47 protein-coding genes, 1 tRNA gene and 1 pseudogene (2 of these 49 running past the window's edge) are annotated in these 57,671 nt (G+C 71.0%); 19 read left to right on the top strand and 30 right to left on the bottom strand.

Going from position 1 to position 57,671, the window contains the following annotated elements; genetic code table 11:
* Window positions 1–792, bottom strand: partial view of a mannose-1-phosphate guanylyltransferase gene (locus FFS25_RS04325; protein ID WP_058871410.1) — the 5' portion only. The gene continues 327 nt to the left of window position 1, outside the view; the window shows 792 of its 1,119 coding nt (coding positions 1–792); its start codon is at window positions 790–792; its stop codon lies beyond the left edge, outside the window.
* A gap of 391 nt (window positions 793–1,183) precedes the next feature.
* On the opposite strand from FFS25_RS04325, the gene sdhC reads away from it, so the two are divergent.
* The 4 genes from sdhC to FFS25_RS04345 are packed head-to-tail and all read left to right on the top strand — an operon-like array spanning window position 1,184 to window position 4,629.
* Window positions 1,184–1,552 (top strand): succinate dehydrogenase, cytochrome b556 subunit, encoded by a 369-nt coding sequence (gene sdhC, locus FFS25_RS04330; RefSeq protein WP_259903483.1) that lies wholly within the window; start codon window positions 1,184–1,186, stop codon window positions 1,550–1,552.
* A 20-nt stretch (window positions 1,553–1,572) separates the two neighbouring features.
* The gene (locus FFS25_RS04335) at window positions 1,573–2,061 is read left to right on the top strand and encodes a succinate dehydrogenase hydrophobic membrane anchor subunit (protein WP_058871411.1); all 489 of its coding nucleotides are present in this window, start codon (window positions 1,573–1,575) and stop codon (window positions 2,059–2,061) included.
* Window positions 2,062–2,113: 52 nt separating this feature from the next.
* Window positions 2,114–3,865: a succinate dehydrogenase flavoprotein subunit gene (gene sdhA / locus FFS25_RS04340; RefSeq protein ID WP_137802062.1), complete on the top strand. Its 1,752-nt coding sequence runs from the start codon at window positions 2,114–2,116 to the stop codon at window positions 3,863–3,865.
* The gene (locus FFS25_RS04345; protein ID WP_006215512.1) at window positions 3,865–4,629 is read left to right on the top strand and encodes a succinate dehydrogenase iron-sulfur subunit; all 765 of its coding nucleotides are present in this window, start codon (window positions 3,865–3,867) and stop codon (window positions 4,627–4,629) included. The genes sdhA and FFS25_RS04345 overlap by 1 nt, the downstream gene beginning before the upstream one ends.
* 365 nt (window positions 4,630–4,994) lie before the next feature.
* Here the strand turns inward: FFS25_RS04345 and FFS25_RS04350 are convergent, their stop codons facing one another.
* The 6 genes from FFS25_RS04350 to glyA form a co-directional block, all read right to left on the bottom strand.
* Window positions 4,995–6,188: a YhjD/YihY/BrkB family envelope integrity protein gene (locus FFS25_RS04350; protein WP_137802063.1), complete on the bottom strand. Its 1,194-nt coding sequence runs from the start codon at window positions 6,186–6,188 to the stop codon at window positions 4,995–4,997.
* 6 nt (window positions 6,189–6,194) lie between these two features.
* A complete protein-coding gene (gene trpS / locus FFS25_RS04355; RefSeq protein WP_053446949.1) occupies window positions 6,195–7,229 on the bottom strand; it encodes a tryptophan--tRNA ligase in 1,035 nt (344 codons plus the stop codon).
* A gap of 90 nt (window positions 7,230–7,319) precedes the next feature.
* Entirely contained in the window at window positions 7,320–8,150 is an 831-nt protein-coding gene (locus tag FFS25_RS04360; RefSeq protein WP_259903484.1) for an exodeoxyribonuclease III, read from the bottom strand.
* Window positions 8,151–8,339: 189 nt separating this feature from the next.
* Window positions 8,340–8,882, bottom strand: a complete 543-nt coding sequence (locus tag FFS25_RS04365; protein ID WP_137802064.1) for a hypothetical protein — start codon at window positions 8,880–8,882, stop codon at window positions 8,340–8,342.
* A gap of 180 nt (window positions 8,883–9,062) precedes the next feature.
* Complete coding sequence (locus tag FFS25_RS04370) at window positions 9,063–9,950, bottom strand: bifunctional methylenetetrahydrofolate dehydrogenase/methenyltetrahydrofolate cyclohydrolase (RefSeq protein ID WP_058871415.1); 888 nt, start codon at window positions 9,948–9,950, stop codon at window positions 9,063–9,065.
* On the bottom strand, window positions 9,947–11,230 hold the full coding sequence (glyA, locus tag FFS25_RS04375) for a serine hydroxymethyltransferase (RefSeq protein ID WP_058871416.1): 1,284 nt from the start codon (window positions 11,228–11,230) through the stop codon (window positions 9,947–9,949). The genes FFS25_RS04370 and glyA overlap by 4 nt, the downstream gene beginning before the upstream one ends.
* Window positions 11,231–11,558: 328 nt before the next feature.
* On the opposite strand from glyA, the gene FFS25_RS04380 reads away from it, so the two are divergent.
* The gene (locus FFS25_RS04380; protein WP_137802065.1) at window positions 11,559–14,858 is read left to right on the top strand and encodes a beta-phosphoglucomutase family hydrolase; all 3,300 of its coding nucleotides are present in this window, start codon (window positions 11,559–11,561) and stop codon (window positions 14,856–14,858) included.
* Between the two features lie 109 nt (window positions 14,859–14,967).
* Here the strand turns inward: FFS25_RS04380 and FFS25_RS04385 are convergent, their stop codons facing one another.
* The 4 genes and pseudogenes from FFS25_RS04385 to FFS25_RS04395 form a co-directional block, all read right to left on the bottom strand.
* Window positions 14,968–15,519 (bottom strand): gamma carbonic anhydrase family protein, encoded by a 552-nt coding sequence (locus FFS25_RS04385; protein ID WP_006215520.1) that lies wholly within the window; start codon window positions 15,517–15,519, stop codon window positions 14,968–14,970.
* 44 nt (window positions 15,520–15,563) lie between these two features.
* Window positions 15,564–15,821 carry a hypothetical protein gene (locus tag FFS25_RS13700; RefSeq protein WP_249933777.1) on the bottom strand — a complete coding sequence of 86 codons (258 nt, stop codon included), beginning with the start codon at window positions 15,819–15,821 and terminating at the stop codon, window positions 15,564–15,566.
* 232 nt (window positions 15,822–16,053) lie between these two features.
* Window positions 16,054–16,182, bottom strand: a pseudogene (locus tag FFS25_RS13995) (TetR/AcrR family transcriptional regulator); the annotation flags it as partial.
* Window positions 16,183–16,223: 41 nt separating this feature from the next.
* Window positions 16,224–17,309 (bottom strand): LacI family DNA-binding transcriptional regulator, encoded by a 1,086-nt coding sequence (locus FFS25_RS04395; protein ID WP_137802066.1) that lies wholly within the window; start codon window positions 17,307–17,309, stop codon window positions 16,224–16,226.
* Between the two features lie 344 nt (window positions 17,310–17,653).
* Between FFS25_RS04395 and FFS25_RS04400 the strand changes: the two genes are divergently transcribed.
* On the top strand, window positions 17,654–19,300 hold the full coding sequence (locus tag FFS25_RS04400; protein ID WP_171004096.1) for a substrate-binding domain-containing protein: 1,647 nt from the start codon (window positions 17,654–17,656) through the stop codon (window positions 19,298–19,300).
* A 71-nt stretch (window positions 19,301–19,371) separates the two neighbouring features.
* Here FFS25_RS04400 and purH read toward each other — a convergent pair whose 3' ends face one another.
* Window positions 19,372–20,988 carry a bifunctional phosphoribosylaminoimidazolecarboxamide formyltransferase/IMP cyclohydrolase gene (gene purH / locus FFS25_RS04405; RefSeq protein WP_137802068.1) on the bottom strand — a complete coding sequence of 539 codons (1,617 nt, stop codon included), beginning with the start codon at window positions 20,986–20,988 and terminating at the stop codon, window positions 19,372–19,374.
* Between the two features lie 95 nt (window positions 20,989–21,083).
* Entirely contained in the window at window positions 21,084–21,644 is a 561-nt protein-coding gene (purN, locus tag FFS25_RS04410; RefSeq protein ID WP_137802069.1) for a phosphoribosylglycinamide formyltransferase, read from the bottom strand.
* Between the two features lie 117 nt (window positions 21,645–21,761).
* On the opposite strand from purN, the gene FFS25_RS04415 reads away from it, so the two are divergent.
* The gene (locus FFS25_RS04415) at window positions 21,762–22,259 is read left to right on the top strand and encodes a hypothetical protein (RefSeq protein WP_137802070.1); all 498 of its coding nucleotides are present in this window, start codon (window positions 21,762–21,764) and stop codon (window positions 22,257–22,259) included.
* A gap of 13 nt (window positions 22,260–22,272) precedes the next feature.
* On the opposite strand, the gene FFS25_RS04420 is transcribed toward FFS25_RS04415, so the two are convergent.
* The gene (locus FFS25_RS04420) at window positions 22,273–23,868 is read right to left on the bottom strand and encodes a cell division protein PerM (protein ID WP_137802071.1); all 1,596 of its coding nucleotides are present in this window, start codon (window positions 23,866–23,868) and stop codon (window positions 22,273–22,275) included.
* A 141-nt stretch (window positions 23,869–24,009) separates the two neighbouring features.
* Here FFS25_RS04420 and FFS25_RS04425 point away from each other — a divergent pair, with 141 nt between their 5' ends.
* The gene (locus FFS25_RS04425; RefSeq protein WP_137802072.1) at window positions 24,010–25,200 is read left to right on the top strand and encodes a glycosyltransferase family 4 protein; all 1,191 of its coding nucleotides are present in this window, start codon (window positions 24,010–24,012) and stop codon (window positions 25,198–25,200) included.
* Window positions 25,201–25,273: 73 nt separating this feature from the next.
* On the opposite strand, the gene FFS25_RS04430 is transcribed toward FFS25_RS04425, so the two are convergent.
* The gene (locus tag FFS25_RS04430; RefSeq protein WP_058871426.1) at window positions 25,274–28,399 is read right to left on the bottom strand and encodes a hypothetical protein; all 3,126 of its coding nucleotides are present in this window, start codon (window positions 28,397–28,399) and stop codon (window positions 25,274–25,276) included.
* A gap of 162 nt (window positions 28,400–28,561) precedes the next feature.
* Here FFS25_RS04430 and FFS25_RS04435 point away from each other — a divergent pair, with 162 nt between their 5' ends.
* The 3 genes from FFS25_RS04435 to FFS25_RS04445 all read left to right on the top strand — a co-directional run bounded on the left by FFS25_RS04435 (window position 28,562) and on the right by FFS25_RS04445 (window position 34,463).
* Window positions 28,562–31,618, top strand: coding sequence for a DEAD/DEAH box helicase (locus tag FFS25_RS04435; protein WP_058871427.1), 3,057 nt, complete (start codon window positions 28,562–28,564; stop codon window positions 31,616–31,618).
* Window positions 31,619–31,916: 298 nt separating this feature from the next.
* On the top strand, window positions 31,917–33,065 hold the full coding sequence (locus FFS25_RS04440; protein WP_137802073.1) for a TY-Chap domain-containing protein: 1,149 nt from the start codon (window positions 31,917–31,919) through the stop codon (window positions 33,063–33,065).
* A gap of 249 nt (window positions 33,066–33,314) precedes the next feature.
* Entirely contained in the window at window positions 33,315–34,463 is a 1,149-nt protein-coding gene (locus tag FFS25_RS04445; RefSeq protein WP_058871429.1) for a VIT1/CCC1 transporter family protein, read from the top strand.
* A gap of 408 nt (window positions 34,464–34,871) precedes the next feature.
* Here the strand turns inward: FFS25_RS04445 and FFS25_RS04450 are convergent, their stop codons facing one another.
* The 5 genes from FFS25_RS04450 to sucC form a co-directional block, all read right to left on the bottom strand.
* Window positions 34,872–36,521 carry an alkaline phosphatase D family protein gene (locus FFS25_RS04450; RefSeq protein WP_171004097.1) on the bottom strand — a complete coding sequence of 550 codons (1,650 nt, stop codon included), beginning with the start codon at window positions 36,519–36,521 and terminating at the stop codon, window positions 34,872–34,874.
* Window positions 36,522–36,579: 58 nt separating this feature from the next.
* The gene (locus FFS25_RS04455) at window positions 36,580–36,810 is read right to left on the bottom strand and encodes a hypothetical protein (protein WP_212742715.1); all 231 of its coding nucleotides are present in this window, start codon (window positions 36,808–36,810) and stop codon (window positions 36,580–36,582) included.
* A gap of 112 nt (window positions 36,811–36,922) precedes the next feature.
* Window positions 36,923–37,132 carry a hypothetical protein gene (locus FFS25_RS13380; RefSeq protein ID WP_171004091.1) on the bottom strand — a complete coding sequence of 70 codons (210 nt, stop codon included), beginning with the start codon at window positions 37,130–37,132 and terminating at the stop codon, window positions 36,923–36,925.
* A 213-nt stretch (window positions 37,133–37,345) separates the two neighbouring features.
* Window positions 37,346–38,263, bottom strand: coding sequence for a succinate--CoA ligase subunit alpha (sucD, locus tag FFS25_RS04460; protein WP_024289078.1), 918 nt, complete (start codon window positions 38,261–38,263; stop codon window positions 37,346–37,348).
* Window positions 38,264–38,295: 32 nt separating this feature from the next.
* Window positions 38,296–39,465, bottom strand: a complete 1,170-nt coding sequence (gene sucC, locus FFS25_RS04465) for an ADP-forming succinate--CoA ligase subunit beta (RefSeq protein ID WP_137802074.1) — start codon at window positions 39,463–39,465, stop codon at window positions 38,296–38,298.
* A 208-nt stretch (window positions 39,466–39,673) separates the two neighbouring features.
* Here sucC and FFS25_RS04470 point away from each other — a divergent pair, with 208 nt between their 5' ends.
* Window positions 39,674–40,441, top strand: a complete 768-nt coding sequence (locus FFS25_RS04470) for a hypothetical protein (RefSeq protein WP_137802075.1) — start codon at window positions 39,674–39,676, stop codon at window positions 40,439–40,441.
* 42 nt (window positions 40,442–40,483) lie between these two features.
* On the opposite strand, the gene pcrA is transcribed toward FFS25_RS04470, so the two are convergent.
* A complete protein-coding gene (gene pcrA, locus FFS25_RS04475; RefSeq protein WP_137802076.1) occupies window positions 40,484–42,856 on the bottom strand; it encodes a DNA helicase PcrA in 2,373 nt (790 codons plus the stop codon).
* A gap of 81 nt (window positions 42,857–42,937) precedes the next feature.
* Here pcrA and FFS25_RS04480 point away from each other — a divergent pair, with 81 nt between their 5' ends.
* Window positions 42,938–43,660: a hypothetical protein gene (locus FFS25_RS04480; protein WP_137802077.1), complete on the top strand. Its 723-nt coding sequence runs from the start codon at window positions 42,938–42,940 to the stop codon at window positions 43,658–43,660.
* A gap of 59 nt (window positions 43,661–43,719) precedes the next feature.
* Here FFS25_RS04480 and FFS25_RS04485 read toward each other — a convergent pair.
* Window positions 43,720–43,792 (bottom strand) — tRNA-Arg (locus tag FFS25_RS04485).
* 97 nt (window positions 43,793–43,889) lie between these two features.
* Here FFS25_RS04485 and FFS25_RS14000 point away from each other — a divergent pair.
* On the top strand, window positions 43,890–45,248 hold the full coding sequence (locus FFS25_RS14000) for a DUF4031 domain-containing protein (protein WP_137802078.1): 1,359 nt from the start codon (window positions 43,890–43,892) through the stop codon (window positions 45,246–45,248).
* A 36-nt stretch (window positions 45,249–45,284) separates the two neighbouring features.
* Here FFS25_RS14000 and FFS25_RS04495 read toward each other — a convergent pair whose 3' ends face one another.
* The 3 genes from FFS25_RS04495 to FFS25_RS04505 all read right to left on the bottom strand — a co-directional run bounded on the left by FFS25_RS04495 (window position 45,285) and on the right by FFS25_RS04505 (window position 47,746).
* On the bottom strand, window positions 45,285–45,590 hold the full coding sequence (locus FFS25_RS04495; protein WP_006215568.1) for a hypothetical protein: 306 nt from the start codon (window positions 45,588–45,590) through the stop codon (window positions 45,285–45,287).
* Between the two features lie 49 nt (window positions 45,591–45,639).
* A complete protein-coding gene (locus FFS25_RS13545; RefSeq protein WP_249933771.1) occupies window positions 45,640–46,716 on the bottom strand; it encodes a C40 family peptidase in 1,077 nt (358 codons plus the stop codon).
* Window positions 46,717–47,002: 286 nt separating this feature from the next.
* A complete protein-coding gene (locus FFS25_RS04505; protein WP_058871437.1) occupies window positions 47,003–47,746 on the bottom strand; it encodes a metal-dependent transcriptional regulator in 744 nt (247 codons plus the stop codon).
* 186 nt (window positions 47,747–47,932) lie between these two features.
* Here FFS25_RS04505 and serC point away from each other — a divergent pair, with 186 nt between their 5' ends.
* Window positions 47,933–49,069, top strand: a complete 1,137-nt coding sequence (gene serC, locus FFS25_RS04510) for a phosphoserine transaminase (RefSeq protein ID WP_137802079.1) — start codon at window positions 47,933–47,935, stop codon at window positions 49,067–49,069.
* A gap of 8 nt (window positions 49,070–49,077) precedes the next feature.
* Here the strand turns inward: serC and FFS25_RS04515 are convergent, their stop codons facing one another.
* From FFS25_RS04515 to FFS25_RS04525, 3 genes are all read right to left on the bottom strand, one after another.
* The gene (locus FFS25_RS04515) at window positions 49,078–50,307 is read right to left on the bottom strand and encodes an MFS transporter (RefSeq protein WP_137802080.1); all 1,230 of its coding nucleotides are present in this window, start codon (window positions 50,305–50,307) and stop codon (window positions 49,078–49,080) included.
* Window positions 50,304–50,909 carry a DUF3027 domain-containing protein gene (locus FFS25_RS13710; RefSeq protein WP_249933772.1) on the bottom strand — a complete coding sequence of 202 codons (606 nt, stop codon included), beginning with the start codon at window positions 50,907–50,909 and terminating at the stop codon, window positions 50,304–50,306. The genes FFS25_RS04515 and FFS25_RS13710 overlap by 4 nt, the downstream gene beginning before the upstream one ends.
* An 82-nt stretch (window positions 50,910–50,991) precedes the next feature.
* A complete protein-coding gene (locus FFS25_RS04525) occupies window positions 50,992–51,375 on the bottom strand; it encodes a cold-shock protein (protein ID WP_053446928.1) in 384 nt (127 codons plus the stop codon).
* Between the two features lie 244 nt (window positions 51,376–51,619).
* Between FFS25_RS04525 and FFS25_RS04530 the strand changes: the two genes are divergently transcribed.
* The 4 genes from FFS25_RS04530 to FFS25_RS04545 all read left to right on the top strand — a co-directional run bounded on the left by FFS25_RS04530 (window position 51,620) and on the right by FFS25_RS04545 (window position 55,579).
* The gene (locus tag FFS25_RS04530; protein ID WP_137802081.1) at window positions 51,620–51,904 is read left to right on the top strand and encodes a hypothetical protein; all 285 of its coding nucleotides are present in this window, start codon (window positions 51,620–51,622) and stop codon (window positions 51,902–51,904) included.
* Window positions 51,905–51,945: 41 nt separating this feature from the next.
* The gene (locus FFS25_RS04535; protein ID WP_058871440.1) at window positions 51,946–52,566 is read left to right on the top strand and encodes a thymidine kinase; all 621 of its coding nucleotides are present in this window, start codon (window positions 51,946–51,948) and stop codon (window positions 52,564–52,566) included.
* A gap of 84 nt (window positions 52,567–52,650) precedes the next feature.
* Complete coding sequence (locus FFS25_RS04540) at window positions 52,651–53,364, top strand: response regulator transcription factor (RefSeq protein ID WP_006215577.1); 714 nt, start codon at window positions 52,651–52,653, stop codon at window positions 53,362–53,364.
* Window positions 53,365–53,467: 103 nt separating this feature from the next.
* Window positions 53,468–55,579: an ATP-binding protein gene (locus tag FFS25_RS04545; protein WP_349654411.1), complete on the top strand. Its 2,112-nt coding sequence runs from the start codon at window positions 53,468–53,470 to the stop codon at window positions 55,577–55,579.
* A gap of 123 nt (window positions 55,580–55,702) precedes the next feature.
* Here the strand turns inward: FFS25_RS04545 and FFS25_RS04550 are convergent, their stop codons facing one another.
* Window positions 55,703–57,238: a SulP family inorganic anion transporter gene (locus tag FFS25_RS04550; protein ID WP_137802082.1), complete on the bottom strand. Its 1,536-nt coding sequence runs from the start codon at window positions 57,236–57,238 to the stop codon at window positions 55,703–55,705.
* A gap of 67 nt (window positions 57,239–57,305) precedes the next feature.
* Window positions 57,306–57,671: the end of a ribonuclease HI gene (locus tag FFS25_RS04555; protein ID WP_137802083.1), read on the bottom strand. 639 nt of this gene lie beyond the right edge of the window; the window shows 366 of its 1,005 coding nt (coding positions 640–1,005); the start codon falls outside the window, past its right edge — the gene reads right to left on this strand; its stop codon occupies window positions 57,306–57,308.

Raw genomic sequence — 57,671 nt, forward strand, 5'->3', positions numbered from 1 at the left:
CTCGGCCACGGCGTAGTCGATCGCGATCTTGGGCAGCTGCTCCCAGACCCGGGCCATCACCTCGTCCTGATCCTCGGTGCCCCAGGCATCGGCGATCTCGGACAGCCCGGAGAAGAGCTCCGGCTCGTTGGTCTGCAGGTGCTGCATCATCAGGGCCGCCGGGGCCACGAACATGCCGGCGTTCCAGAGGTAGTCGCCGCTGGCCACGTAGGAGCGGGCGGTGCCCTCATCCGGCTTCTCCACGAACTGCTCGACGTCGCGGGCCGACGGCGCGCCGTCGACGTCCAGGGGCTTCCCGGCCTTGATGTAGCCGAAGCCGGTCGACGGAGCGGTCGGGCGGATGCCGATGGTCACGACCTTGCCGGTGCGGGCGGTCAGCACGGCCTCACGCACGGCCTCCTGGAAGACATCCGCGGGCTCGATCACGTGATCTGCGGCGAACGAGCCGATCACGGCTCCTGGATCGCGGCGCTCCAGCAGGATGCTGGCCAGCCCGATCGCAGCCCCGGAATCGCGCGGCGACGGCTCCAGGACCAGGTCCTCGGACGACAGCTCCGGCAGCTGCTGGCTCACGGCCCCGGCGTGGCTGCGTCCGGTCACGACCATGATGGAGCCGCGGCTCAAGGGCGCCAGGCGCTCGTAGGTGGCGCGCAGCAGGGACGAGCCCGAGCCGGTGAGATCCAGCAGGAACTTGGGCGCGTCCGCCCTCGAGAGGGGCCACAGCCGGGACCCCACGCCGCCGGCGGGGATGAAGGGGTGGAAATGCTCAAGAGGTTCCGTCACGGATCGCATGCTATCGCCCGGGGCGCGCCGCCCGGCCCAGCGCCACCCTGCCGGGCCGTCCACCGTTCGGCGAGGCTCCGGGTGCGGGCGTGCTGAGCGCTCAGGAGTCCGGCCGGGCCCTGCAGGAGCCCTCAGCAGCTGTGAGAACCGCGCGAAACCGCCGCGTGAGGACGCTGACACCTCGTCGCCAAGTGGCCGCTTCCCAGACATCCGACTGGTAGTGTGACCCGTGAATCCGCTGACAATTCCATGCAACACGCCTCAGGCGCTCGGCCGTCGGCGCGCACGCGCGCCCGCCGAGATCCCGAACGGGCAATCGGCCTGAGGAGATACAGGGAGGTATCACATCGTGGCGACCACAGCACCCGCGGTCCGGACCCGGCCGGAATCCGCCGGGAAGATCGGATCGGGCACCCTCTATCGCGGAGGATTCGGAATGTGGTCGTGGGTGGCCCACCGGATCAGCGGCGTGGGCATCTTCTTCTTCCTCCTGGTCCACGTCCTCGACACCGCCATGGTCCGCGTGGATCCCGAGGCCTACAACGCCGTGATGGCGACCTACAAGAACCCGATCATGGGCATCGGCGAGATGGGCCTGGTGGCGGGCATCGTCTACCACGCCTTCAACGGCGTGCGCATCATCCTGGTCGACTTCTGGTCGAACGGCGCCAACCACCAGAAGAAGCTCTTCTGGGCGGTGGCCATCGCCTGGCTGGTCGTGATGGTGCCGTTCGCCATCGTCCACGTGTACCACATGTTCATCCACTGATCGCGAGGGGATCCACACACATGAGCACTCCGCTGAAGTCCAAGATCGCCGTCCCTCGCAGCAACGACCGCGAGGTCGCCGGCGTCAAATACAACCGGTCCACGTCCGGGCGCAGCAAGTTCGAGATGCTGGCATGGCTCTACATGCGCATCTCGGGCGTCGTGCTGCTGGTCCTGGTGTTCGGCCACCTCTTCGTCAACCTGATCGCCCCCGAGGGCGGCGTCCGCGCCATCGACTTCGGATTCGTCGGAGGCAAGTGGGCCAACCCGTTCTGGCAGGTCTGGGACCTGCTGCTGCTGTGGCTCGCCCTGCTGCACGGCGGCAACGGCATGCGCACGATCATCGACGACTACGCCGAGCGCAGCGGCGTCCGCTTCTGGCTCAAGATCGCGCTCTTCGTCGCCGTCGCCTTCACGATCCTGCTCGGCACCATGGTGATCTTCACCTTCGAGCCCTGCCCCGCCGGCGCGGATCCCGAGCTGCTGGCCAGCTTCTGCACCGCGAGCTGACCGTCCGCCGCCGCAGCTCCTCCCACGAACACCCAACAGAAAGAACACTGGAATGCAGGTTCACAAGTACGACGTCGTGATCGTCGGCGCCGGCGGCGCTGGAATGCGCGCGGCCCTCGAATCCGGCCAGCGCGCCCGCACCGCGGTTCTCACCAAGCTCTACCCCACCCGCTCCCACACTGGCGCGGCGCAGGGCGGCATGTGCGCCGCCCTGGCCAACGTCGAGGAGGACAACTGGGAGTGGCACACCTTCGACACCGTCAAGGGCGGCGACTACCTGGTGGACCAGGATGCCGCTGAGGTGATGGCCAAGGAGGCCATCGAGGCCGTCCTGGACCTCGAGAAGATGGGTCTGCCGTTCAACCGCACGCCCGAGGGCAAGATCGATCAGCGCCGCTTCGGCGGACACACCCGCGACCACGGCAAGAACCCCGTGCGCCGCGCCTGCTACGCCGCTGACCGCACCGGTCACATGATCCTGCAGACCCTCTACCAGGCCTGCATCAAGCACAACATCGAGTTCTACAACGAGTTCTACGTGCTCGACCTGATCATGGTGGACACCCCCGAGGGGCGCCGTCCTGCGGGCGTGGTGGCCTACGAGCTGGCCACCGGCGAGCTGCACGTCTTCCAGTCCAAGTCGGTCGTGTTCGCCTCCGGCGGCGCCGGCAAGGTCTTCAAGACCACCTCCAACGCGCACACCCTGACCGGCGACGGCATGGCCATCGCCTTCCGCAGCGGCCTGCCGCTGGAGGACATGGAGTTCGTGCAGTTCCACCCCACGGGCCTGGCCGGCCTGGGCATCCTCGTCTCCGAAGCCGCCCGCGGCGAGGGCGGCATCCTGCGCAACTCGGACGGCGAGCGCTTCATGGAGCGCTACGCCCCCACCATCAAGGACCTCGCGCCCCGCGACATCGTGGCCCGCTCGATGGCCAACGAGGTCCGCGAGGGCCGCGGCTGCGGCCCGAACAAGGACTACGTGCTGCTCGACCTGACGCACCTGGAGCCCTCGCACATCGACGAGAAGCTGCCGGACATCACCGAGTTCGCACGCACCTACCTGGGCGTGGAGCCGTACCACGAGCCCATCCCGGTGTTCCCCACCGCCCACTACTGCATGGGCGGGATCCCCACGGACATCAAGGGCGAGGTCTTCGAGAACTCCGAGAAGACCATCCCCGGCCTGTACGCCGCCGGCGAGGTCGCCTGCGTGTCCGTGCACGGCTCCAACCGCCTGGGCACCAACTCGCTGCTCGACATCAATGTGTTCGGCAAGCGCGCCGGCATCTTCGCCGCCCAGTACGCCGAGCGCGCCGAGTTCCTGCCGATCCCCGACGACGCCACGGCGCGCACCGAGGCGCTGCTGGACAACGCCCGCTCGGATCACGGCGAGGAGAAGGTCGGCGCCATCCGCAAGGACCTGCAGGACACCATGGACATGAACATGCAGGTGTTCCGCACCCATGACTCCATCTGGCAGGCCCTGCAGGACATCGAGAAGCTGCAGGAGCGCTACTCCCGCATCTCGATCCAGGACCGCGGCAAGCGCTACAACCTGGATCTGCTCGAGGCCGTGGAGCTGGGCTTCCTGCTCGAGCTCGCCAAGGTCATGTCCGTGGCCGCTCTGCACCGCAAGGAGTCCCGCGGCGGTCACGCCCGCGAGGACTTCCCCGATCGTGATGACGAGAACTTCATGGTCCACTCGATGGTCTACGACGACCCGTCCTCGGAGACCGCTGGCATCCGCCAGGAGACCAAGCCCGTCATCTTCACCCGTTACGAGCCGATGGAGCGCAAGTACTGATGTCCACTGCCGCTGCTGAGAAGACCGACGAGAGCACCCAGTCGGAGTCGATTCCGTCCTTCGACGTCACGGTGCGCATCCGTCGCTACAACCCCGAGTTCTCCTCCGAGGTCACCTGGGAAGAGTTCAACGTCACCATGTACGGCACCGACCGCGTGCTGGACTGCCTCCACAAGATCAAGTGGGAGATCGACGGCTCGCTGTCCTTCCGCCGCTCCTGCGCGCACGGCGTGTGCGGCTCGGATGCCATGCGCATCAACGGCCGCAACCGCCTGGCCTGCAAGGTGCTGCTCAAGGACCTGGACCTGTCCAAGCCGCTGACTATCGAGCCGATCAAGGGCCTGCCCTGCGAGAAGGACCTGATCGTCGACATGGAGCCGTTCTTCCAGTCGTACCGCGAGGTCATGCCGTTCCTCATCAACGAGGACAACGAGCCCGAGTACGAGCGCTACCAGTCCCCCGAGGACCGGGCCCGCTTCGACGACACCACCAAGTGCATCCTGTGCGCCGCGTGCACGTCGTCCTGCCCGGTGTTCTGGACCGACGGCCAGTACTTCGGCCCCGCGGCGATCGTGAACGCACACCGCTTCATCTTCGACTCGCGCGATCAGGCCGGAGACATGCGTCTGGAGATCCTCAACGACAAGGAGGGCGTGTGGCGCTGCCGCACGACCTTCAACTGCACCGAGGCGTGCCCCCGCGGCATCCAGATCACGAAGGCCATCGCCGAGGTGAAGCAGGCCGCGCTGGCCACCTCCATGTGATCTCCCGCAGAGCAGCGCCCCAGCGGCCGCTCAGACGCACGACGAGCCCCGTCGGTCCACGAACCGACGGGGCTCGTCGCTTCCCCGGCGATCTCAGCGCCGCCGTCAGCCGGCCCGGCGAGCTGACGCCGCACCACCGCAGCCCCTCAGCGGTGATCGACGGCGCTTCTGCGGCCTCCGCGGATCCGACCGGATGAGGCCCCGCAGGACGGCAGCCCGTCAGCGCTGAGGGGCTGCGCAGGTGCGGCATCGGCGACGACGCCCCCCATCGACGGGGCGCGCAGCAGCGGGGCAGCGAAGGGGGCGCAGAGGCCGCACCGAGCGCGAGGAGGCTCCCCGCAGGAGCTGCAGCGGGCAGCAGTGCGTCAGAGCAGGCCGCGCTCGTGGGCGCGGACGTCGTCGAGGGTGGCCACCGCGACCGCGGCCACGGCCCGGGTCTCCCCCACCGGCTGCGGATGCCCGCCATGGGTGTCGGCCTGGACCAGGGCGCCGAAGGCCGCCGAGACCAGAATGATCTGGCTGAAGAAGTAGAACCACAGCAGCACGCCCACGGTGATGGCGATCGAGAGCAGGTACGGGCTCGAGGTCATGGCCTGGATGACCAGCCCGCCGACCTCGCGCAGCACGTAGTTCCCGCCGGCGCCGAGGATCAGCATGCAGGTCATGACCCACCACGACGGCTTGAGCTGGGCGACCACCCGGTACATCAGGAACAGCATGAGCGCATCGGCTCCGACCCCGACCGCGGTGGCTGCCCCGTAGGCGACCTCGCCGTCCATCAAGCGGACCAGGGGGCTGAGCACCGGCACCTGCCCCACCTGGTCCTCGAGCAGGCGCAGGGCGCCGGCCGCTTCGGCGTTGAGCACCAGCGAGACGGACAGCACCATCACCAGCACGAGCAGCCCCACGATGTCCCGCGGCACCGCCGCGGCCGGAGCTCCTCGTGAAGGAGGGACCTCGAACATCCGCCGGGTCGACAGCCGGATCCCCGCAGCCCATCGCCAGGCGGTGAAGCCCAGGATGGCGGCGCCCACGATCCAGGTGACGGTGAACTGCTGAGTGGTCTCCAGCATGGACACCGGGATCAGGCCCCCATGCCCGGAGTTCAGCAGCCCCGGCACCGACTGCTCCACCGCGTCGATCGCCAGGTCCCGGAACTCGGAGTCCGAGCCCAGCCAGCGGCCCATGATCGCGAAGCCGATCACGAGCACGGCCACGGAGGCGAAGAGCATGTTGTAGGACAGCCCCGCGGCCATCAGGGGCCCGCCGTGGAAGAGGTAGTGCATCACGAGCCGACCGGGCAGCAGGGTCCACACCGAGGCCAGAGCCCAGCCGAAGACGCTGCCGAGCTGAGAGAGCAGACCGGCCCCCTGCCGCCGCTTCAGGCGCAGGATCGACAGCTGCCTCTTGGCCTCACGGCGCAGCCCGTCGCGGTCCACTGCCGCCGGAGGGACGGCCGGCGGCTCCAGGACGTAGGACTGCGCGCCTGCCTGTGGGCGGCGCGCCCCCTCCTCCTCCGGGTCGATCGGCGGCCCCTGGCCGCGAGCCGAGCTGGGCAAGGGCCCTCAGCGCGCCGGCGGCAGGAAGCCGACGGCGTCCATCACCTCGGACAGCGTCCGCGAGGTGATCTCGTGTCCCTTCTGCGCCCCTCGGGCCAGGATGCGATCGAGCTCGGCGGGATCGTCGAGCAGCTCCTGGGCGCGGGACTGGATGGGATCCAGGGTCTCGGCCACGACCTCGGCCAGGTCCACCTTGAGGTGGCCGTACATCTTGCCCTCGTAGTCGGCCACGATGTCGTCGATCGGGCGGTCCGTCAGGGACGAGTAGATGGTCAGCAAGTTGGACACCCCCGGCTTGGCGGTGCGGTCGAAGCGGATCTCGGCGCCGTCGTCGGTCACGGCCGACTTGATCTTCTTGGCGTTCTTCTTGGCCGGGTCCAGCAGGCGGATCAGGCCGTTCTCCGACTCGGCCGACTTGGACATCTTGGCCGTGGGGTTCTGGAGGTCGTAGATCTTGGCGGTCTCCGTCATGATCCGCGGCTCCGGCACGCGAAGGGTCTCGCCGAAGCGCTGGTTGAAGCGCTGGGCCAGGTTGCGGGTCAGCTCGAGGTGCTGGCGCTGGTCCTCTCCCACGGGGACCTGATCGGCCTGGTAGATCAGGATGTCGGCGGCCATCAGCACCGGGTAGGTGAACAGGCCCACGCTCGTGGAGTCCGCGCCCTGCTTGGCGGACTTGTCCTTGAACTGCGTCATGCGCGCAGCCTCGCCGTAACCCGTGATGCAGTTGAGCACCCAGGCGAGCTGGCTGTGCTCCGGCATGTGCGACTGCACCAGCAGCGTGGAGCGCTCCGGGTCGATGCCCGCTGCGATGTACTGCGCGGCCGTCACGCGGGTGCGCTGGGCCAGCTCCGCCGGATCCTGCGGCACGGTGATCGAGTGCAGATCCGCCACGAAGAACACGCAGTCGCTGCCGTCCTGCATGGACACCCAGTTGCGGATGGCGCCCACGTAGTTGCCCAGGTGCAGCGAATCGGCCGAGGGCTGCACCCCCGACAGGACGCGGGGCCTGGTGCTGGCGGTCGGGGTGTCTGCGGTGGTCACGAGCGGTGCTTCTCTCTGCTGCGAGGACGACGGGGCCCGTCGTCGCGGATGATTCGGTGCTGGGGGCTCGGGTCTGCTCCCGACCCGCGGTCAGAGCCGGTAGTCGACCACGAGCGCGGCATGGTCCGAGACCCGGGTGTCGTAGCTCTCGGCGCGGTCCACGACGGCCCGCACGGCACGCTCTGCGAGTGCCGGGGTGGCCATGTGGTAGTCGATGCGCCAGCCGGCATCGGTGTCGAAGGCCTTGCCGCGGTAGGACCACCATGTGTAGGGGCCCGGGACCTCGCCAGCCAGGCGGCGGGCGACGTCGACGTAGCCGAGGTCGCCGAAGAACCGGTCGAAGTAGGCTCGCTCCTCCGGCAGGAAGCCCGAGTTCTTGACGTTGCCCTTCCAGTTCTTGATGTCCAGCTCGGTGTGGCCCACATTCAGATCGCCCACGACCAGCACGTGGTCCGCGTTCTGGGCCAGCTCCGGCAGGCGGGTGAGCATGGCCTCCAGGAAGGCGTACTTGTCGACCTGCTTGGGAGTCTCGACCTCGCCCGAATGGACGTAGGCGGAGACCAGGGTGAGCAGCGAGCCGTCCGGCAGCCGCAGGTCGTCCTCGACCCAGCGCCCGGAGTCGTTCAGGCCGTCGCCCAGGCCCTCGCGGCGCGCCTCCGGGCTCAGGGTTCCGCCATGGGCGCCGCGGCGCACCGCGGTCAGCACTCCGGCGCGGCCCTTGGCCTCGGCCTCCTGGTGGTGGATCTCCCACTCCTGCTCGCCGAGCAGCTCGCGGGCGATCGCGTCGGGGGCACGGACCTCCTGCAGGCACAGGACGTCGACGTCGCGCGGGGCCAGCCACTCGGCCATCCCCCGCTTGTACGCGGCCCGGATGCCGTTCACGTTCATGCTGGCGATGCGCAGCAGCTGCTCGCGGGGCACGGAGGCGCCCTCCTGCTCTGCGGGCTGTGCGGTGGTCTCTGCGCTCACCGGCGCTCCTCTCGTGGTCTGCGTCCGTTCATGGGGTCTGCTCGAACGCCCGGCGGCCTCCTCCGAGTCCTCGGTCCCGGCCGGGGCCTGCCGGCTCTGCGGCCCGGAGCGTCCTGCTGCCTCCGAGCTACGCTGCACCGCTCAGTCGACGATGTCGCCGTCCACCGGAGCGGCGGAGTCCTGCACGATGCCCATGCCGTTCGAGGCGGTCACCGCGATCGTATCCAGAGCGCGGTCGACCTGGGCGCGATCTCCCGGGTTCGAGCCGTCTGCCGCGGGCAGATTCGCGGAGATCACGCGCGTCTGGACCATGATGATCTGGAACGAGTGCTCGATCTTCTGATCGGTGATCGAGCGGCTCGGAGCCGGCGCGCTCTGCGTGGCGGCCGGGGCCCGTCCGAAGGCTCGCTGCGCGGTGCGCTGGGCCTCCTCCATCTGCCGGGCGCCGAAGCGGGCCGCCTTGCGCACCGACCACAGCACGAACGCGGCGATCAACAGCCAGCCGGCGGCGATGCCGGCCAGGATCCAGCCGAGCAGCGAGCTCTCGTTGGCCGCCTGCAGAAGGGCCACCACGAAGATCACGACGAGCGCCGCGATCCCGATCAGCGAGATCCACAGCCCCGTGCGCCCAGAGGCTGCGTGAGGGCTCTGACGGGACGGGTTCTCGGTGCCGATCTGCTGCATGCCCCACATTGTTCCGCATCGGCACGGGACCCGCGAATCAGCGCGCCCGGCTCTCGCCCCCGGCGGATCCTCGTCCCGCGGTCCCTCGGCAATCGGACAGGCCCCTCGGTGCGCCGAGCGCACCGAGGGGCCTGTCTCGTGAGGCCTCGCGGGACGAGCACGGCCGCGCCCCGCCGACGTTCAGCCCTGCTGCGCCAGCCGCTCGGCGGCCGTGACCACGTTGACGAGCAGCATGGCCCGGGTCATGGGCCCGACGCCGCCGGGGTTGGGCGACATCCAGGAGGCCCGCTCGGCTGCGGCCGGTTCGATGTCTCCGGTGAGGACCTTCTTGCCCTTCTGCGGGTCCTCCACTCGGGAGACTCCGACGTCGAGCAGGACCGCGCCCTGCTTGATCTGCTCGGCGCCGATCATGTGCGGCTGACCAGCGGCTGCCACGACGACGTCCGCGCGGGCCAGCAGCGAGTCCAGGTCCTGCGTGCCCGTGTGGGCCAGCGTGACGGTGGCGTTGATCTCCCGGCGCGTCAGCAGCAGCCCGATCGGCCGTCCGACCGTCACGCCGCGGCCCACCACCAGGACCTCCTTGCCGCGCAGCTCGACGCCGTGGCGCTGCAGCAGCTCCACGATCCCGGCCGGGGTGCAGGGCAGCGGCGAGTCCATGGGATCCGACACGTTGAGCACCAGGCGCCCCAGGTTCGTGGGGTGGAGGCCGTCGGCGTCCTTGTCCGGATCCACGAGCTCGAGGATCCGGTTCGTGTCCAGATGCTTCGGCAGCGGCAGCTGCACGATGTAGCCCGTGCAGGCCGGGTCCTCGTTCAGCGCCCTGATCTCGGCCTCGAGGTCCTCCTGGGAGATGTCCTCCGGCAGGTCGCGGCGGATCGAGGTGATGCCGACCTCAGCGCAGTCGCGGTGCTTGCCCGCCACATAGGAGTGCGAGGCGGGGTCGTCGCCGACCAGGACCGTGCCGAGCCCGGGGACCACACCCCGCTCGCCGAGCGCGGCGACGCGCTCGGCGAGCTCCTTCTTGATCTGCCGTGCGGTCTCGCGGCCGTCCAGGATCTGTGCGCTCACCAGTTCTCGAGCCCTTCGTACAGCGGGAAGTCGGCGGCCAGCTTGTCGACGCGGGCGCGCAGGGCGGCGACGTCGGGACCGGGCTTCAGGGCGGTCGCGATGATGTCGGCGACCTCCTCGAACTCGGCCGCGCCGAAGCCGCGCGTGGCCAGCGCCGGGGTGCCGATGCGCAGGCCGGAGGTGACCATGGGCGGGCGGGGGTCGAACGGCACCGCATTGCGGTTGACCGTGATGCCGACCTCGTGCAGCAGATCCTCCGCCTGCTTGCCGTCCAGCTCGGACTCGCGCAGATCCACGAGCACCAGGTGGACGTCGGTGCCGCCGGTGAGCACGGAGACGCCTGCCTCGGTGACATCGGAGGCGGTCAGGCGCTCGGCCAGGATGCGCGCGCCCTCGAGGGTGCGCTCCTGCCGCTCGCGGAACTCCTGGGAGGCTGCGATCTTGAAGGCCACGGCCTTGGCCGCGATCGCGTGCATGAGCGGTCCGCCCTGCTGGCCCGGGAACACGTTGGAGTCGACCTTCTTCTTCCACTCCTCCGTGGTCAGGATGACGCCCGAGCGGGGTCCGGCCAGGGTCTTGTGGACCGTGGAGGTGGTGATGTCCGCGTGGGGCACGGGGTTCGGGTGCAGACCCGCGGCGACCAGACCGGCGAAGTGGGCCATGTCGACCCACAGGGTGGCCCCGACCTCATCGGCGATCGAGCGGAAGGCCTCGAAGTCGAGCTGGCGGGGGTAGGCGGACCAGCCGGCCACGATCACCTTGGGCTGGGCGGCGACGGCCTGCTCGCGGACCTTGTCCATGTCAAGAACCAGGGTCTCGGGGTCCACCTCGTAGGGGGCGATGTCGTAGAGCTTGCCCGACACGTTGAGCTTCATGCCGTGGGTCAGGTGCCCGCCATGGGCCAGCGAGAGGCCCATGAGGGTGTCGCCGGGCTGCATCATGGCCGCCATGACCGCCGTGTTGGCCTGGGCGCCCGAGTGCGGCTGCACGTTGGCGTGGAAGGCCCCGAACAGCTGCGTGGCGCGGTCGCGGGCGAGGTTCTCCACCACGTCGACGTGCTCGCAGCCGCCGTAGTAGCGGCGTCCGGGGTAGCCCTCGGCGTACTTGTTGGTCAGCACCGAGCCCTGGGCCTCGAGGACCGCGCGGGGGGCGAAGTTCTCGGAGGCGATCATCTCGAGGGTGTCGCGCTGACGACCGACCTCGGCGGTGATCGCAGCGGCGACCTCCGGGTCCACCTCGGACAGCGGCGCATCGGTGATGCTGGGACGACTGGGGCTCATCGTGGCTCCTCATCTGGCACGGACGGTCCTGAACGTTCTCATCCACTCTAGTGCTGCGGCTCATCGTGTTCCGAGCCCGGCGGCACGACCTGCTCGAGGCACCCGAAGTGCGCACATCCCGACACGTCCGCAGGGACTGCGCCGAGGCCCTCTCGCCGGTAGGGTTGCCCCGGACCTGCTTCCGTCGGCAAGCGAATGCGCACGGCGCTGCTCGCCGACGACCGGCAGGAAGTCCTCCAGCCAGACGCACCGCCGCGCCCTGATCCTGAGCATCGCCGGTCTGTCTGCCGGTCGACTCGGGCCCAGCGCAGGACCCTCAGGAGTGCCCGTGAACGCCCTTCCGCAATCGCCCTTCACCGCATCGCTCGAGCAGATCCATCCCGACGGCCCCGCCGCCGAGAGCTCCGCGGACCGCCTGCGGACCACCTTTGCCGCTGTGATCTTCGACATGGACGGCGTGGTGACGGATACGGCGGCCGTCCACGCCAGCGCCTGGAAGTCGCTGTTCGACGCCCTCCTGGCGGATGATCGCCTCCAGGCCCTGGAGTCCGACGGCACCATCGACCGCCGGGAGTTCGACATCTCCCGGGACTACCGCGACTTCGTCGACGGCCGCCGCCGCGAGGACGGCATCCGCACGCTGCTGGCCTCCCGCGGGGCCTTCCTGCCCGAGGGCTCGGACGACGAGGCCCCCGGCACGTGGACCGTCCAGGGCCAGGCCGCGCTGAAGAACGACTACTTCAACGCCGCGCTCGAGCAGAAGGGCGTCCGCGTCTTCGACGCCACGATCGAACTGATCCGCCGCCTTCGCGAGGGCGAGGTCCCCGTGGGCCTGGTGACCGCCTCCCGCAACTCGACCATGGTGCTCGAGCGCGCCGAGGTCGCCGATCTCTTCGACTTCATCGTCGACGGCGCCATGGCCCAGGCCGAGGGCCTGCCCGGCAAGCCCTCCCCGGACACCTTCCTGCGCTGCGCCCAGGAGCTCGGCGTCGACCCGGCCGATGCGGTCGTCGTCGAGGACGCCGTGGCCGGCGTGCAGGCGGGCGCGGCAGGCGGCTTCGGACTGGTGGTGGGCATCGCCCGCCATGGCGACCGCCAGGCGCTCTACCGCGGCGGCGCGGACGTCGTGCTGAACGACGTCGGCGAGCTGGACCTCGGCGCGCGCCGCGACGACCCGTGGAAGCTCGTCTTCGAGGGCTTCGACCCGGCCGTGCAGGCCCGCCGCGAGACCCTGATGACGCTGTCCAACGGCTACATGGGCGTGCGCGGCTCCCACAGCGAGCGCTCCCAGGACGGCGTGCACAGCCCGGGCAACTACCTGGCCGGCGTGTTCAACCGCGTGGTCAGCCACATCAACGGCCGGGACGTCGAGCACGAGTCCATGGTCAACGTCCCCAACTGGACCACCCTGGACGTGCGCATCGCCGGCGGCACGTGGCTGTCCGAGGGCGGTCTGGACTACTCCGACGAGCGCACCGAGCTCGACCTGCGCCGCGGCCTGCTGACCCGCACCATGACGCTGACGGATCGCGAGGGCGACCCGGCCGAGTCCGGTGAGCGTGCCGTGCTGAAGGTCATCCAGCGTCGCCTGGTCTCCCTGCGCCACCGCCACATCGGCGCGCAGGAGACCGTCTTCGAGTCGCAGAACTTCACCGGGCGCATCCACGTGCGCACGGGCATCGACCCCAGCGTCGTCAACGACGGCGTCAAGGAGTACCGCGAGCTGAACTCGCACCACCTGGTGCTCGAGGAGTCCACCACGCTGGCGGACGAGCAGGAGACGCTGCTGTCGCTCGTGCGCACCAACCAGTCGCAGATCCAGATCGCCACGGCCCAGCGCACCCACGTGGACGGGGCCGCCTCCGTGCGCGCCCGCCGCGAGATCCGCCCCGGCGGCACGGAGTTCCGCCGCCTCCAGATCGCGCTGCGCAAGGGCGAGCCGGTCACCGTGGCCCAGACCACCGCGGTGGTCACCAGCCGCGACGCCGCGATCGGCTCCCCGAGCGAGGGCGCCCTGTCCCAGCTGAACCGCAACCCGCAGGACTTCGGCCAGCTGCTCGAGGCCCATGTGGTCGAGTGGGAGCAGCTGTGGCGCCGCTACGACGTCGCCCTGGACGAGGAGATCGACAAGCGCCCTGAGGACCTGCTGACCCAGCTGGCCCTGCGCACGCACACGTTCCACACGGCGCAGACGCTGGCCCCGCACATGTCCTTGCGCGATGCCGGCGTCCCGGCCCGCGGACTGCATGGCGAGGGCTACCGCGGCCACATCTTCTGGGACGAGCTCTACATCCTGCCGGTGATCTCGCTGCACCAGCCGCACGTGACCCGCTCGCTGCTGTCCTACCGCTGGCGCCGTCTGGCGGAGGCGCAGCACCGCGCGACCCAGTTCGGCCTGCGCGGAGCGGCCTTCCCGTGGCAGTCGGGCTCGGACGGCCGCGAGGAGACCCCGCCCGAGCTGTTCAACCACCACTCGCAGCGCTGGCTGCCGGACAACTCGTGGCGGCAGTTCCACGTGGGCCTGGCCATCGCCTACAACGCGTGGCTGTACTACGAGGCCACCGGTGACCTGGACTGGCTCTCGGGCCACGGCTCGGACCTGATCATCGGCATCACGCGCCTGTTCGACTCCCTGGCCGAGTACGACGAGGCCGACGGCCGCTACCACATCAGCGGCGTCATGGGCCCCGACGAGTACCACGACGGCCCCCGCGGCCAGCACGGGGGCGGTCTCAAGGACAACGCGTACACGAACGTCCTGGCCGCGTGGCTGTTCCGCCACTCGGCGCACATCTTCCAGGACATGGTCGAGCACCAGCGCGAGGAGCTCTCGGCGCGCTTCGGCGTGACCGCGGAGGAGGCCGAGCACTGGCACGAGGTCTCGCAGAAGCTCGCGGTGCCGTTCAACTCCGACGGCACGATCTCCCAGTACGACGGCTACGACTCCCTCGATGAGCTGGACTGGGACTTCTACCGCGGCAAGTACCGCAACATCGGCCGCCTGGACCTCCTGCTGGAGAACGAGGGCGACATGACGAACAACTACAAGCTCTCCAAGCAGGCCGACACCATCATGCTGGTCTACCTGCTGGGCCCGGAGGGCGTGATCGAGGAGCTCGGGCGCATGGGCTACGAGGTCGACAACGACGTCATCCAGCGCACCGTGGACTATTACATCCAGCGCTCGTCGAACGGGTCGTCTCTGTCCAAGGTGGTCAACGCCTCCGTGCAGGCCTGGGTCAATCCGGACCGCTCCTGGGCCTCCTTCCAGGACGCGCTGGTCATCGATCTGGACGACACCCAGGGCGGGACGACCGGCGAGGGCATCCACCTGGGTGCCATGGCGGGCTCGGTCGAGGTCGTGACCCGGGCCTACGCCGGCCTGCGCGTGCGCGGCGACTGGATCGAGTTCAGCCCGCACCTGCCGCCGCAGCTGCACGACGTCAGCTTCAGGGTCCTGTACCGCGGGCAGGTCCTCAGCGTCAGGATCGACCACGAGGTCCTGGAGGTGGAGGGCTCCTCCAAGGGCGCCGATCCGGTGACCATCCACGTCGACGGCTCCGAGTACACGCTCCAGGCGGGCCAGAGGATCTCCGTGGCGATCGGACAGCGCACCGGCAGCGCCTGAGCCGCACCGTGCGTCCGTCCCTTCGCGACGGGCGCACGGCGAGCACTGCGACGAGAGGGTGCCGACGCTCCAGGAGCGTCGGCACCCTCTCGTCGTCCAGCCGGTCGGCTCAGGCCTCGTGCTGGAGGCTGCGGTGGCGCCGCGAGAGCTCGAGGTACTCGGCGGCGTTGCTCCGCACCGCCTGGCGCTCCTCGTCCGTGAGCTCGCGACGCACCTTGGCAGGCACGCCGGCCACCAGGCTGCCGGGCGGGACCACGGTGCCCTCGAGCACGACGGCGCCGGCGGCCACCAGCGATCCCGTGCCGATCACCGCCCCGTTGAGCACGGTGGCGCTCATGCCGATCAGGACGTCGTCCTCCACGGTGCAGCCGTGCAGCACCGCCGCGTGGCCCACCGAGACCCGGTCCCCGATGGTGCAGGGGTGCTCCGGATCGGAGTGCACGGTGCAGTTGTCCTGCAGGTTCGACCCCTCCCCCAGACACAGGGCGGAGCGGTCCCCGCGCACGACCGTGCCGTAGAAGACCCCGCTGCCGGGCCCGACCGCCACGTCGCCGATCAGGACGGCGGTGGGGGCGATGAAGGCGTCGTCGGCGACGTCGGGGAGACGGCCCTTCCACGGAAGCAGGGTGGGCACGGGCAGGGGCTGCTGCTGAGGATCCATGGCCTCACAGTACGCGCAGGACGGCGCTGCGGGGCCGGGTCTGCTCAGCCCTCGTCGGAGGCCACGAGGGTGCGGGCGTAGTCCAGGTAGGCCTCGTGGTCGAAGCCCGGCAGCAGCGCCGACTGCACGACCCAGCCCTGCAGCACGGACAGCACCGCCTGGGAGAACATCTCGACCCACTGTCGGGCGCTGGCCTCCGCCAGCCCCAGCTCGGCGACGGCCCAGTCGGCGAAGACGCGGTCGATCGCCGAGCGCAGCGACTCCTGGTGCGCGCCCATCAGCTCGGCGACAGCTGGGTCCACCGCAGCCTCGGCCCAGGTGATCAGCAGCAGGGCGGGCCAGCCGCGGCGAGCCCGCCAGCTGCTCGAGAGACCTCACGAGCCAGGCGTCCGGCTGGAACCCGTCCTGCGTCTGCTCGGTGCGCGGGTCCGCCGGGGAGATGGCCTCCAGGACGCTGTCCAGGCCCGTGCGCACGCACTCGGCGACCAGCTCCGCCTTCCCGCCGGGGAAGTGATGGTAGAGCGCTCCGGCGGACAGGCCGGTGGCCGCGATGATCTGATGCATCGAGGCGCCGCGGTAGCCGTGGGCCAAGAAGCACGCGGAGGCCGCCTCCACGACGGCCTGACGACGTGCGGCGCGGAACTGATCGCTGACCCTGGGCATGGCCCGATCCTATCCGGAACGAGCGTTCGGGGTGTGCGGGCTCAGCGGAGCCGTGCCGGCGGCGTCTCCACGACACGGCTCGACTGGCGCACCACGAGCTTGCTCGGCAGGACCAGGGGCCGGCTAGAGGTCGGCTGGGCTCCGCGGATCATGGCCACGAGGTTCTTCGTGGCCGTGGCGCCGATCGCGTGCACGGGGGCGGCGATCGTGGACATGCTCGGGGAGACGTACGGCAGCAGCATGATGTTGTCGTATCCGATCACCGCGGCGTCGCGCGGGACCGAGAGCCCGTGCTCCTGCAGGGTGCGCACGAACCCCACCGCCATGAGGTCGTTGTAGCAGATCACTCCTGAGGTGCGGTGCTCCATCCAGCTCAGCGCTGCGGCCCTGCCGCCCGCGATCGTGGGAGCGACCGGCCCCAGCCGGTGGATGCGCGCGTGCAGCGCCGCCCCGGTCTCCCGCACGGCCCGCCATCGCATGCCGTCGGTCCAGGAGGCCTCCGGCCCGGCGACGTAGGTGATGTCCCGGATGTTCTGCGAGACCAGGTGCTCGACGGCCCGACGGGTGCCCATGGCGTTGTCCGTGACCACGGAGACCACCCCGGAGACGGCCCGGTTGAGCATGATCGTGGGCTTCTGCTTGGCCGTCATCCGCACGGCGGAGTCCGACATGCGGGAGGAGACCATCAGGACGCCGTCCACGAGCGGCAGGACCCGCCCCAGCGCCTCCTGCTCCTTCTTGACGGTCTCCTGCGAGTTGGCCAGCACGATCGTGTAGTCGGCGTCGGCGGCGGCCTCCTCGGCCCCCCGCAGCAGATCGAAGTACACGGGGTTGGAGATGTCGCTGAGCACGAGGGCGATCATGCGGGTGCCCTCGCGGGCATCAGTGCGCCGAGTGATCGTGCGGGCGCGGTAGCCGAGCTCATCGGCCGCGGAGCGGATGCGCTCGGCGGTCTCGAAGGACACGCGTCCCGGGCGGGCGAACGCGCGGGAGACGGTCGAGGGAGCGACTCCCGCCCTCCGCGCGACGTCGTAGATGGTGGGCGCCCGGCCCTTGGACGCGGACGGCCCCTGGGCGGCCTCCGACGGCGCAGGATCGTCTGCTGGGGCGCTGCTCTGCTCTTCCATCACCCCCTCAGTCTGGCTCACCCGGAGCGCATCACAAAGCGCGCTGACATGATGCGCGGACGTGCACGGAGCGCCTCGGCCGTGCCGGCTCCGTCTCATCCGGCCGCTGCCGATAGGCAGGCAAGCGCTCTACCTATATCATTATTCATGTACTACCGAGCAGACCCCTTTCTGCGTGCGTCTCCCCCGGAGTGGGGACGATCATGACCTGCTCCGCTGCCCAGGCCCGTGCCAGAATGCAACGGCCTGCGCCACGAACCCCAGCTGCCCTCGGTCCCCTTCGTCGGCGCGTCCGCCGCCCTCACGATGGGAGTGAGGGCGACGCCCCCTGGGAGGAGACCCCCATGCCCAATGGCGACACCCGCCGTGCCGCGCGCGAAGCGGAGAAGAAGAAGTCCGGCGGCCGCTGGGCGGTCGTCGGCGCCGTCGGCCTGCTCGTGGTCGGCGGAGCCGGCCTGTGGGCCGTGACCGCAGGCGGCACCGGAGGCACGCCCTCCTCCTGCGAATCCACCGTGCGCATCGCCGTGGCGGCCACGCCCGAGATGGCGCGGGCGCTCGAGCAGAAGCCGATCGAAGCCGACTCCTGCGTCCGCCTGGACGTCGTGGAGCAGTCCAGCGCGCAGACCGCCGAGCGCGCGAGCAGCGGCCAGCTCTCCGAGCCCCTCTGGATCCCGGACTCCTCCGGGCGCGTCGATGAGTCGGGCTTCGACGACGCGGTGCAGAGGCACACCCCGTCCCTGGCCTCCTCCCCCGTCGTCGTGGCCTCCGCAGACGGCTCCGAGGACCTGCCCGGCACCTGGACCGAGCTGCTCGAAGAGAACAGCGCCCGCATGGGCGATCCCCTCGACGACGGCGGCGCCCAGGCGGCCATGCAGGCGGTGACCGCCGAGGCGCAGAGCGAGAAGGTCGACCCCGCGGCGGCCCAGGAAGCGCTGACGCTGCGCGCCCAGACCCAGGACGTCTCCTCCCCGCTGCTGGACGCGACTGGGCTGCTCGAAGCCGTCGAGCAGGACGGCGGCCAGTCGATCGTGGCCGAGCACGACCTGCTCGATGACGACGCCGCCTCCGATCTGCGCGCTGGCGTGCCGGACAGCGGCACGGCCTTCCTGGACTACCCCCTGATGGTCACCAGCGACTCGCTGTCGAGCTCGAACTCCGTGCAGACCGCCGCCGACGAGATCTCCGCCTGGTTCGAGACCGATGAGGGCCGCGAGGCCCTGGCCGATGCCGGCCTGCGCCCCGCCGACGGTGCACCGCTCGAGGACGACCGCTCGATCGAGATTCCCGAACGGCTGGAGATCGAGGATCGCGCCGCCTACGACCAGGTGGCCGAGACCTACGACCGTCAGTCGGCCCCCCTCAATGCGCTGGTGGTCGTGGATGCCTCCGGCTCCATGGGCGAGGAGGAGGACAGCGGCCAGACCCGCTGGGACTCCACCATGGGCACCCTGTCCATGGGCGCACAGCTGTTCCCGGCCCGCGACAGCCTGGGACTGTGGCTGTTCTCCCAGGACATGGGCCCTGAAGGAGAGCCCTACATCGAGCTGCAGCCGGTGCGCGGCATCGAGGAGGAGGTCCACGGGGAGGACGGGCGCACCCAGCGCGAGGTCCTCCAGACGGACATCGCCGATGCCGGGTACAAGGAGGGCGGCGAGACCGAGCTCTACGAGACCACGCTCGCGGCCTTCCGTGAGCAGCAGCGCAACTGGCAGCCCGGTCAGCTCAACGCGGTGATCCTGGTCTCCGACGGCGGCCAGCAGGTCTACGGCCAAGACGGCCCCATGCGCATGGAGGAGCTCATCAGCACGCTCGAGCGGGAGCAGGACCCGGCCAAGCCCGTGCGCATCGTGACTCTGGGCATCTCCGATGACGCCGATCAGGTCGCCCTGGGCGCGATCGCGGGCGTCACCGGCGGCACCTACCACCAGGCCACGGATGAGCAGCAGCTGCAGCAGGCGTTCCTGGAGGGGCTCTCCACGGTCGATCGCTGATCCGCAGCACCCATGAGCTGAGGCCCCCGCACCATCGGTGCGGGGGCCTCAGCTCATGGCGGCGGGGAGCCTCAGTGGAAGAAGTGACGCGCCCCCGTCGTGTACATGGTCACTCCGGCAGCCTCCGCGGCCGCGATGACCTCCTCGTCGCGGATCGACCCGCCGGGCTGGACCACGGCCCGCACGCCGGCCTGCAGCAGCACCTCCAGGCCGTCGGCGAACGGGAAGAACGCGTCCGAGGCCGCGACCGAGCCCTCGGCGCGGCGCTTGCCGTCCGAGTCCAGGGTGTTCGCCCGCTCGACCGCCAGGCGGCACGAGTCCACGCGGTTGACCTGGCCCATGCCGATGCCGACAGTGGCGCCGTCATCGGCGAGCAGGATCGCGTTGGACTTGACCGGGCGCAGCGCCTTCCAGGCGAAGGCCAGATCGGCCATGGTCTGCTCATCGGCGGCCTGACCGGCCACGAGCGTCCAGTTCGCGGGGTCGTCGCCCTCGGCCTGGCTGCGATCAGCCACCTGCATCAGCGCGCCGCCGGAGATCTGACGGAACTCGAGCGGATCGCGGCCGAAGCCCTCCGGCAGGCGCAGCAGGCGGATGTTCTTCTTCTGCGTGAGGATCTCCAGGGCGGCCGGCTCGAAGTCCGGAGCCACCACGACCTCGGTGAAGATGTCCTTGACGGTGCGGGCCATGGCCTCGCTCACCGGCCGGTTCACGGCGATCACTCCGCCGTAGGCCGAGAGCGGATCGCAGGCGTGGGCCTTGCGGTGGGCATCGGCGACCGGGTCCTCGGCGCCCGGGGTGGCCACGGCCAGACCGCACGGATTGTTGTGCTTGACGACCGCCACGGCGGGCTCGTCGAAGTCGCCCACGGTGCGCAGAGCGGCGTCGGCGTCGACGTAGTTGTTGTACGACATGGCCTTGCCGTGCAGCTGCTCGGCCTGGGCGATGCCCGCAGACGCCGCCTGATCCAGGTAGAGGGCCGCGGCCTGGTGGGGGTTCTCGCCGTAGCGCAGGGTCTCGGCGCGCTCGAAGCCCAGACCGGCGTACGGCGGCATGACCAGGTCCGCCTGCGGGTCGTCCGCGAGCAGCGTCTTCTGGGTCCACTCGGCCACGGCGGTGTCGTAGGCGGCCGTGTGCGAGAAGGCGGCGGCGGCCAGGCGGCGGCGCGCGGCCAGGTCGAACCCGCCGTCCGAGGCGGCGGCCACGACGTCGTCGTAGCGGGCCGGGTCCACGACCACGGCCACGGACGGGTGGTTCTTGGCTGCCGCGCGGACCATGGACGGCCCGCCGATATCGATCTGCTCGACGACCTCGTCTTGCCCGGCGCCGGAGCGCACGGTCTCGGCGAACGGGTACAGGTTCACGACCACCAGGTCGAAGGACTCGATCTCGAGCTGCTGCAGCTGCCGGACGTGGTCGTCCTTGCGGCGATCGGCCAGGATGCCGGCGTGCACGCGCGGGTGCAGGGTCTTCACCCGGCCCTCGAGGCACTCGGGGAACCCGGTCAGGTCGGCGACCTCGGTCACGGGAACGCCGGCCTCGGCGATGCGCTTGGCCGTGGAGCCGGTCGAGACGAGGGAGACTCCGGCGGAGTGCAGGCCCTGGGCGAGCTCCTCCAGACCGGTCTTGTCGTAGACGGAGATCAGCGCGCGCTTCAGGGGCAGGCGGTCCAGCTGGTTCTGGCTCACAGACGGTCACTTCCTGATGGTGGATCGGGGCTCGGCGCCGCTTCCGGCGCGCGCACCAGTCTAGGACCCGTGGAGGGAAGGCGCCTGTGCCCTGCTCAGCCGCGGGAGAGCTGGGCGACCGTGTCCACGAGCAGCTCCCGCTCGGCGGCCTTGATCCGCTCGTGCAGCGAGTCCTCGTCGTCCTCGGGCAGCACGGCGACGGCGGTCTGGGCCAGGATCTGCCCCGCATCGACCTCCGGGACCACGCGGTGGACCGTGGCGCCGGTGATCTTCACCCCGTGGGCGAGGGCGTCGCGCACGCCGTGGGCGCCGGGGAAGGACGGCAGCAGGGCTGGATGGGTGTTGATCAGGCGATCGGCGAACGCTGCCACGAACTGCGCGTCGAGGATCCGCATGAACCCGGCCAGGATCACCAGGTCGGGCTCGCGCTCGGCCACCGCGGACTGGAGCGCGCGGTTCCAGCTGGGGCGGTCGGAGTACGACGACGGCGCCACGAGGAAGTCCTCGACGCCTGCGGCACGGGCGCGCTCGAGCCCGGCGCAGTCCTTGTCGGCTCCCACAGCGACGATCTCGGCGGGGATCCGGCCGTCGGCGACGGCGTCGAGCAGAGCCTGTGCGGTGGTCCCGGAGCCGGAGAGGAGGATGACGAGGCGCATGTCCGGAATCCTAGCGGCGCCCGAGCAGGTGCCGCGTCAGGCGTCGGGTGTCTGCCCGTGCCCGGCCCTGCGGGCCACCGGTGCGATCGGCGCAGGCCGGCCCGTAGACTCGTGGCCATGAGCTCCGCACCTCCCCCTCCGAGCCCCACGACCCCGCGACCGGGACCGGGCGGCGACGGCGGGCCAGGCGGCGAGGAGCAGGAGCCGCGCGTGCTCAGCGGGCCCGCGGGCACCGCGCTGATCGCGCTGCTGGCGGTGGGCGCGGCCATGCTGCTGAGCTCCGGGCCGCTGTGGATGACGCTGGCCGGACTCGTGGCCGCCGTGGCCGGGATGATCCTGGCCGTCGTGGCGCTGGCGCGGATCCGTCGCGCGCCGCGCAAGGCCACGATCATCATGACCTCGGTCATCGCGCTGGTCATCGGGCTGTGGAGCCTGATCGGCGGCGGCGCGCGGCTGCTGTTCTGGGACCAGGTCTCCGCCTACGACACCTGCATGTCGAGCTCGGTGACGATCGCCGGCACGTCGTCCTGCCAGCAGGAGCTCGAGGACGGGCTGCGCGAAGCGATCCTGCCGGGCTCTGCCCAGGATGCTTCGGCGAACGGGCCGACCTCCTGAAGAGGGCCGGGGCTCAGCGGTCGCGGACGGCCTTGCGCCTGCGCCGACGGCGCTCGTCCGCGGACTCCCTGCGCTGCCTCTTGGCCTGCACGGCCTCGGCGCGCTGGCGGCGACGCTGCTTGATCTCCGCGCGTCGGCGCGCCTCCCGCTGGCGGTCCGCCTCGGCGCGCGAGGCCGCCTCCTGCCGAGCCCGCTCGTCCTCGCCCTGTACGCTCCACAGCTCGTCGTCCTCGGCAGCACCCGCCTCCGGCTCGGCGGCTGCCGCGCCCATGCGCACCGCACGGCGATGGTCCGTCCAGGGGCTGAGGATCAGGGCGATCAGGGCCCCGAGCGCCACCTCGAGCCCGACGGCCAGCGCCAGGCGCGCAGGATCGGGACCCACCTCCGTGAGGGCGCCCAGTCCCAGGGATCCGGAGGAGACCGCCCCCAGCAGCAGCATCAGCGCACCCGCGACCGCCCCGATCAGCACCGAGCTCAGCACGATGACCAGGGGCGCGGACAGCCACCGGCTCGGCAGGCGCACCGCGATCCACTCGCCCAGGTGGTCCTCGCCCTCGCGGGCGAACCAGTGACCGGCGGCGAACCCGCCGAGCACGAGCAGCACAGGGGCGGCCAGCAGCCCCGGCGCCGGGTCGTGACCGGGCAGGATCGCCAGCACCGGCAGCATGGGCAGTGCCTCGGCCTGGGTTCCGGCCGGCGTGATCGCGGTGCCGTCGCCGATCGCGAAGCCGGCGCCCGAGGCCCAGGCGGAGGCCCACAGCACGAGGTTGGGCAGCAGGGCGAAGTGCAGCACCGCCACGGCGATGTCGCCGGGGATGTCCGTGCCGAGCGCGCGGTGGGCCTCGAGCAGGGACTCGGCCCCGGTGGCCAGGGCCAGCAGCATGCACACCGCACCGGCCAGCACGGCGCACAGGGCGCCGATGCCTCCGGCGCGCAGCAGCGCCCAGAGATAGGATCCGGCCCACCGGTAGTCCTGGCGCATCCGCTGTGCTCGCGCAACCGTGCGCTGCCCCACCAGGGCGGCCGCAGAGCCCTCCTCGACCATGGCTCCGATCGCGATGAAGAGGCAGACGAGCCAGCCGCCGATCAGCAGGGCCCACAGCGGGGAGGCGGTGGAGGCCGGGGTGCGCCCCACGACCGCGACCGCGGCGGCCAGCACGGCGTGGGTGAGCCCCGCGGTGAGCACCGCGGCCCCGAGCCGGGCCCCCGAGGGCGCACCCCGTGCCATGCGCACGCCGACCGCGAAGGACAGCCAGGCGGTGAGCGCGCTGAGGCCCAGGGGCACCAGGCTCACCACGCCTCCCTCGGCTCCCAGCCCCTCCGCCGGGGCGATCAGGACGTCGACAGGGACCCCGAGGGAAAGCAGCCACAGCTGCGCACCGAGCCCGCCCGCGACCGTGGCGGGCAGATGCTCGAAGCCGCCCAGAACGGTCGAGAGCACGAGCGCGATCATGGTGAGCGCGAGCACGGGCACAGCGATGCCCAGCCCGGGCAGCACGCCGCGGTGCCAGGGCACCGAGACGGCCGGGATCTCCTCCGGGGCCCCGCCAGGGGCGACGGAGGACTCCGGAGCGGATGGGGAAGCCGGGGAAGCAGGTCGATCGGTCATCGCCGCACATGGTCTCACGCTCGCCTGCCAGTCCCCGGGGAGACGGACCGCACAGACGGCGGGCATGAGTTCACATCGGCTTCACCGCCAGGCCACTGCTCGGCGACGCTGCGTGCCCCGTGCAGCGCCACACTGGACAGCGTGAGAATCGCTGTCATCGCCGAACAGTTCCTGCCCCATATGAACGGAGTCACCCACTCCGTCATCCGCGTGATCGAGCATCTTCGGTCCCAGGGCCATCATGCGATGGTCATCTGCCCCGCCGCCGATCCGCTGCAGATGACGCACACGGTCGAGGCTCTCGACGGCGACGCCGCCGGACATCCGTCCCTGGACGGGCTCGTCGTCCACCGCCTGCCGGCCGTGCCGCTGACCGGCTACCCCGATGTCCGCCTGGCCGCGGGGCCGACCGCGACCGTGCGCCGGCTCCTCAAGCGCTTCTCCCCTGACGTGGTCCACCTGGCCTCCCCGTTCGTGCTCGGCTGGCGCGGCGTCCAGGCCGCCCACCAGCTCGGCGTGCCCTGCGCGGCCGTCTACCAGACCGAGATCCCCGGCTACGCCGCCCGCTACGGCGCCCCGTTCCTCGAGGACGTGCTGTGGGGCCACGTGCAGACGCTGCACAACCTCGCGACCGTGACGCTCGCGCCGTCGACGTTCGCGATCCGCCAGCTGCACGAGCACGGGGTGCAGCGCGTGCACATGTGGCGCAGGGGCGTGGACGCCGTGCGCTTCGATCCCGCCAAGCGAGACGAGGCCTGGCGCCAGGAGATCGGCGGCGACCGGAAGCTGATCGGCTACGTCGGCCGGCTCGCAGCGGAGAAGCAGGTCGAGGACCTGGCCCGCCTGGACGCCCTGCCGGACTCCCGGCTGGTGATCGTCGGCTCGGGCCCGGAGAGGGAGGCTCTGCGCCGGAGGCTGCCGAACGCGCACTTCGCCGGCTTCCAGGGCGGCGAGGACCTGGCCCGGACCATGGCCTCGTTCGACGTCTTCGTGCACCCCGGAGAGTTCGAGACCTTCTGCCAGACGATCCAGGAGGCCATGGCCTCGGGCGTCCCGGTGGTGGCCACGGGCCGCGGCGGCCCCCTGGACCTGGTGGATCAGTCCCGCAACGGCTGGCTGTACCGCCCGGGCGACCTGGGCCAGCTGGAGCACCACGTCCGCGACCTCGTGGGCGATGACGCCAAGCGGGCGGCCTTCGCCCGCGCCGCACGTGCGACCGTCGAGTCCCGCACCTGGGCGGCCATCGGAGACCAGCTGCTCGCCCACTACGAGCGCGCCCGCATCACCTCCCAGCGCCACCGCTCGGTGCGCCGGATCGTGCGCGCCGGCTGATCAGGGGACCGACGACGGCGGGGCCGGTGCGCTGCACGCGCACCGGCCCCGCCGTCGTGGCGGATCGGGTTCTTCAGCCCATCAGCTTGGCGACCAGCACCTCGGCGAACTCGCGGGTGATGTCGCCGTAGTTCAGCGAGAAGTCGTCGTCCACGCGGGTGGGGATCAGCCCCGAGCACAGCACGGCGGCACGGGCGTAGAGCCCGGGCAGCTCCGCGCCGATCGGCACCGACAGCAGCTGCAGGGACTCGTCCCACGCCGCCAGCGGGGCTCCGGCCTGGCGGGCTGCCAGATGCTTGCCCAGCCCGGAGTTCACGAGTCGGCTGTGGCCCGACTCGACGTCTGCCTCGGTGCGGAACCGGTAGCGCGTGCGGTGGTGGTGGTTGATGCGGAAGAGCCCGACCTGCTCGCGGTCGGTCGTGGCGTGCCAGGTGGCATCGGCCGGGTCGAAGCGCTCGGCCACGCCGTTGTACTGCATCTCCGCGCGCGGCAGTCCCTGCTCGACCTCCGACAGCGGAGGGAGGGTGTCGAGCATGACCGGACCGGCCTCGTAGACGACGTCGCACAGGCCCTCGGGCAGATGCTCCGCCACCGATTCGAGCTCGGCATCCATGATCAGCGACATGGAGTGGTCCTCGGGCGACAGCGTCACCACCGAGCCGCCCGCCTTCTCGGCCGCGGCCACGACCTGGGCCTCCTTCTGCGGCGTCCACCCGCCCGTGAGAAGCACCGAGCCGTCCACGAGCTGGGCCAGCGCCGGCGAGCAGACCTGCCAGCGGCGCACCGTCCAGTTGGCGTCGCGGATCGTCTCCAGGAATCCGAGCGCGTGGAGGTTGCCCACGAACCACTCCTCGAAGCGCTCGGTGTCCTCGAGCTGTCGGGCCACGATGGACAGCGACGAGCGCTTGCCGCCGCCCAGGAACGTGAGCGCGTCCCGGAAGGGGCCCCACGACGACGGGTGCTCCCCGACCTCCGGGCCGATGAACTGCAGGGCGTCCGCCGAGCCGACCTCCGAGACCGCCGAGGCCTTGGTCAGCCGTCCCGGGTAGCGCTTCTCCATGCCGCAGTCGCGGCAGCGCCCGAAGATCCAGGTCGCCTTGGACTTGGGGTCCATGGGCGGGATCACGATGCGGTGCCGCCCCGTCCGCAGGCAGGAGGGGCCGTCGTGCTCCGGAAGCACGTTCTCCCGGGGCACCAGCAGCTGGCCCTCCTCGGAGTGCCAGCCCGGCACGAGCGGCAGTTCGAGATCGGTCTCGACCGGATGGGCCTCCAGGTTGTCGAAGGCGCCCTGGACGTACTCCTCCGGCAGCTCCTCGGCGGTCGCCGCCGTGACGGGCCACAGCGCATCCGTGGGCTCGTGGAGCATCTCGCCCTCATATCCCAGCGAGCGCTGCGTGATGTAGAAGCTGGTGTCGCGGACCTGGTAGGCGATCCGCTGCTTCACGGTGCGTCCGGCCTTGAGGACCAGGATGTAGTCGTTGGGCCGCAGCCGGCCATCCGGGCCGACCATGGGAGTGGACTCCACGGAGATCTGGAACGGAGGGGTGCGGTTCTCGGCCAGCTTGTGCCGCTCCAGGCGGAAGGTCTCCGCGTGGCGCCACTCCACCTCCAGGGTCAGGGGATCATCCGAGTCGGAGACCACCGTGATCTGCGGCGGGCGCTGCGTGGACCAGCGGATGACGTCGCCGGGGATGCGCAGCCCGCCGGAGAGACGGATCGACGGGACCAGCCGCGGCACCATCCCGGAGAAGTTGTCATCGGCGGTCAGCTCGGGGTTGCCGGCGCGCAGGACCTGGACGCCGTCGAACAGGGCCCAGCCCTCCGGCAGGCCAGCGGTGCCCGCGGGACGGAAGGCGAAGTCCGGGGAGGCGGAGTCCTCGAGGATCGCGCGCATGCCGGCGATCAGGTCCTCGTCGTCGCGGACCAGGACGCGGCACGGCCAGGCGGCCGGGATGTGGTCCACGGAGATGTAGGTTTCCGAGAAGCCGTCCTTGGCGAACACGACGACAGGGCGCGGCGAGCGCCGGAAGCTGTGGGCGCCGGCGGACAGGCGCAGCTCGCCGAGCAGCAGCGACTGCGGGTCGATGCGCGCGGAGTATGCGGAGATCCCCAGGTAGGCATCGCCGATGTAGGACAGGAAGACGGAGCGCGGCCCTGCGGTGGTCTCCAGCTCGACATCGCGATCGGCCATGTAGCGCTTGGGCACCACGAAGCCGAACTCGAACTGCGGATTGCCGACGTAGTCGACCGAGTCGACCAGGGTCAGCGATGCCGAATGCTCACCGGGCCGGGAGGTCGCCGAGCGGCGCACCGGCACCGGGCCTCCGGCGGACTCGCGCGAGCGCTCCCAGCGGATGAGCTCGGAGCGGGCGATCTCCAGACCCGGGTCGCGGGTGGAGGAGGTGGACCACAGCTTCTTCATCTCCGGCGAGACCTCGGTGTCGGCCACGTCGAGCCAGAAGTCCAGGTAGATGCCGAGCTCCCCCGCCGAGAGCCCCTGGGCCATGGTCAGCCCCATGTCCTCGAACATCTGGTGCAGCTGGCGCCGCTCGGACTCCCCGAGCAGCGACTGGGACAGCGCCAGGCCCACGGGCCGCTGGTTCAGGGCATCGCCCACGGGCAGGCCGACCTCGCCGTCGCGCAGCTCGAGCCAGTAGCGCACGGCGTCCCAGTAGCCTTCGGCGTCCTTCTTGAACGAGGCCTCCAGAGCCTTGGCGTTGTCCTGGCCGGCTCCGAGCAGGATCGACAGGGGCAGGTAGAAGGCCGTGGCCGCCTTGGCGCCGGTGCGCGAGGCGAGACGGGAGGTGTGGCGCCCGGCCACGGCGAAAAGGCACAGCAGCGCGACGACGGGCGGCGGGGCCAGCTCCTCCAGGGAGTCCAGGGCGCGGCGCGAGTCGCGGTACCACAGCGTGTTCATCCGCGTGAACGCCTCGAGGACCGGGGTGCGCGATCCGTCGAGGACCAGCAGCGGCGTCACCGAGTCGGCGATCGCGCGCAGGACCGAGGGCCCGTCCATCTCGTGCTCGGCGCCGATCCTGGCGAGCACGGCGTCGTCGAGATCCAGCGGGACCAGCTCGCCCGCCTTGTCGGTTCCGAACAGCGCCGCGCACACGGCGTCGTTCCAGCGCAGGTACTCGATCTCCGCGGCGCTGCGGGCGATCCGATGGTCTCCGAGGCTGAGTCCTCGCGTATGAGCCAACTTCTCCTCCGTCCGCGGCTCCCCGAGCCGCCGTCCTGATGCCGGATGCCGGTCGGCCGCGATCCGCAAGCCGCCCCTCTGGTGTCATGTCCTGTGCCCGAACGGGTGCGTTCGGACAGCACCTCCCATTGTAGGTGCCGGGCGCCGCGTAGAATCGGTCGGATGACCGCCTCACCCGACTCCGGAGCCTCTGGATGGAAGCGCGCGCTCGAGCGGATGCTCGACGACGAGGAGGACGGCGCGCTCGAGGCCTCCTTCGACGACGGCCCATCGGCCCAGGTCGGGCTGGAGTTCGACCTGCAGCTGCCGCTGCTGCGCAGGGTCCGTCAGGCGGCGCCCGCCGCCGGGGCTCCCTACACCCTGGGAATGCGCCCGGTTCGACGCGGGGCGCGCGGGACCTGGATCCGCGGCGGGCTGGACTGGGAGCGCGTGGTGGACGCCGGTCGCACGGGGGTCGTCAGCCCCGAGCAGGCGGACTGGTTCGACGAGCTGCGCGTGCTCGCGAACGTGCGATCGCGCCAGGTCGCCCATGACCGGCACTGGATCAGGGTGGAGCACTACGAGTCGCCCATGCTGTGGTCGCTGCTCGAGCGCGCCGAGCAGCTGGACGTCTCCCTGGTCGGCGCCGGCCACGGCCGGCCCGTCGTGCTGGATCCGGCCGGGCGCTTCCAGGTCGATCTGAGCCGCGACGAGGACCACGGCCTGGTCCTGCACCCGGAGGTCGTGGTCGAAGAGGAGGGCCTGCGCCGGGTGATCCCGCTGACCTCGGCCGGGGTCGTGGGCGATCCGGGGCACGGCCTGTTCTTCCCCGTGGCCGAGGACGACGCCCCTCCGGCCTTCTCCGGCTCCGCGCCGGAGCACCTGGACCCGGAGTCCGATCTCAACGCCATGTCGCTGCGCCTGGTGCCCCTGAGCACGCGCCTGACCCGGGATCAGCGCCGCTTCCTGGAGACCGCGCAGGAGATGACGGTCCCGGACGACGAGGTCCAGGAGTTCGTCGAGCGGTGGTTCCCCCGCCTGCAGCAGCGCATCGCCATGACCAGCGACGACGGCTCCATCGAGCTGCCGGATGTCGCCGCCCCGGAGATGGTCCTCACGGTGACCCACGATGACCTCACGGTGCGCCTGGAGTGGGAGTGGGAGTACCAGCTGGGAGCTGAGCGCCTGCGGCTGCCCTTCCGCCCCGCGGATCCCCTGGGCACCGAGCCGGTGCGCCGCGACTCCACCTGGGAGTCGTCCATGACCACCGCCGTCCACCGGCGCATCCCCGACCTCGAGTTCCGCCGCAGCGCCTACGTGGGCTACGACGCCGTGGTGCTGCTGCGCGACTGGCTGCCCGAGCTCGAGCGTATCCACGACCTGCGCATCGAGATCCGCGGCACGGAGCCGGCCTACCGCCCGTCGCAGGATCCGCCGGAGATCACGGTGAGCACTGCCTCGAGCCAGCGCCGCGACTGGTTCGATCTGGGCGTGTCGATCCGCGTGGGCGACTTCCACGTGGCCTTCGCCGACATCTTCAAGGCCCTGGCCCAGGGCCAGGACGTGATGATGCTTCCCGACGGCACCTGGTTCGGCCTCGACGCCCCGCGCTTCGAGAAGCTGAGGGAGCTGCTCAAGGAGGCCCGCTCGCTGCAGGAGACGCCCTCGGACGCTCCCATGATCTCTCGGCATCAGCTGGGGCTGTGGGAGGAGTTCGAGGAGCTGGCCGATCGCTCCGAGCCGGTCAGCCGGTGGCGCGAGGCCGTGACCCGCCTGAACGCGGGGCTCGAGGAGGAGGATCCGCCGGAGGTGCCGCAGGCTCTGCACGCGCAGCTGCGCCCGTATCAGGTCGACGGCTTCCGCTGGCTGGCAGCGCTGCACGATCTCGGCCTGGGCGGCGTGCTCGCCGATGACATGGGCCTGGGAAAGACGGTGCAGACCATCGCCATGTTCCAGCGCGCCCACGACCGCGCTGCCGAAGGCCTCGCCGAGGCCCCCGCAGGCGGGCCCTTCCTGGTGGTCGCCCCCACCTCCGTGGCGCCGAACTGGGTCTCGGAGATCCGCCGCTTCGCCCCGGAGCTGTCCGTGCGCTCCATGCCCGGGACGGCCGCGGCCACCGGCGAGGAGCCGCAGCAGCTGGCCGGCGCGCACGACGTCGTGGTGATCTCCTACGCGCTGCTGCGCCTGGACGAGCAGCTGTGGAGCGCGATCGACTTCTCTGCCGTGGTGCTGGATGAGGCCCAGTTCGTGAAGAATCCGCGCACCCGCGCCCACCGCGCCGCGCGGGCCCTGCGCACCGACACGACGATCGCCGTGACCGGCACCCCGCTGGAGAACGGGCTGACCGACCTGTGGGCGCTGCTCGCACTGACCGCCCCGGGGCTGTTCCCGTCCCGACGGCGCTTCGCGGAGGCCTATCAGCGCCCGATCGAGGCCTCGGGCGATCGCACCGCGCTGTCGCGGATGCGCCGGCGCCTGGCCCCGTTCATGCTGCGCCGCACCAAGGAGTCCGTGGATCTTCAGCTGCCGCCCAAGATCGAGCAGACCCTCGAGATCGAGCTGTCCGAGGAGCACCGCCGGCTCTACGACCTGCACCTGCAGCGCGAGCGATCCAAAGTCCTGGGGCTGCTGCAGGATCTCAACGGCAACCGGTTCACGATCTTCCAGTCGCTGACCAAGCTGCGCCTCATGGCCCTGGACCCGTCGCTGGTGGATCCCGAGATGGAGGTCCCCTCCTCCAAGCTCGAGGTGCTCTTCGAGCACCTGCCGGAGATCATCGCAGAGGGGCACCGTCCGCTCGTGTTCTCGCAGTTCACCGGATTCCTCAAGCTCGCGGCCGCGCGCCTGGACCGGCTCGGCATCCCCTATTCCTACCTGGACGGCTCGACCCGCGACCGCGCCACGGCGATCGAGGACTTCCGCTCGGGACGCACCCGCGTCTTCCTGGTCTCCCTCAAGGCCGGAGGCACGGGCCTGAATCTGGTCGAGGCCGACTACTGCTTCCTGCTGGACCCCTGGTGGAACCCCATGGCGGAGAACCAGGCGATCGACCGAGCCCACAGGATCGGGCAGACCCGGAAGGTGCTCGTCTACCGACTGATCGCCCAGGGCACGATCGAGCAGAAGGTCATGGAGCTCAAGAGCCGCAAGGCCGCGCTGTTCGACTCCGTGATGGACGACGACGGGACATTCGCCTCCCAGCTCAGCGCCGACGACGTCCTCGAGCTGCTGCGGGACTGATGCCGTTCCCACCCACCGGCCCCGCGCCCGCGCCCGCGGCGTCATAATGCCGTCCGGGGCCTGTGGTCCCGTGAGACTGCGCCCGGATTCGTCTAGCGTGGAGGCCGCGCGAGATCGTCAGGGCGCCCGCGGGCCGACCGGATGCGACAAGCGTCCGAACAGGCGTCTCCGCCCGCCCATGAGCCGCTCTCGGTCGCGCTCGGAGCCATCCGCCGCCCCGTGGAACGCACGCTCAGCTGCCGACACCACCCGCGCACCGCCGCGCAACCGCCTTCTGCCTGCCGAGGAAGTGATCGCCGTGTCCCACATCCCAGCGGACCGGCCCGAGTCCGAGGGCGTCCCGGCCCTGGTCGCCGACTCGCTCGTCGCCTCCGGGCTCGCACCCGCCGACATCCGCCGCCGTCTGCACACCCTGTTCCCGGACAGGGCACCGAGCTCCTGGGCCGGGTGGCTGCGCCGGGATGTGCTCGGCGAGCCGGTCGCCCGCGGCCGGGCCCACTACGACGACCGTCAGCTGCGCCTGGGCGTCGAGGTCGTGGCCGCCGTGGCCGAGGGCCTGGAGCCCGATCCCCAGGCGACAGCCCTGCTGAGCCCCGAGGACATCGACATCCTCGAGGACCTGACCGGCTGGTATGACCCCTCCGGGGCCATCCTGGCCAAAAGCCTCATGCTGGTCGGCGCGCTGCGCCAGCATGTGCACTCGGGCCAGCGCCCGGTCCTGCGCCAGTCGCGGTACCAGGAGCTGCTCATGGAGACCCGGCTCGTCGCCGATGTCCCGCAGTCCCATCAGCTGCGCTGGCCGCCGGCCGCCTCCGTCGTCGCCCGCCGTCTGGGCGGCGGCGACTGGGCGATCGCGCTGCACGGGATGGGCCTGGACGGAGGCCAGCCCGGCGAGCCGAGGCAGAGGGACATGCCGGTGGCCCGGGAGATCCAGGAGCTCGACGACCCCGGGATCGGACTGATCGCAGCGCCGGCATCCACGGGCGAGTGGCCCCATGAGGTCTGGGACGAGCTGCGGGACCGCCTGCTGGACGAGCTCGAGGAGCTCGCCTGGAAGGACATCCTGGTCCTGCGCTACTCCGAGCCTCCGGAGGAGGACGCTCCCCCGTCCCCGTCTGCCTGGGCCCGCACCGGGCCCGACGGGACCGTCGTCAGTCTCTCCGGGGTCAACAGCCCGAGCGCCCTGTGGCCGAGGGCCGAGGACTACTTCGTCGAGCCCCGCTGGCGCCAGCCCGCCCATGGCGGGGTCGCCTGGAGCTGCGGCCCCATGCCGGCTGAGGAGGCCGCCGAGCTGATGGTCGAGGGCATGCGCATCGGGCGGCTGTGCGGCAATCCCTACCGCTTCTGCTGGGGCGTGGGAGATGCGCAGACCGGCTCAGCGGAGGAGGACCCCCAGGCCTCGGGTCCAGTGGCCCCGGTGGTCTCGTTCCATCGCCCCACATCCTGAAGTCCTCCCAGGCCGTCGCGCCGTGAGCGATTCCACACCCTGAGGCGGACCGGCGATCCGCGGGGCAGGTAGACTGGCTCGATCGAAGGGGAGTAGTTCCAGGGCGGCCTCGGCCCCCGGAGGCTCGTCGACATACCGGATTCACGGAGGAGTCCCGGCGAGCCGTCCGCATGCGGATGAGCGAGACCTTCAGCCCATCGGCCAGGCTGGTCCCAGACCGCCCGAGCCTCGACAGGACAGGACTCCTCCATGAACGGCTCACACGCGCCCTCTTCCGACTCCCCCGCCTCGCTGAACCCGGGCGATCCCGGGGCAGCCACCCGCTCCCAGGTCCGCCGCTGGCGGCGCTACCTGGCCGAGGAGCAGGCCGAGGCGGAGATCTACCGCAGGCTGGGCGAGCGTTCCGAGGGACGCCACCGCCGGATCCTGCTCGAGGTGGCCGAGGCCGAGGGCAGGCACAGCCGGCACTGGCAGAGCCAGCTCGCCCCGTACGGGCTGGGCCCCACGCGCCCGTCGCTCGGCTCCCGCACCCTGATGCTGCTGGCCGAGCACTTCGGCACCGTTTTCGTGCTCGCGCTGCTGCAGCGCGCCGAGTCGCGCTCGCCGTACGCCGACGATGTCGATGTCCCCGCCTCCATGGCCGCCGACGAGGCCCTGCACGAGGAGATCGTGCGTGCCCTGGCCAACGACGGCCGTCAGCGGCTGTCCGGCAACTTCCGCGCCGCGGTCTTCGGCGCCAACGACGGCCTCGTGTCCAACCTGGCGCTCGTGATGGGCGTCGGCGCCACGGGCATGGCGGGATCCCAGGTGCTCTTCACGGGCATCGCGGGCCTGCTGGCCGGTGCCCTGTCCATGGGCGCAGGCGAATTCGTCTCCGTGCGCTCGCAGCGCGAGATGCTCGATGCCTCGCTGCCCACCCAGGTCACCCTCGACGTGGCGCCCCAGCTCGATCTGCAGGCCAATGAGCTCGAGCTGGTCTACCGAGCCCGCGGGATGTCGGCCGAGGCCGCCGCCCATCGCGCGGCCGAGCGCCTGGGCTATCTCGACTGCGACTGCGACCCGTCGCTGTCCTACCAGGACGAGGACGACCAGGCGGACAGCGGCGAGGACAACGTGGCCCTGGGGACCGATCTGGGCGCCTCCGCCTCGAGCTTCTGCTTCTTCGCCTCCGGGGCGATCATCCCGATCATCCCGTTCATCCTGGGGATGGCCGGCATGCCCGCACTGGTGCTGGCCATGGTCCTGGTGGGCATCGCCCTGCTGGTCACCGGCGGCGCCGTGGGCCTGCTGTCCGGGGCGTCCCCGCTGAAGAGGGGCCTGCGCCAGCTCTCGATCGGCTACGGAGCGGCGATCGCGACCTACCTGCTGGGCCTGCTGTTCAACACGACGGTCGGCTGAGCGGCCCGGGTGCACGTCCGCCCATGTCCGGAGCCTGTTCCGACGCTGTGAACTGCATCACTCAAGGCACGTATTTCCCGCAGGGACGCACCGCAGTCCCCAAGGCTGGGATATGATCCGGCTCGTGGCCTTTGCGCCACACAGCAATGAAGGACCACTGTCGCAGACGTCGGCACGGCCGCACTGGGGGGTGCTTCGTCGCCGGCAGCAGCAGTGGCAGCAGTCGCTCAGCCCACGACTCCCTTCATTGAGACATGACTGTCTGCCGATGGCCGCGAGCATTCTCCTTCTGGAGGCGCATCTCTCCCCGCGCCGGGTGCCTTGCATCCGTCACCTCACGGCCATCGGCCTGTCATGCCACGCACTGCGCCCGGACCCTGAAGGGTCCGGGCGCTCATCCGGGTCGGCTCAGGACTGCGGCTCGAACTGCTTCTCCCACACGATCTCCCCGTTGCCGTCGCGCAGCGAGACCGTCATGAGGTCCTGCTCGTCCAGGTCCACGTGGCCGAAGAACTGGAACGCCGCGTCCCGGGGCGAGCCCATGGCCGGGCCTGCCTTGGAGAAGACCTCCTGCGGGCCGAAGGTCCGGTCCAGCTTGTTCGGCCCGAAGGAGCCCGCGTTGATGGGGCCGGCCACGAACTCCCAGAACTCGTGGAAGTCCTGGAAGGCCGCGTTCTCCGGCGTGTAGTGGTGCGCGGCGCAGTAGTGGACGTCGCCGGTGATGACGAAGACGTTCTTCACGCCGTTGTCCTTGATCGACTTCAGCACTCGGGCCAGCTGCAGCTCACGTCCCAGCGGCTTGCCCGGATCGGTGTTGGAGATCGACTCCTGGGCCTTGCCATCCGGGACCACCAGCCCCAGCGGGAGATCGGCCGAGAGGCACTTCCAGGTGGCAGTGGAGTCCCGCAGGCCGTCGATCAGCCACTGGGTCTGCTCCTCGCCCAGGATGTCCGTCTCGTGAGCCTCCTTGCCGGCGGTGTTCTCGCCCTTGAACGTGCGCATGTCCAGGCAGAAGACGTCCAGCTGGGAGCCGCGCTCGATCTTGCGGTAGATCCGCGCATCCTCGAAGCCGGATGTCCCGGGCTTGAGCGCGCGGGCGTCGCCGATGGGCTGGTACTCCTGCCACGCGCGACGGCCCCGCTGGGCCAGGGTGTCGACATCGAGGACCGTGTAGCGCTCGTCCTCCAGGGTCTCGCCGGGGTACCAGTTGTTGGTGGTCTCGTGGTCGTCCCACTGCGAGAGCAGGGCGGTGTGCGCGTAGAAGTCCCGGATGTTGTGATCCATCATGTTGTAGCGATGGCGGGCCCGGAACTCCTCCTGGGTCTCGGCCACCTTCGCCACGCCCTCGGTCACCACGTTGCGCCAGACCTGGCCGTCGGGCTCCTGGTGCTCGGCCTCGATGGGGCCGTCCGCGTAGATCGTGTCGCCGGCGTGGATGAAGAAGTCCGGGTTCGTGGCCGCCATGGCCCGGTAGGTGCGCATGCCGCCCAGATCCGGGTTGATGCCGAAGCCCTGCCCCGCGGTGTCGGCGGTCCACACGAAGGACTGACGGGTGCCCGAGGGCCGGCGGACGCGCTGGCCGCGGCCCGGGCGCAGCCCCTCGGGAGCTGTGCGGAAGGTCCCGAACTCCGCGGGCGAGCGGACACCGGACTCGTCCTCGAACTGCACGGCGTAGAGGAACTGCGAGCCGGAGGGCAGCCCGGTCACGCCGATCTTGGCGGTGTGGTCGGTCTCGGCGGTGACCCATCCGGACTCGACGGTCTTCTCGAAGCGCCCGCGCCCGCGGGCCGGGTTGAAGGCATCGTCCACCGCGGTGACCTTGACGATCATGCGGCCGTCGCCGGAGGAGCGCGACCACACGACGACGGAGTCCTTCGAGGCATCCCCCGTCATGATGCCCGAGGGCAGGTGGAGGCGGCGGCGGACGATACCCGCAGCCGAGGGGCGCTGGCTGGGCGAGGCGACCGCCGGAGAGGCCGTGGCGGGGGCGGCGGAGACGGCGAGGACGGAGGTGCAGGCAGTGGCGGTGAGCAGACCGCGGCGGGAGACGGAAGTCATGGCCCCATCATCCGAACCCCGCCCGTCTGCGCGCCCACGCCGAGGTGACACCGCGTCGTCACGCAGGTGAAGACGCGATGCCCCAGGTCACGAGCCCATGCACTGCGATGCAATGGGCCGCGGCCAGCTCGAAGCCGTGCAGGGCATCGGCGAGCGTCACCTCGTGCGTCATCAGCGGGGAGACGTCCACGCCCTCGGCCATCAGCCGCAGCGCATCGGAGATCTCGTCGACGAAGCGGTAGGAGCCTCGGTAGGTGGTCTCCCGGGTCACGATCCCGCCCAGGGCCACGGGGACCTCGCCCCGGGGAGGTTGCCCACCTTCACGATGGTGCCCCCCGGCGCATTGCCGCGATCACACCGGCCTGGCTCGTGAGGAACTGCGCGAACATCAGCAGGACCGGCTACGACATCCAGCCGCGCCGACCGAGTCGGGGAGGGACGTCGTCGTAGCCCGAGACGGCCGCGGAGGTGATCATGCCGGGGCCCAGGAAGCGGAAGCGCCCGCCCATGCGCTCCGGGGGCTCCGCGGTCTCGCGGCCGGTCACCAGGTACGGATCGACCTTGTCGGCGTCGATCGTGGCTGTGGCCGGGAGGGTGTCGGCGTGGGGCATCTGGGTGCCTCTCGATAGGGCAGGGCGGCACGGGCATGCGGGTCCCTGCAGGCGGACGGAGAGGTGCCCCAACCTAGGCCGTGACGCGCACCACCCCGTGCCTTGTTGCCGGGCGATGCCCCGGATGCGCGAGAGCACCGGGGCCCCTCCTGAAGGAGGGGGCCCCGGTGCTCGATGATTCCGCTGAGGGCAGGCGCTCTCAGCGCGGATCGATCACTTGCCGGCCATGAGCTCGCGCATCAGGTCGGCGGTCTCGGTGGGGGTCTTGCCGACCTTCACACCGGCGGCCTCGAGGGCCTCCTTCTTGGCCTGGGCCGTCCCGGAGGAGCCGGAAACGATGGCGCCGGCGTGGCCCATGGTCTTGCCCTCCGGGGCGGTGAAGCCCGCGACGTAGCCGACGACCGGCTTGGTCACGTTGGCCTTGATGTACTCGGCCGCGCGCTCTTCGGCGTCGCCGCCGATCTCACCGATCATCACGATGCCCTCGGTCTCCGGATCGGCCTCGAAGGCCTCCAGAGCGTCGATGTGGGTGGTGCCGATGACGGGGTCGCCGCCGATGCCGATCGCGGTGGTGAAGCCGAGATCGCGCAGCTCGAACATCATCTGGTAGGTCAGGGTTCCGGACTTTGAGACCAGGCCCAGCTTGCCCTTGCCGGTGATGTTCGCCGGGGTGATGCCCAGCAGCGACTCCTCCGGGGAGATGATGCCGGGGCAGTTCGGGCCGATGATGCGGGTCTTGGGACGGCCGTCCTCACCCGCGTTCGCCTTGGCGTGGGCCCAGAACTCCGCCGCGTCCTGCACGGGGATGCCCTCGGTGATCACGACGACCAGCGGGATCTCGGCGTCGATGGCCTCGATCACGGCGTCCTTGCAGAACTTCGGGGGCACGAAGACGATCGACGCGTTCGCGCCGGTCTCCTTCATGGCCTCGGCCACGCCGCCGAAGACGGGCAGCTCGACGTCGGCGCCCTGAGCGTCCTTGTGCGAGACGGTCGTGCCGGCCTTGCGGGCGTTCACGCCGCCCAGGACCTGGGTGCCTGCTGCGAGCATCCGGGCGGTGTGCTTGGATCCCTCGCCGCCGGTGATGCCCTGAACGATGACCTTCGAGTCCTTGTTCAGAAAGATGGACATTCTGATTCCTCTGCTTTCGGTTTCCGGCGGTTTCAGTTGGCGGCTGCGGCGAGCTCTGCGGCCTTGTCGGCGCCGCCGTCCATGGTGTCCACGGAGGTGACCAGCGGGTGGTTCGCCTCCTCCAGGATGCGGCGGCCCTCCTCGACGTTGTTGCCGTCGAGGCGGACGACCAGCGGCTTGGTCGCGGTGTCGCCCAGGATCTCCAGGGCCTTCACGATGCCGTTGGCCACGGCGTCGCATGCGGTGATGCCGCCGAAGACGTTGACGAACACGGACTTGACCTGCGGGTCGTTCAGGATGACGTCCAGGCCGTTGGCCATGACCTCGGCCGAGGCGCCGCCGCCGATGTCCAGGAAGTTCGCGGGCTTGACGTCGCCGTGCTTCTCGCCGGCGTAGGCCACGACGTCGAGCGTGGACATGACCAGCCCGGCGCCGTTGCCGATGATGCCGATCTCGCCATCGAGCTTGACGTAGTTGAGGCCCTTCTCCTTGGCCCTGGCCTCGAGCGGGTCCTCGGTGTTCTTGTCGACCAGGGAGGCGTGGTCCTCGTGGCGGAAGTCGGCGTTGTCGTCGAGCGAGACCTTGCCGTCCAGGGCCACGATGTCGCCCTCGCCGGTCTTGACCAGCGGGTTGACCTCGACCAGCGTCGCATCCTCGTTCTTGTAGACCTCGCCGAGCTTCACGAGCACGGGCACGATCTTGGCGCCGGTCTCCTCGTCGAACTTGGCCTGGGCGACGATCTCGCGGGCCTTCTCCTCGGTCAACCCGGCTGCGGGGTCGACCTCCACGCGGGCCAGGGCCTCGGGGCGCTCGACCGCCAGCTGCTCGATCTCCATGCCGCCCTCGACGGAGCACATGGCCAGGTAGGAGCGGTTGGCGCGGTCCAGCAGCACCGAGAAGTAGTACTCCTCGGCGATGTCTGCGCCCTGGGCGATCATCACGCGGTGGACGGTGTGGCCCTTGATGTCCATGCCCAGGATCTGCTGCGCGTACTCGTAGGCCTCATCGGCGGTCTTGGCCACCTTGACGCCGCCGGCCTTGCCGCGGCCGCCGACCTTGACCTGCGCCTTGACGACGGTCACGCCGCCGATCTTCTCAGCAGCTGCCTTTGCTTCTTCCGGAGTGGTCGCGACGATGCCCTGGAGCACGGGCACGCCGTGCTTCTCGAAGATGTCGCGTGCCTGGTATTCGAACAGGTCCACGGTTGAGAGCCCTTCTTCGTCGAAGTTCTTGGTCCGGCCGCGCGGATGCGCGCCCGATCGTTGCCGTCGAGGCGCGCGGGCCCTGCTCCGCCGGGTGCATCTCCGGCGCAGGGCACAGCGACGTGCCTCTCCTGAACCCACCTTAGCGGACTCGCCCTCGGCCCCGCCCTGCGCCCATCGGGGCCTCCGAGTTGATTGACTGTCCCGCATGCAGGCAACCCGACGGCGCGGCGAGAGGCAGCGGCCCCGCTCCATGCCGCCCGCCCGGGCGGCCATGCTCCGAGCCTCGACATGGGTCCTGCTGATCAGCCTTGCGCTGTGCGCGCTGCGCATCCCCCTGGCCGAGGTCCCCGATCTGCTCGACCCGCCCGGCAGGCTGCTTCCGCTGTGGCCCCAGTCGCTGCTGTGGCTCGGCATGGGCCTGATCGCCCTGCTCGGCGCCCGACGCGGATATCTGAGCCTGCAGCGGGCCTCCGGGGCTCGCCGGGTCTTCACGGCCGGACGACGCCAGCCGGACGTCGAGGCGGACCCCCGCTCCCCCACCCTGGCGCTGGTCCTGTTCGTGGTCGCGCTGCTGTCCGCCGTGATCCTCCCGCCGCTGCTCGTGGGCGGCTGGACCATGCAGCCGGTCGAGCTGTGGCTGGGCCTCTACGGCACCTACGGGACCTCCGTGGCGTTCGCGACGGCGGCCTGGGTGATCTTCCATACGGGCTACGCGGTCCTCTTCGCGCTGATCCTGGCGCTGGTCCAGTCGATGGGCGAATCGCTGATCCGCCGCGCCTGGACCCGACGCGTCCCTCTGGGCGGGATCGCGCTGGGCCTGCTGCTGGGCATTCCGGACCTGTTCGTCGGCGGGTGGGCCGACCTGCTCACGACACTGGTCAGCTGCACCCTGCTGGGAGTCGTGCACCTGCTGGTGGGTGGGCGCCTGCGCTGGAGCGCGGCGGCGTCGTGGTTCCTGATGATGTTCCTCTGAAGACGACCGCCAGCCGCTCAGCGGCTCACTCGAAGGTCATGCTCACTCGGAGACCCTGCTCAGCGGGGCCGAGCGCACGAGCAGCCGCTTCTCTTCCGAGCCGAACCTGACCTTGGCGATCACCCGGTCCCCGCGGCCCTCCAGCTGCACCACGGTGCCGCGCCCGAAGCTCTTGTGGTCGACCTGCTCGCCGATGCTCAGCGCCAGGACCTCCCGCTGCGGATCCACGCGCCCCGCTGCCGGTGTGCGGGCACCGCGCCGGAACGTGGCCGCCGCCCCGCCCTGCGAGCCGCCGGAGCCCATGAGCCCGGAGCCGTAGGCGGCCCCGCCCCAGCCCGGCCGCGCGCCGGAGCCCTCGCGCTCCCAGCTGATCAGCTCGGACGGGATCTCCTCCAGGAAGGGGCTCGGCGGGTTGTACTGGGTCTGCCCCCACTGCGAACGGTTCTCCGCGCGCGTCAGGTAGAGGCGGCGGCGGGCGCGGGTGATCCCCACGTAGGCCAGGCGCCGCTCCTCCTGCATCTCCTTCTCGTCAGTCATGGAGCGCTGATGCGGGAAGATCCCGTGCTCCATGCCGGTGAGGAACACCACCGGGAACTCGAGGCCCTTGGCCGTGTGCAGGGTCATCAGGGTCACCACGCCCTGCGACTGCTCGTCGGGATCGGGGATCTGATCGGCGTCGGCGACCAGGGCCACGTGCTCCAGGAACTCCGCCAGCCCGTGCTCCGGATGCTCGCGCTCGTGCTCGCGGACCACCGCCACGAGCTCGGCCAGGTTCTCCACGCGGGTCTCGTCCTGGGGGTCCTCCGAGGTGCGCAGGGCCTCCAGGTAGCCGGTCTGCTCCAGCACGGCCTCCACCACCGAGGCCGGGCTGTTGCCCTCCGCGACGGTCGAGAGGTCGTCCATGAGCTGCACGAAGGCCTTCACCGCGTTGAGGGAGCGCGAGGCCATGCCCGGGGCCTCCTCGGCCCGGCGGGCGGCGTCCATGAAGGACAGTCCGTCGCGCTCGGCCAGGGCGGCCAGAGCGCCCTGGGCTCGGTCGCCGATCCCGCGCTTGGGCTCGTTGATGATGCGCCGGACCGTGACCTCGTCATCCGGGTTCAGCAGCGCGCGCATGTAGGCCAGGGCGTCCTTGATCTCCTTGCGCTCGTAGAACCGGGTGCCGCCCACGACCTTGTAGGGCAGGCCCACGCGCATGAGGATCTCCTCGAGCGAGCGGGACTGCGCGTTGGTGCGGTAGAAGATCGCCACGTCCGCCGGACGGATGCCCTCGGCATCCTGGAGGCGGTCGATCTCCTCAGCGATCCAGCGCGCCTCCTCGTGGGCGGACTCGGCCGTATAGCCCACGATCTCGGTGCCATCGCCCTCGGCGGTCCACAGCCTCTTGTCCTGGCGCCCGGCATTGCGGGAGATCACGGCGTTGGCCGCGGAGAGGATGGTCTGGGTCGAGCGGTAGTTCTGCTCCAGCAGCACGGTCCGGGCGGAGGGATAGTCCTTCTCGAACTCGGTGATGTTGCGGATGTCCGCCCCGCGGAAGGCGTAGATGGACTGGTCGGAGTCGCCCACGACCGTCAGCTCCGCAGGCGGCAGGCCCGTGAGATCACCCTGATGCCCCACGATCTCCCGGATCAGGGAGTACTGGGCGTGGTTGGTGTCCTGGTACTCGTCGACCAGGACGTGCCGGTAGCGGCGGCGGTAGTACTCCGCGATCTGGGGGAAGGCCCGCAGCATGTGCACCGTCTGCGAGATGAGGTCGTCGAAGTCCAGGGCGTTGGCCGCACGCAGCCGCTGCGTGTAGCCGCGGTAGGTCTGCGCGACCGCCTGCTCCCACGGATCCGACCCGGTGGCCCGGGAGAGATAGGTCTCATCGTCGATCAGCTCGTTCTTCAGCGAGGAGATCGCGTGCTGCAGCGCCTTGGGTGCGAAGCGCTTGGGATCCAGCTCGTGCTGCTTGGCCACTGCGGTGATCACTCGCAGCGAATCGGCGGAGTCGTAGATCGAGAACGTGGACTTCAGCCCGATCGCGGTGGCCTCCCGCCGCAGCACGCGCACGCAGAAGGAGTGGAACGTGGACAGAGACATGGTCCGCGCAGACGGCCCCACGAGCTCGACCACGCGCTCGCGCATCTCCGCGGCGGCCTTGTTGGTGAAGGTGATCGCCAGGATCTCCCCCGGATGCGCCCGCCCCGTGCCCAGCAGATAGGCGATGCGGTGGGTCAGCACGCGGGTCTTGCCCGAGCCCGCCCCGGCCACGATCAGCAGCGGCGAGCCGGCGTGCTCGACAGCCTGGCGCTGCGGCCCGTTGAGCCCCTCCAGGAGGGATTCCGGGCTGCGCCGCCCCGGAGCTGACTCCATGGCGCTGGCTGCGCCCGAGGCCGGCGGGGAGGAGAGCAGGGGGTTGTCCGTGAGGAAGTCCATGATGGGCTCGAGTCTAGAAGAGCCGCCGGACAGCACAGCGGGCGTCGTGATCCGGTGCCGCAGGGCCGATAGCCTGCAGGCATGGGACTCTCGCGGGCGCAGAAGATCAAGAAGCACGGCGACAGCGCTGCGCAGGCACCGACCGGCCGCACCACTGCCGCCCGATCGCGCCCGGCGGCCCGGAGCACCGGGGCCTCGACGACCACAGCCGCGGCTCAGCGTCGCGAGCAGCTGCGCCCGGAGCCGGAGAGCTCGCCGTCGAGCCCCATGATGCTGGTGGGCGTGCTCATGGCGGTCGCAGCGCTGTTCCTGCTCTACGTGAACCTGGTGATCCTGCCGGGCTTCGCCTCGGCCATGGCCGGCGGCCACGGCGTCCCCGAGCTGCGCCTGCTGGGATTCGACGCCGAGTGGTTCCGGAGCTTCACGGACGCCATGGACGACGGCGCCGCCGAGGCCTACCGCTCCATCCACCGCTCCACGGCGCTGATCGCCCCGCTGGGCATGACCGTGGGCTGGGCGGCCTTCGTGCTCCTGCAGTCCAGGGGCGCGGCGCTGTTCCGCTGGGCCGGCCTGGGCGTGGTGGCGCTGTTCGCGATCGTCTACCTGCTCGGCAGCTCGGTCCTGGACCGCGCCGTGGCCGATCCGCAGGACGAGACCCTGGTGGGCATGGCCTCGCTGCTGATGAACCTGCGCGGGGCGCTGCTGCTGGGCATGGTCGCACTGCTGGTGTGGGCCATGCTGCGCTCGGTGCGTCGGATCGCCGGCGAGATGGCGCAGCGCGGGCGCCAGGACCAGCAGGCCTGAGCCGGCGGCCCGGTACAGGACCGCGTGCAAGCGCGGAAGAAGGAAGAAGGAAGAAGGGGTGCCCCCGGCGCGATTCGAACGCGCGACACCGGCTTTAGGAGAGCCGTGCTCTATCCCCTGAGCTACGGGGGCGACGGCGACCATCATAGGGCCCGCAGCCTGCCGCTCCGAACAGCGGGCGGCAGCGCGAGTGCCGGGCGGGGTCGGTGCGGGCGATAGATTGACGCGCATGGCTGTCTACATCGATCCCGCGCGCTGGCCTGCCCATGGCACCGTCTTCTCGCACCTGGTCTCCGACAGCTCCCTGGACGAGCTGCACGAGATGGCTCGGCGGATCGGCGTGAGCCCCCGGGCCTTCGACGGCGATCACTACGACGTCGCAGTGGCCCACTACGACAAGGCCGTGGCCGAAGGCGCGATCGAGGTCGACGGCAAGGAGCTGGCCCGGCGCCTGGTGCAGTCCGGGCTGAGGATCCCGGCTGCGCGTCGCAGCGAGCGTGCCGAGTACGCGCTGCGCTCGCGCTGGGACAGCGGCATCGGGATCGGCCCCGAGCTGCGCGGCCTGCGCGCCGAGCTGCTCGAGCGCTGGGGCGAGCCCCACCGCCGCTACCACGACCGCACCCACCTGCTGGCCATGCTGAGGGCGCTGGATCTGCTCACCGACGATGCCCCGCCGCGGTCCGTCGTGCTGGCCGCCTGGTTCCACGACGCCGTCTACGACGGCCGCCCCGGCGCCGATGAGGAGGCCTCCGCCGAGCTGGCCGAGCGCCTGCTGCCGGAGGCCGGCTTCCAGGCCTCGGAGGTCGCCGAAGTCGCCCGCCTGGTCCGCCTCACCGCCTCCCACCGTCCCCGGCCCGACGACGACGCGGGGCAGCTGCTGTGCGATGCCGATCTGGCGGTGCTGGGCGGCGCCCCGGCCGTGTACGCCGACTACGTCCGCAGGGTGTCCGAGGAGTACGCCTCGGTGCCGCGGCCGGACTTCGTGCGGGGGCGGCTGCAGATCCTGGAGCAGCTCTCCGCGGCCGAGCTCTACCGCACGCCCAAGGGGCAGCAGCTGTGGGCCAAGCAGGCGGCGGAGAACCTCGCCGTCGAGATCGACGACCTGCGCCTGGAGTCCCTGCGGGAGATCCAGGTGCCGGAGGGCCTGGACGTGCTCACGATCGTGGGCGTGTGCTTCCTGCGCGAGGGTCGTCTGCTGACCGTCCGCAAGCGCGGCACGCAGAAGTTCATGCTGGTCGGCGGCAAGCTCGAGCCCGGTGAGACGGCCGAGCAGGCCGCTGAGCGCGAGGTCGCCGAGGAGGTCGGGGCCGTGATCAGCGCGGAGGACCTGCAGCTGCTGGGCCGCTTCCACTCGCCGGCGGCCAACGAGGCGGACACCTGGGTCTCCTCGACCGTCTTCACGGTCGATCTGGACGAGCAGGCGCAGCAGCCCCGTCCGCAGGCGGAGATCGAGGAGCTGCGTCCGCTGGACCTGCGACCGGAGGCGGTCGCCGAGGCCGAGCCGTCTCTGGCCCCGCTGGTGCGCCGCCAGGTCATCCCGCTGCTGCGCCGCCGGGATCCGCGGTTCTTCAGCGCCGGTCCGCGGTGAACAACCGCTCGGCGACACTGCGCGACGGGACGGCGCTCAGCTCCTGGGAGGCTGCTGCCCCTGGGCCTGCCCTGCCTGCTCGGCCTGCAGACGGGTCCGGCGCCGGCGCCACAGGATGCTGGCCGTCACGAGCCCGATGATGATGCCCACGCCGCCGATGACCGAGACCCACATGGCCGCGTGCCCGATCGCCAGCGACACCAGCAGCCCCGCGATGACTCCGGGGACCGCTCCGGCCACCATGCCCACGGCCAGGTAGGTGTACTCCTGGTCGCTGCCGGTGCGCGCGGCCGCGCTGTAGTCCGCCGGGGGTCGCTGCTGTCCTCGAGGGTCCTGTGCCATGGCTCCAGCCTATCCGCGCCGAGGCGGTGGGCCGTCGCGGCCGGTGGCCTCAGCGCACGGTGTAGAAGCCGTCCAGGGCCATGTCGTGCACCGAGTGCTCGATCGTGCCCTGCTGGGGGTTCAGCGCGGAGATCATCCGATCACCGCCCAGGTAGATCCCCACGTGCGATCCTCCGTTCTGCGAGACGAGGTCGCCCGGGCGGGGGTCCGCCGTGGGCTCGGCGGCGGCGAACTGCTCCCACGTGACCCGCGGCAGCTCGAGGCCGTGCTGCGCGTAGACCCACTGCACGAACGCGGAGCAGTCCCAGGCCTTGAAATCGGTGCCGCCCCAGACGTACTGCCCGCCGAGCCCGAGCCGAGCAGTGGCCAGGATCTCCTCGTCCGAGACCCCGCCGCCTGTGTCCGCGGCGCTGGTCGTGGCCTGCTCGGTCGTCGGCGCATGAGCAGGAGCGGCAGGGGCCGCAAGGGCTGCCTGAGGTCCTGCCGAGAGCGTCTCGGCGCCCGGACTGCGCTCGAACGGGGCCGTGGCCGCTGAGGCCAGGTCGTCGAGCCCGGGATCCGCCGCCGGCTGGGCGGGGTCCGACTCCCACAGAGTGTCCTGGAGGCTCTGGACGCCCAGCTGATCACCGACGGCGGTGTCGGCTGCCGTGGGCTGGGCCGCATGGCGGGCCGTGGGGTCCAGCGAGGTGGAGCGGCTGCCGTCGGCGTAGGCGAAGCTCACCACGCCGTCGGCGTCCGTGGACCAGGAGAAGGTCCAGTCGTTGGCCTCGGCGGCCGCGCGATCCAGCCCGGCGTCGTCGGGGACGGTCCCGGTGACCGTGACCCAGGCGGGGAACTCGATCGCAGCGGCCTGCGCCGGGGCTGCTCCCAGAAGCGCCGCCCCCACGAGCCCGAGCCCCGCAGCACCCGCCAGCGGCGCGGGAGCCCGAACCGTGCGGCGGCCACCGCTGAGGACCCGGCTCGCGGCTCCGCCTGAAGGGCACATGGCCCGGGCCGAGAGCATGGGCTCGATCTGACCTGCCAGGGGTCGCAGAGCGGGAGCGGATCGCAGGCCTGCGATGTCACGGGCGTCGAAGGCCCATGTCTCCCGGACGGGATCGGCGGATCGGAGGGGGATGGCGTTCATGGCGGAACCTCTCACGGGAAGCGTGCGGCGGCCGCCGCGGCGGCGGGCATCGACGACGGCGATGCCCGCGCACGCTATGCCACGTGCCGCCGCGCGCCTGCTGCCCTTCGCCGCATTGAGACCCCCGAGAGCGCTGAGCAGCGGGGACCGCTCCTCTGCCGCGACATGATCCGCTGGGGGCTGCGCCTGTGGAGCCGCGGGTGCGCAACCGACCCGCGCAGACGACGGCACCGCCGGCGATCGTGTCGCCGGCGGTGCCGTCAGAAGCGCTTCAGCAGCGGGCGGCTCAGCCCTGCCCCACCACGATGGAGTGGGCGGAGGCCTCCGGGATGCGGATGTCCTCCGCCTCCACGCCCTCGGCAGGCTCCAGAGCCCGCACGACGACCTCACCGCTGTCCTCCTTGCGCGCCGCGAACGGTCCACCGGCCAGCAGCCCGCAGCGACCCAGGAGGCTCAGCACCTCCGGATGCGTCTGCACGACCTCCGGGATGCCCCTGAGCACGAAGCGCCCGCCGAGCTCGCTCGGGGCGGCCTCCGAGAGGATCTGGTCGGTGCCGGGAAGGGACTGCAGCGGTTGCAGCAGAGCCTGGTGAGCGGCCTCCTCCGAGGCCGCGCCCAGGCCCGCCAGGCCCGGGATCGGCATGCCGTAGGGCGAGATCTGCGGGTTGTGCAGCAGATCCACGAGTCGCTCCTCCACAGCCTCGCTCATGACGTGCTCCCAGCGGCAGGCCTCGTCGTGGACGACCGAGAGGTCCAGGCCGATGACGTCGGCGAGCAGGCGCTCGGCCAGGCGGTGCTTGCGCATGACCTTGACCGCGGTCTCCCGCCCCGCCTCCGTGAGGGCCAGCCGGCGATCCGGCTGCACGGTCAGCAGGCCGTCGCGCTCCATGCGGGAGACGGTCTGGGAGACGGTGGGCCCGGAGTGATCGAGGCGCTCCACGATACGGGCGCGCATGGGAGGGATCCCCTCCTCCTCGAGCTCGAGGACCGTGCGCAGGTACATCTCCGTGGTGTCGATCAGTTCGGTCATGTGACAGCTCCTGAGCAGGGGGCGAGCAGACATCTGGGGACGTGGCCGCGGCTGGGCGGCGCATGCCGGTTCATCGCAGGAGTCTACGCAGATCCCCCGACAGCGCATCGGCTCCGTGCGGCACAATGGCCGGACGGAGGGTCCTGCCGGTCCTCCGCCCGATCCCTCGTCCCAGGAGCACCGCCCGTGACCGACCGCCTCACGATCCCCGACAGCCTGCTGCCCGTCGATGGGCGCTTCGGCGCCGGACCCTCCAAGGTCCGCGAGGAGCAGATGGGAGCGGTCGCCCGAGCCCATCGTCAGCTCATGGGCACATCCCACCGGCAGGCCCCGGTGCGCGGCCTGGTGGGCGGCCTGCGCGAGGGCCTGGGCGAGTTCCTCCGTGTCCCTGACGGCTACGAGATCCTGCTGGGCATGGGCGGAGCCTCCGCCTTCTGGGATGCCGCGGCCCTGGGCCTGGTGCGCGAGCGCGCACAGCACGCGGCCTTCGGGGAGTTCGGCGCCAAGTTCGCCGAGGTCACCGACGGCGCCCCGTTCCTGCAGCCGTCGTCGATCCGCCGTGCGGAGCCCGGCACGCGCACCTCCGTGCAGCTCGAAGACGGGATCGACGTCTACGCCTGGCCGCAGAACGAGACCTCCACGGGCGTGGCCGCCCCCGTCGTGCGCCCCGAGGGCCTGGCCCCGGCACGCAGCGCGGCGGATCCGCTGGTCGTGGTCGATGCCACCTCGGCCGCCGGGGGCATGGCCGTGGATCTCTCCGAGACGGACGTCTACTACTTCTCGCCGCAGAAGAACTTCGCCTCGGACGGCGGGCTGTGGTTCGGCGCGTTCTCGCCGGCGGCGATCGAGCGGATCGAGTCCGTGGCCGCCTCCGAGCGCTGGATACCGGCCTTCCTGTCCCTGGGGGCGGCCCTGGAGAACTCGCGCAAGGACCAGACGTACAACACCCCGGCCCTTGCCACGCTCGTGATGCTCGACGAGCAGGTGCGCTGGCTCAACGACCAGGGCGGCATGGACTGGGCCGCCGAGCGCACGGCGCGCAGCTCCGGGCTGATCTACGACTGGGCCGAGGCGCACCCCCATGCCGCGCCCTTCGCCGCAGCCGTCGAGGACCGCTCCCCCGTAGTCGTGACCGTGGACTTCGACGACAGCATCGACGCCTCGGTGCTCAGCTCGGCGCTGCGCGCCCACGGCGTCGTGGATGTGGAGCCGTACCGGAAGCTGGGCCGCAACCAGCTGCGGATCGCCACCTTCACCGCGGTCGAGCCCTCGGACGTCCAGAAGCTGCTGGCCTGCCTGGACGCGCTGATCGAACAGCTCTGAGTCCCTGATCAGCCGCCCGGCTCGGCGCGCAGGCGCCGCCGGTGGAGCAGGCCCACGCAGGCCCCGGCAGCCCCTGCCAGGACGGCGGCGCCCAGCCCCCAACGCGGGCCGGCCGTGTCGATGACCCACCCGATCAGCGGCGCTCCGATCGGGGTGCCGCCCATGAGGATCGCCGTGTACAGGCTCATGACCCGCCCGCGGAAGCGCGGCTCCGTCATGGTCTGGACATAGGCGTTGGCCGTCGTCGTCATGGTCAGCGACGCCATGCCCAGCGGGATCAGGCACAGGCCGAACAGCAGCGGCGTGGGTGCCAGCGCGGCCAGCAGCGAGCTCAGCGCGAATATCGCCGCACCGGCATAAAGCGTCCTCAGCCTGGCGCGGGGACGGCGCGCCGCCAGCAGAGCCCCCAGCAGGGTCCCCACCGCGAGCACGGAGTTCAGGAGGCCGAACGCCTGGGACCCGAGCCCGAAGACCGTGCCGATCATGGCCGCCAGGAAGATCGCGTAGTTCAGCCCGAGCGTGCCCAGCAGGAAGACGGTGAGCAGCACGGCCAGCAGATCCGGGCGCTGCCGGACGTAGCGGAAGCCCTCCCGGATCTGGCCGGGGCCCTTGGGCGTGCGCTCCCGTGGATGCAGCCGATCCTGATCCAGGCGAAGGATGGCGGTGATCATGGCGGCGAAGGTCAGGCTGTTGAGCAGGAAGACCCATCCCGTGCCCACCTGCGCGATGAGCACCCCGGCGGCGGCCGGACCGAGCAGACGGGCCGCGTTGAAGGCCGTCGAGTTCAGCGCCACCGCATTGGACAGGTCGCGGTCCCCGACCAGGCTGGCCACGAAGGTCTGGCGCACCGGGGCGCTGAAGGTCGTGGTGACGCCCAGGGCCAGGGCGAAGGCCATCACCCAGCTCAGCGTGACCGCGCCGGAGAGCACCAGCGCTCCCAGGCCCAGCGCCAGGACGCCCATCAGCGTCTGCGTGACCAGCAGGACCCGGCGGCTGTCCGCGCGGTCGGCGTGCAGCCCGGCCCACGGCGAGATCAGCAGCTGCGGCAGGAACTGCAGGGCGAGCACCAGCCCCATGGCTCTCGCGTCATGGTCGGTCAGCTCGTCGAACACGAGCCAGGACTGCGCCGTGCGCTGCATCCACGTGCCGGTGTTCGACAGCAGGGAGCCCGCGTACCAGCGGCGGTAGTTGGGCACGCGCAGGGACCGGAACGCGCCGGTCGCAGGTGCCTCGCTCACGGAGCGGGATCGATCCCCGGGCTCTGCTCCGAGCCGTCCTGCCCGCGATCACGAGAGTCGGCCTGGGCCGCGTCGCGATCGGGGTCCCGCTCCTGCGGGTCGGGGCGCTCCTGGTCCTCGGACTCCGAGTCCTCGGGCTCCTCCTGGTCGGAGCCGTCATCGGTGTCGGACTCCTCCGACCCGTCGGACTCCTCGGCCTCGTCGGGCTCCTCGGTGCCGTCGGCCTCGGCCCCAGGCTCGCCCTCTCGATCCTCGTCGTGGTCGCTGTCGAGCACGCGCTCTGACCAGGGGACCCAGGCCGGGGCCAGGAGGGCGTCCTCACCGGGCAGCATGCCGGATTCGCAGACCGTGGCCTCCTCGGAGCCGGGCACACGGGTCAGCGTGACGTACCACTCCCAGCCGCGGCTGCCCCGGGCCGTGGCCGGGAAGAGGTGCGTGACCAGCAGCTCGCCGTCGGCGCGCGCACGGTGGCCCTCGCCGATCTCATCGGCCGGCACGATCGCGCGCAGAGCAGCCAGGGCGAGATCGCGGCGCGCGGCGAGCTGGACGTCCGGGCTGCGCTCGGGGCCCTGGTCGTGAGTGGTGGTGGACTGATCGGTCACCGATGCCCCTAGTCGTCGTGTTCCGTGTGCTGCCTCCTGCGGCGGGCAGGCGCCAGGCGCGAGCGGCCCGCCGCAGGAGGTCTCAGGCGTCCAGATTATCCGCGACTGTGCGCAGGATCTTGGCGATCTTCTGCCCGTGGGCGCGATCCGGGTAGCGGCCGTGCTGCAGCCCCTCCGAGATCCCGTCCAGCAGCGTCACCAGGTCCTGGCTGATCTCGGCCATCTGCTCGGCCGGCATGCGATTGTTCCGGGCCACGGACGGGGTCCTGCCCAGCACGGTGGCCTGCAGGGCCTGGGCTCCGCGACGGCCTTCGGCCACGCCGAACTCCATGCGGGTCCCGGGCGCGACGGTGTCCATGCCCTCGGGCAGCGCCGAGACGTGGAGGAAGACCTCGCCGCCGTTGTCGTCGGCCAGGAATCCGAAGCCCTTCTCCTGGTTGAACCACTTCACCTTGCCGGTGGGCACTGTGCACATCCTCTGCTTCTCGTGGCGAGGCAGCGGCCTCGCGGGGTGTTCCGGGTGCGTGCTCGGCCGCGGAGATCCCTTCCGGACAGGGCACGCCGCCTGCGCGGTCCCTGCGGCGGCCCGCTGCTCGAGCAGGCGGCTCAAGCCCCGGCGGGCGCGCTCTGCTCGGGGACCGGCAGAACGTCCCATCGTACTCCAGCCGGTGCCTCGGCGCCCCTGTCGGGCTCGGCTGTACCCTGGGTCCATGCCCGCCGAGTCCTCCCCTTCGATTCCCCCTGCCCGTTCCGGCACCGCATCCTCCGCCGCCGACAGGCAGCCCGGAGGCATGGATGCGCTGGCCTGGGCCACGGTCGTGCTGGCGGTGAGCTCCGGGGCGGCCATGGCCGCCATGCTGATCACCAAGTGGATCGTGGGCGGCGGCGAGATCTGGCCCTGGTTCACCCGCTACGCGCTGGTCGCCTTCCCGCTGTCGGTCGTCCTGCTGTTCCTGCTGCTGGTGCGCAACGCGATCCGCCGTGCCCGCAGCTGACGTCGTGAGCACGAGCCTGACCCTGCTGCACCGGAGCTGAGATGGCCAAGCTGTACTTCCGCTACGGGGCCATGAACTCCGGCAAGTCCACCGCACTGCTGCAGGCGGCGTTCAACTACGAGGAGCGCGACCAGCGCGTGCTGCTGGCCAAACCCTCCGTGGACACGAAGGGCGAGTCCACCATCACCTCCAGGCTGGGCCTCGCCCGCTCCGTCGACCTCCTGCTCGGACCCCACGACGACGTCCGCGCCCGCTTCCGCCAGGCCGCCGCGGGCCGCGACCCGGAGGCCCTGCTGGCAACCGTCGAGCTCCCGCCCGTGGCGTGCCTGCTCGTGGACGAGGCCCAGTTCCTGAGCCCGCGGCAGGTGGACGACCTGCTGCGCATCGCCGTGCTCGATTCCGTGCCGGTGCTGGCCTACGGGATCCGCGGCGACTTCCGCACCCGCTCCTTCCCCGGTTCGGGGAGGCTGATGGAGATCGCGCACACGCTCGAGGAGCTCAAGACCATCTGCCGCTGCGGCCGCAAGGCGATGTTCAACGCCCGCACCTCGGACGGCGGCATGGTGCTGGACGGAGAGCAGGTCGCGATCGACGGTGAGGTGGCCTACGAGTCCCTGTGCGCCTCCTGCTACCTCGAGCGCAGCGGCGGGCAGCTGGGCTGAGCCCTGCCCCACGGCCCACGACTTCCATGAAACGTCCTCAAAGCATCCAGAGGACGTCCAGGAGACTCCGAGACACTGGGTCGCGTGAACAACAGCAACCCTGAAGCAAAGCTCCTGGTCGTCGACGACGAGCCCAACATCCTCGAACTCCTCGCCACCTCGTTGAAGTTCGCGGGCTTCGAGGTCGTCACCGCCGCCAATGGCCGCGATGCCATCACCCGCGCCCAGGAGGAGAGCCCCGATCTGGCCGTCCTGGACGTCATGCTCCCGGATCTGGACGGCTTCGCCGTCACGCGGAAGCTGCGCGCCGAGGGCCGCACCTTCCCCATCGTCTTCCTGACCGCCAAGGACGACACCGAGGACAAGGTCCAGGGCCTGACCGTCGGCGGCGACGACTACGTCACCAAGCCGTTCAGCCTGGACGAGGTCGTGGCCCGCATCCGCGCCGTCCTGCGCCGCTCGGCCCCGGCCGAGGAGGACGACTCGCGCCTGCGCGTGGACGACCTGGTCCTCGACGACGACGCCCACGAGGTCTTCCGCGGCGAGCGCGAGATCGATCTGTCGCCCACCGAGTTCAAGCTGCTGCGCTATCTGATGCTCAATCCCAACCGCGTGCTGTCCAAGGCCCAGATCCTGGATCACGTGTGGGAGTACGACTTCAACGGAGACGCCTCGATCGTCGAGTCCTACATCTCCTACCTGCGCCGCAAGATCGACAACGATCCGGATCTTCCCCCGCTGATCCACACCAAGCGCGGCGTCGGATACCTGCTGCGCACGGCCCACAAGAACGGCTGAGCCCATCTGCAGCCCTCACCGGGCGGTGTCCGCCTCCGGCGGCGCCGCCCGTCGTCCTGACAAGATGACCGTCGTCCGCGTGCCGTCGACGGAGGTCTGAACCGTGGAGAAGCTCACAGCGCGGTGGCGCTCGTCGTCGCTGCGGACCCAGCTGATGGTCCTCACCGGCCTGCTGCTGATGCCGTCGATCCTGCTGACGAGCTTCGTGTCGATCTCCGTGGTGCGCGACTCGCTCGTCAACTCGATCGACAACGAGCTGCGCGAGTCGCTGAGCACCGTGTCGACCGCGCTGATGTCGGACATGATCGGATCGCCCACCGTCAACGTGTCCAAGCGGGGCTACCTGCTCGACTCCGACGGCGAGATCGTCGCCCAGGTGGGCTCCACCGCCCCCGGCCCGGTCGACCCGGGCGAGCCGGACCTCTCCAGCTTCACCCGCGAGCTCGTCCTGCAGACGGAGCAGTCCGGGATGACGGTGCGCTCCGCCGACGGCGAGGACGGCTCCTGGCGCGTGGTGGCAGCCCCCCAGGCCGATTCGGACTACACCGTCGTGACGGCCGAGCCGCTGGGCTGGGCCAACGGCATGATCTCGGCGGTGACGCTGCTGACCCTGAGCTTCGGGGTGGCCACCCTCCTGGTGGCCCTGACGGTCGGCTGGATCCTCATCACGCGGGCGTTCACACCGCTGAAGCGGGTCGAGGCCACCGCTGCCGCGATCGCCGCCGGCGACCTGTCCCAGCGCATCTCCGGCTACAGCTCCGCGACCGAGGTCGGCCAGCTGTCGATGTCGCTGAACCGCATGCTCGGGCAGATCGAGGACGCCTTCGACGCCCGGACCCACTCCGAGAACCGGCTGCGCCAGTTCGTAGCCGATGCCTCCCACGAGCTGCGCACTCCCCTCGTGTCGATCCGCGGATACTCCGAGCTCTACCGCCACGGCGCCCTGGACGATGACGAGAAGGTCTCTCAGGCCATGGGGCGCATCGAATCCGAGGCCACGCGCATGACCCAGCTGGTCGAGGACCTCCTCTCGCTGGCCCGGGTGGACAACGGCCGAGCCCTCGAGATCACCGACGTCGACCTGCTGGTCCTGGCCCACGATGCCGCCGCCGACTTCGCGGCGGCCTGGCCCGATCGCCGCATCACGGTGCTCGGCCCGGACGACAGCGCCGCCGCGCCGGTGTGGACCCGCGGCGATGACGCCCGTCTGCGCCAGGTCGTGGTCAACCTGATGACCAACGCCGTGCGCTACACGCCGCAGGGCAGCGATCTCGAGATCATCGTGGAGAACCCCTCCTTCGACGCTGTGCCGCAGGAGCAGCAGCCCGCCGTCCCGGATGACGAGTCCGCGCCGACCTGGCTGGCGCAGCTGAAGATCCGCGACCACGGTCCCGGCATCAAGGGCCCCGACCGCACCCGGATCTTCGAGCGCTTCTACCGCGCGGACACCTCCCGCGCCCGCGAGACCGGCGGCACCGGGCTGGGCCTGTCGATCGTGGCCTCGGTGGTGGGCCAGCACGGCGGAGTGGTCACCCTCGAGGAGACCCCCGGCGGCGGCGCGACATTCGTGGTCACCCTGCCCGGCGGGGAGTCCGCCGAGGCCGCGATCGAGCGCGCGGCCGACGCCGACGACCCTGCGGACCAGGCCCTGCGCTCCAGCGGCGCTGAGGCTCCCAGGGCCTCCCGCGGGGAGTCGGGGACCTGGTTCTCGCGCGGTGCGTGGACCCCCTCCAGGCGGCGCAGCGCACCCACCGAGGAGCAGCTCGAACGGCAGCGTCAAGCCGCCGAGGAATCCGGTCCCGCTTCCGCCTCAAGCGGTCGTCGGATGCGCCGTGCCGCCCGCCGCGGCGAGACGACAGTGCCCTCGGCCGGAGACTCCCCGGTCGAGCCCGGTTCGGCAGCCGAGGCCACCGGTGCCGGCGCGTCCGATGCCGACGGCTTCGAGGCGGGAGATTCCGCTCGCGCCTCGACGGCTGCGGGGGCGTCGCCGGCCGAGCAGGCTCAGCCCGCCCGCGCCGCAGATGCCGAAGCAGGCACTGCTGGACGCGAGACCCGAGACGACGCCCCGTTCGGCGACGACGGCCTGCCTCCGATCCCCGAGATCGACGACGACGATCCCAGCATCATCGACGAGACCGGCGAGCTTCCGGATCTGTCCGGCCCAGATCCCGGGGCACCGCGCGACGACCGCAGCGGCGGCTCCTCGCACAGCTGAGGGGCCGTCCACGGCTCGCAGAGCGACCGGCGCAGGCCGCTTCCGAGGGCGAGCATGGCCCGAGAGGTCCTCGGGGCCGCCGGCCGGGCAGAGAGACGACGGCTCGGTCGCGGGGGCGTCAGCTCAGCCGCGGGGACGGCGGGTCAGCCGGTCGTGCAGCCCGGAGCTGAGCCGATCCAGGCCCACGATCTCCACCTGCACGCCGTGGCGGTCGTACTTCTCCCGGATCGAATCCAGCGCGGCGACCGTGGAGGCATCCCAGATGTGCGTCCGGCTCAGATCGATGCGCACGTGCTGCGGGTCCCGGGCGTAGTCGAACTGCGTGTAGAGGTCGTTCGAGGAGGCGAAGAACAGCTCGCCGTCCACCACGTAGGTGACCATGTCCTCGCTGGGGACCGTCGTGACGAGGTCCTCGCCCACCCGGCCCGGGAAGCGGTGGACGCGCACGGTGTGGGCCACGCGGCGGCTGAACAGGACCATGGCAGCCAGCACTCCGGCGCCAACGCCGATCGCCAGATTGTGCGAGACCACGATGACCACGGTCGTGATGACCATGACCGCGACCTCGCTGCGCGGCAGCGTGCGAAGGGTACGCGGGTGGATGCTGTGCCAGTCGAACGAGGTCAGCGCCACGTAGATCATCACCGCGGCGAGTGCGGCCATGGGGATCACGGCCACGACGTCTCCCAGTGCGATCACGAGCACCAGCAGGAAGATGCCCGCCGAGGCCGTGGAGATCCGCGTGCGGGCGCCCGAGGCGTTGACGTTCATCATGGTCTGCCCGATCACCGCGCAGCCCCCCATCCCGCCGAAGAGCCCCGTCACGATGTTCGCAGCGCCCTGCCCCCAGGTCTCGCGGGTCTTGGAGGACGGGGTGTCGGTGATGTCGTCCACCAGCTTGGCGGTCAGCAGCGACTCGAGCAGCCCCACGACCGCCATGGACAGGGCGTACGGGAAGATCACCTGCAGCGTCTCGAACGTCCAGGGGACCTCCGGCAGTCCCAGTGCCGGCAGCTCGCGCGGCAGCTCGCCCTTGCCCCCCACGGTCGGCACGGCGATCGAGGCCAGCACCGCCAGGAGGGTCACCACGACGACCGCCGCGAGCGGGGACGGCACCGCCCGGCTCAGCCGCGGCAGACCGAAGGTGATCAGCAGGCCCAGGGCCACGAGCGGGTAGACCATCCACGGCACGCCGAGCAGCTCGGGGAGCTGGGACGTGAAGACGATGATCGCCAGCCCGTTGACGAAGCCCACCATGACCTGCCGCGGCACGAAGCGCATGAGCTTGGGCAGTCCGACCAGCGCCAGGAGCACCTGCAGGATCCCGGCGAGGATCACGCATGCGATCAGGTGCTCGACCCCGTGGGAGGCCACCAGGGGCGCGACGACCAGGGCGACGGCACCGGTGGCCGCCGAGATCATGGCGGGTCGGCCGCCGACGATCGAGATGGTCACCGCCATGGTGAAGGAGGCGAAGAGCCCCACCCGCGGATCGACCCCGGCGATCACGGAGAAGGCGATCGCCTCCGGCATCAGCGCCAGGCCCACGACGAGTCCCGCCAGCAGCTCGGTGCGCAGGGCTCGCGGCGAGCGCAGGCTCCACAGCACGGACTGGCGCTGCAGCGGCGAGGGCGAGGCCTGGGCGGACGGTGAGCTCATGCGGACGGGGCTCCTGAGACGGGGAAGGGCAGGGACCCCGCCGCCGGCAGGTGCGCCGCGGGGCTGTTCAGGACTCGAGCGTCACCTGGAGGTGGCGCAGCAGCCATTGTCCCAGTTCGCTGCGGGAGTCCTCGCGCGTCCACAGCGCGGTGTGCACCGCCGAGCCCGTGGAGCCCAGGACATGGATCGTGGTCTGCACAGCGCGCCCGCTCAGGGCCAGCAGGTCCACCAGATGCAGGTCGGCGGAGTCGTCGCCCCGGGAGAGGCTCGCGGGATTGCCGGGGCGCCCGTCCGAGTCGATGAGCACCGCCTCCGGGTGGAGGGTCGCGGCCGACAGGCCCTCGCGGATGCGTCCGCGCTCCAGGCCGAAGACCTCCTGCGCGGGGCTCGGAGCGGCGGCCAGGTCCTCCGACTGATCCTCCAGGCTCGAGAG

The organism is Kocuria sp. 2SI, from assembly GCF_005502825.1.
Taxonomy (GTDB): domain Bacteria; phylum Actinomycetota; class Actinomycetes; order Actinomycetales; family Micrococcaceae; genus Kocuria; species Kocuria palustris.

Coding starts and splice junctions, on each gene's coding strand:
- FFS25_RS04335 (WP_058871411.1), top strand. CDS start 1,573: ATGAGCACTCCGCTGAAGTCCAAGATCGCCGTCCCTCGCAGCAACGAC.
- sdhA (WP_137802062.1), top strand. CDS start 2,114: ATGCAGGTTCACAAGTACGACGTCGTGATCGTCGGCGCCGGCGGCGCT.
- FFS25_RS04345 (WP_006215512.1), top strand. CDS start 3,865: ATGTCCACTGCCGCTGCTGAGAAGACCGACGAGAGCACCCAGTCGGAG.
- FFS25_RS04365 (WP_137802064.1), bottom strand. CDS start 8,882: ATGCAGCAGATCGGCACCGAGAACCCGTCCCGTCAGAGCCCTCACGCA.
- glyA (WP_058871416.1), bottom strand. CDS start 11,230: ATGAGCCCCAGTCGTCCCAGCATCACCGATGCGCCGCTGTCCGAGGTG.
- FFS25_RS04385 (WP_006215520.1), bottom strand. CDS start 15,519: ATGGATCCTCAGCAGCAGCCCCTGCCCGTGCCCACCCTGCTTCCGTGG.
- FFS25_RS04395 (WP_137802066.1), bottom strand. CDS start 17,309: ATGGAAGAGCAGAGCAGCGCCCCAGCAGACGATCCTGCGCCGTCGGAG.
- FFS25_RS04400 (WP_171004096.1), top strand. CDS start 17,654: ATGCCCAATGGCGACACCCGCCGTGCCGCGCGCGAAGCGGAGAAGAAG.
- purN (WP_137802069.1), bottom strand. CDS start 21,644: ATGCGCCTCGTCATCCTCCTCTCCGGCTCCGGGACCACCGCACAGGCT.
- FFS25_RS04415 (WP_137802070.1), top strand. CDS start 21,762: ATGAGCTCCGCACCTCCCCCTCCGAGCCCCACGACCCCGCGACCGGGA.
- FFS25_RS04420 (WP_137802071.1), bottom strand. CDS start 23,868: ATGACCGATCGACCTGCTTCCCCGGCTTCCCCATCCGCTCCGGAGTCC.
- FFS25_RS04435 (WP_058871427.1), top strand. CDS start 28,562: ATGACCGCCTCACCCGACTCCGGAGCCTCTGGATGGAAGCGCGCGCTC.
- FFS25_RS04445 (WP_058871429.1), top strand. CDS start 33,315: ATGAACGGCTCACACGCGCCCTCTTCCGACTCCCCCGCCTCGCTGAAC.
- FFS25_RS04450 (WP_171004097.1), bottom strand. CDS start 36,521: ATGACTTCCGTCTCCCGCCGCGGTCTGCTCACCGCCACTGCCTGCACC.
- FFS25_RS13380 (WP_171004091.1), bottom strand. CDS start 37,132: ATGCCCCACGCCGACACCCTCCCGGCCACAGCCACGATCGACGCCGAC.
- sucD (WP_024289078.1), bottom strand. CDS start 38,263: ATGTCCATCTTTCTGAACAAGGACTCGAAGGTCATCGTTCAGGGCATC.
- FFS25_RS04470 (WP_137802075.1), top strand. CDS start 39,674: ATGCAGGCAACCCGACGGCGCGGCGAGAGGCAGCGGCCCCGCTCCATG.
- pcrA (WP_137802076.1), bottom strand. CDS start 42,856: ATGGACTTCCTCACGGACAACCCCCTGCTCTCCTCCCCGCCGGCCTCG.
- FFS25_RS04480 (WP_137802077.1), top strand. CDS start 42,938: ATGGGACTCTCGCGGGCGCAGAAGATCAAGAAGCACGGCGACAGCGCT.
- FFS25_RS14000 (WP_137802078.1), top strand. CDS start 43,890: ATGGCTGTCTACATCGATCCCGCGCGCTGGCCTGCCCATGGCACCGTC.
- FFS25_RS04495 (WP_006215568.1), bottom strand. CDS start 45,590: ATGGCACAGGACCCTCGAGGACAGCAGCGACCCCCGGCGGACTACAGC.
- FFS25_RS13545 (WP_249933771.1), bottom strand. CDS start 46,716: ATGAACGCCATCCCCCTCCGATCCGCCGATCCCGTCCGGGAGACATGG.
- FFS25_RS04505 (WP_058871437.1), bottom strand. CDS start 47,746: ATGACCGAACTGATCGACACCACGGAGATGTACCTGCGCACGGTCCTC.
- FFS25_RS04530 (WP_137802081.1), top strand. CDS start 51,620: ATGCCCGCCGAGTCCTCCCCTTCGATTCCCCCTGCCCGTTCCGGCACC.
- FFS25_RS04535 (WP_058871440.1), top strand. CDS start 51,946: ATGGCCAAGCTGTACTTCCGCTACGGGGCCATGAACTCCGGCAAGTCC.
- FFS25_RS04550 (WP_137802082.1), bottom strand. CDS start 57,238: ATGAGCTCACCGTCCGCCCAGGCCTCGCCCTCGCCGCTGCAGCGCCAG.